The following is a 57,671-nucleotide window of genomic DNA, read 5'->3' as shown; positions in this document are numbered from 1 at the left end:
ACGGTGGACAGCGCCACGCGCGAGTCCTACGAGGCCGCCTACGCGGGCTACCAGCGCATGTTGGCGGCGGGCGTCGCGCGCGAGGTGGCGCGCACCACGCTGCCGGTGGGCCTCTACTCGTCGATGTACGCGACCTGCAACGCGCGTTCGCTGATGCACTTCCTCGGCCTGCGCACCAAGCGTGAGGACGCGACCTTCCCGTCCTTCCCGCAGCGCGAGATCGAGATGGTCGCGGAGGGCATGGAGGCCGCGTGGGCCGAGCTGATGCCGCTCACGTACGCGGCGTTCAACGCGAACGGACGAGTCGCGCCGTAGGTGTTGAGCCGTCCGAGTGGTCAAATCGGCACATAGGGTGACATCAGAACTTTTTCGTCCGAATCCCTAAGGTTTCGCTCGCTGTGGGTCGATACTGAAAGAGATCAGGCGCTGCTCGAACCCCCGAGCGGGCAGCGCCTGGTCCTTTCTTTTCGTCCGGTCGCCGGACCATGTGCGCGGGTGCCCGAAGTCTCGGCCGAACGCCCGGGGTTGCCGTCGAGACAGCGGCCGGGATCGGCGGCCGAACCGCGGTCCAGGTCTCATAAGGCGGGTGCTACCCGCAGGTCAGGTGTGCGCCCGGTACCGTTTGGGCCATGGCTCCGACGTCTACCCCCCAGACCCCCTTCGGCCGGGTCCTCACCGCGATGGTGACCCCCTTCACGGCCGATGGTGCGCTCGACCTTCCCGGCGCCCAGCGCCTGGCCTCCCATCTCGTCGACGCCGGCAACGACGGACTCGTCGTCAACGGCACCACCGGCGAGTCGCCCACCACGAGCGACGCGGAGAAAGAGCAGTTGGTCCGGGCGGTGCTGGAGGCCGTGGGCGATCGCGCGTTCGTGGTCACGGGGGTCGGCACCAACGACACCCGACACTCGGTCGAGTTGGCCCGGCAGGCACAGGCCGCCGGCGCCCACGGTCTGCTCGTGGTCACCCCGTACTACAACAAGCCCCCGCAGGAGGGCCTCTACCGGCACTTCACCACCATCGCCGACGCCACCGAGCTGCCGGTGATGTTGTACGACATCCCCGGTCGCAGCGCAGTACCGGTCGAGACCGAGACCCTGGTCCGGCTCGCCGAGCACCCCAGGATCGTCGCGAACAAGGACGCCAAGGGCGACCTCGCCTCCGCGAGTTGGGTCATGGCGCGCACCGACATGGTGTACTACAGCGGTGAGGACGTGCTGAACCTGCCGCTCCTGTCCATCGGCGCGGTCGGTGTGGTGAGCGTGGTCGGGCACCTCGTGTCGGCGGAGCTCCGCGCGATGATCGACGCCCACGTGGGTGGCGACGTCGCCAAGGCGCGCGAGATCCACCAGCGCCTCCTTCCGGTGTACACCGGCATTTTTCGTACCCAGGGCGTGATCCTCACCAAGGCCGCCCTGGGATTGCAGGGCCTGCCCGCCGGGCCGCTGCGGCTGCCGCTGATCGAGGCCACCAAGGCTCAGATCGCGCAGCTTAGGCAGGATCTTTCGGCGGGTGGGGTAGAGCTGTAAGCAGGAATATCTGTAAGTAGTGCCCCGGGCGGGTACCACACCCGCCCGGGCCGAACACGAGCTTTTGCGCGTCCCCGTACGACCGTTCGAGACGGCCGGGCGGCGGCACGTGGCGAGGAGAGAACTTGAGCCATCCCCATCCCGAATTCGGCCCGCCGCCGGTGCTGCCCAAGGGCGGCCTTCGGATCACTCCGTTGGGTGGTCTCGGCGAGATCGGCCGAAACATGACCGTCTTCGAGTTCGACGGCCGGCTGCTGATCGTCGACTGCGGGGTGCTGTTCCCCGAGGAGGAGCAGCCCGGAGTCGACCTCATCCTGCCGGACTTCAGCTCGATTCGGGATCGCCTCGACGACATCGAGGCGATCATCCTGACGCACGGGCACGAGGACCACATCGGTGCGGTCCCGTATCTGCTCCGCGAGAAGGCCGACATTCCGCTGATCGGGTCGAAGCTGACCCTGGCGTTCATCGAGGCCAAGCTCACCGAGCACCGCATCCGGCCGTACACGCTGGAGGTCAAGGAAGGCGACATCGAGCGGCTCGGTCCGTTCGAGTGCGAGTTCATCTCGGTGAACCACTCGATCCCGGACGCGCTCGCACTGGCCATCCGCACCGAGGCCGGCACCGTCGTGCACACCGGCGACTTCAAGATGGACCAGTTGCCGCTGGACAACCGGCTGACCGACCTGCCGGCGTTCGCGCGCCTGGGCACCGAGGGCATCGACCTGCTGCTCGTGGACTCCACGAACGCCGAGGTGCCCGGCTTCATCCCGGCCGAACGCGACATCGCCGGCGTGCTCGACCGGGTCTTCGCGGACGCCGACCAGCGGATCATCGTGGCCAGCTTCGCCAGCCACGTGCACCGCATCCAGCAGGTACTGGACACCGCGTACGCCTACGAGCGCAAGGTCGCCTTCGTCGGCCGCTCGATGGTGCGCAACATGAAGATCGCCGGTGAGCTGGGCTATCTGAAGATTCCGGCCGGACTGGTCGTGGACGTCAAGACGCTGGACGACCTGCCGCCGGACGAGGTGGTGCTCGTGTGCACCGGCTCGCAGGGCGAGCCGATGGCGGCGCTGTCGCGGATGGCCAACCGCTCGCACCAGCAGATCCGGATCGTCGAGGGCGACACGGTGGTGCTCGCGTCCTCGTTGATCCCGGGCAACGAGACCTCGGTCTACCGGGTGATCAACGGGCTGACCCGTTGGGGCGCCAAGGTCGTGCACAAGGGCAACGCCAAGGTGCACGTCTCCGGACACGCCTCGGCCGGTGAACTGTTGTACTTCTTCAACCTCACCCGGCCGCGCAACCTGATGCCGGTGCACGGCGAGTGGCGCCACCTGCGGGCCGCCGCCGACCTGGGCATCAAGACCGGGGTGCGCAAGGACCGGGTGGTGCTCGCCGAGGACGGTCTCACCGTCGACCTGGTCAACGGTGTGGCCAAGATCACCGGCAAGGTGCAGGCCGGCTACGTCTACGTGGACGGTTTGTCCGTGGGCGACGTGACCGAGTCCTCGCTCAAGGATCGCCGGATTCTGGGCGAGGAGGGCTTCGTGTCCGTGTTCCTCGCCGTGGACTCCTCCTCCGGCAAGGTGGTCGGCGGGCCGACCATCACGGCACGCGGCTCGGGCATCGACGACGCCCGGTTCGACGCGGTGATCCCCAAGATCGAGGAGATGTTGCAGAAGGCGGCCGCCGACGGGGTGGCGGAGCCGTATCAGCTCCAGCAGCAGGTGCGCCGGATCGTCGGCAAGTGGGTGTCGGACACCTATCGGCGCCGGCCGATGATTCTGCCGGTGGTCGTGGAGGTCTGATCCTCGCCTCCTCGTCGTCCTGCCCGGGGCCCGCTACGAATTCTTCGTAGCGGGCCCCGTGTCGTCGTCGGTGTGGTCGGGGCGCCGGTTGTCGTCGTTCGTGGTCGGGCGCGGCGGCGTGTTCTCGACCGATTGTGCGAGCCGGTCCGGACGCGGGGTGCGGGCCGACGGGTGCGCGGGTGGGTGGAGGGCCGCGGGGAGCGGGGTGCGGCGGGCGTGAATCGGGGGTTTCCGGGTGATTTCGCGGTGTGTAATTCGGGTTTTCGTACCTCTCGGTGCCGTGCTCGCCGGCTCCTAACGTCGGTCGTGTTCGGAGGGCATTCGGCCCTTCGGGCAGGACGGGTCGACACCGTCGACAGGATCGGCAGTCGGGAGCAGAGATGGATACGGGACTGAACGCGGGACCGAAGGCGGGACCCGGCGTGGGAGCGCACGCGGGATCGGGCGCGGGGCTGGACGCGGTACGGCGGGACCGGCGCTGCGGTGGGGCACGGCGCGGTGCGCCGCCGCCGGCCCCGCCGATTCCGGCGCCTCGGCCGCCCGCGGTCCGGCCCGGGCAGCGGCAGCGGGGTCGGGGTCGGGCCGCGGTGATCGCGCTGGCCTCGTGTGCGGCGCTGGGATTGGGCACGGGGATGATGGCCCCCGGGTCGCCGGCGGCGGCCGCCTCGCGCTGTGATCACGTGGCCAAGGACAACCGGCCGGAGCTGCGTGAGGGGGATCGGGACGACGCGGTCGCCCAGGTGCAGTGCCTGATCGACACGCGGTCCGGTGCCCCCGGGGAGCTGCCGGACAACGGAGTCTTCGACGCGGCCACCGCGGACGCGGTCCGGTGGGTCCAGAAGTGCAACACCCTCGAACCGTCGGGGGTCACGGACGCGGCCACCTGGAAGGTCCTCTACCGCGCGAAGAAGGGATGCGGGAAGAAGGCGGAGCAGGCGGTCGACACCGGCTGAGCGGGGCGGAAGGGCCGGGCGGTGGGGACGAAGGGCGTCGGCGGGTCGGCCGGGGATCGGACCGAGGGGGCGGTTCGGCCACGCGGTGTGCACAGGCCGGGTGTGATGGTCACACCCATCCCGGGGGCTGTGGACAACCGGCGGCACGCGCGGAGGGGACGCGCGCACACTGACCCGCATGACGTCGACCGACCTTTGCGCCCTGCTGTCCCGGCCCTTCACCCTCGCCGTCGCCGCCCGCCACGGGGTCGGCCGGTCGGTCGTCCGACGCCTGGTGCGGGACGGCGACGTGCGTCGGGTCATACACGGGGTCTACGTCGGCGCGCATGTCGTGGACACGCCTGCGGTGCGGGCCCGGGCCGCGGTCGTGGTGCTGCCCCGCGGGACCGTGGTCTGTGGGCGCACCGCGGCGGAGTTGCACGGCGTGCGGGTGCCGGCGGATCCCCGGGACGGGGCTCGGCGGACGGCACCGGTCGAGGTGGTCGTGCCGGTGGGGGCGGTACTGCCCCGCCGGCACGGCTGCCGGGCCCGGGTCATGGCGCTGGCGCCGGGGGAGGTGGTGTGGCCGGGCGGGATTCCGGTCACCTCGCCGCTCCGGACGGCGGCGGACCTGGTGCGTACCTCGGATCGGGACACCGGCGTGGTGGTGCTGGACGGGTTCCTGCGGGCCGGCCTGGTTCCGGCCGGGGGGTGGGCCGCGGCGGTGCGGCGTTATGCCGGGCATCCGGGTCGGCAGCGGCTCGCCGAGGCGGGGCGGCTGGCCGACGGGCGCAGCGCGAGCGAGGACGAGACCCGACTGCGGCTGGCACTGCTCGGCGCAGGGTTGCCGCCGGCCGAGGTCGGCTGGGAGATTCGCTCGGCGTTCGGCCGGACCCTGCACCGCTTCGCCCTGGCCTGGCCGCGGTGGCGGGTCGGGGTGGGGCTGACGGCGGACCGGCAATGGGTGCGGGCGCGGTCGCGGAGCATCGGCGGACAGGGCTGGTGGGTGTTGGACTGCCCGACGGACCAGGTACGCGTGAACGCGCCGGCCACGGTCGCCCGGATCGGGTCCGAGCTGCGGCTGCGCGAGCGTCGATATGCCGGCGACATCGCCGCGTGAGGGCCGGCATGCTGCCGCGATGAACGTGAACGAGCCCGCGTGGGTGCGCACCGATCGCCTCGACCTGATCCCGGTCGAGGCGGAGCACGCCGAGGAGATGGTCGAGGTGCTCGGCGATCCGGCGCTGCACACCTTCATCGGTGGTGAACCGGAGGACTTGACGGCTCTGCGGGCCCGGTACACGCGGTGGGCCGCGGGGTCGCCGGACCCGCGGGTGACCTGGCTGAACAGGGTGATCCGGCTGCGTGCGCAGGAGCGGTTGGTGGGCACGGTGCAGGCCACGGTCGGCCCCGGTCCGGTCGCCGAGGTGGCGTGGGTCGTGGGCGGCGCCTGGCAGGGCCTGGGTATCGCGAAGGAGGCGGCGATCGGCTGGGTGGCCTGGCTGCGCGCGCACGGTGTCGAGGAGATCCACGCGCACATCCACCCGGCCAACCTCGCCTCGACGGGCGTCGCCAGGGCCGCGGGTCTACGCCCCACCGACCACTGGCAAGAGGACGAACAACGCTGGTCGACGCCCGGCCCGGACACACCCACCGACTGAGCCCGGCGACGTCGGGGCCGGCGGACCGGACCCGGGTCGCCGGGCCCGGACGGTGGCCGGCGGGTCGTCCTTGGTCAGTCCTCGGCGGAGACGCGCATGACCAGGATGGCCATGTCGTCGCGGGCCTGTTCCTCGGCGAACTGTTCGACCGCGCGGTGGATTCGGGTGGCGACCGCGCCCGCGGTCAGGCCCGTGCATCCGGAGAGCACGTCGGCCAGACCGTCGTCGCCGAGCATGCGGGTGCCCTCGCGGCGTTCGGTGACTCCGTCGGTGACGCAGACCAGGACGTCGCCCGGGTCCAGATCCACCGTCTCCAGGACCAGGTCGACCTCGTCCAGCACGCCCAGCAGCGGCTGTGGCGTGGCCACCGAGGTGACCGTGCCGTCGGGACGCAGCCGCAACGGGAGCGGGTGCCCGGCGGAGACCAGACTGAGCCGCACACCGCCGCCCTCGCGGTGGGTGATGTGGCCGTGCAACAGGGTGAGGAACCGGCTGCGCGGTCCCTCCTCCAGGATCGCGGTGTTCAGCCGTTGCAGGACGGCCGGTACCGACAACCCCTCGCGGGTCAGCAGCCGCAGGGCCTGCCGGGCCAGTCCGGTGACCGCGGCGGCCTCGGGGCCGGTGCCGCACACGTCACCGATCGCGAAGCCCCACTTGTCGTCGCCGATGGTGAACAGGTCGTAGAAGTCGCCGCCGACCTCGTTGCCCTCGCCGGACGCCTGGTAGACCACCTCGACGTCGACCCCCGGGACCTTGGGCAGCTCGGGCGGCAGCAGGCTGCGCTGGAGGGCCTGGCTGGTCGAGTTGCGCTCGGAGTACAGCCGGGCGTTGTCCATCGCCAGCGCGGCGCGCCGGGACAGGTCCTCGGCCAGCTCCAGGGTGTCCCGGCGGAAGCGGTCGCCGGCCAGGATGCCGAAGGTCAGCATGCCGATTCCGCGGCCTCGGGCGACCAGCGGCAGGGTGACCGCCTCGCCGGTGACCAGGTCGGCGTGCTCGCGGACCACCTCCGGGTCCAGATGCCGCAGGCCCAGCCAGCGACGGGCGCCGGGCGTGGGCTGGGCGCGCGGCGGCTCGGCCCGGTCCAGCAGTGCCCGCAGGTCGTCGATCCGCATCTCGTCGGCGTGCCACACCACGCTCAGCACCGGCGCGTGCGACTCGCCGGTGTGCACCGCGCACCACGTGCCGAGCCGAGGCACCACGATCTGGGCGATCATGGCCAGCGTCATTTCCGGGTCCAGGGTGCCCGCGAGCAGGTCGGACGCCTCGGCGAGGAAGGACAGCGAGCCCCGGCGGACCCGTTCCAGCTCGGACAGCCGCGCGCTCTCCACGGTCAACGAGACCCGGTCGGCGGCGCGCTGGAGTCGGGCCGCGTCGTCGTTGTCGAAGCGCGTCGCGGATTCCGAGGCGACGCCGAGCGTGCCGGTCAGCCGCCCCTCGACCTTGAGCGGGACGGTCACCGCCGAGCGCATCCGGGTCTCCCGCAGGATCGGCACCGCGCCGGGGCCGGTGTCCAGGTCCTCGTATACCGCGGGCATCCGGGCCGAGCCGTAGCGGCCCACCGAGGTCTCCACCGGCACCCGGGACAACCGGTGCGCGGCGCCGGCCAGGCCGGTGGTGGCGCGCACCTCCATCTCGCTCTCGTCGTCGGTGGCCAGCAGGACGAACGCGGCGTCCGCGTCGAGCAGGTCGCGGGCGCGTTCGACCGCGCGCTGCAACAGGTCCTCCAGGCCCAGCCGGCTCAGCCCGTCGATGCCGTCCCACTCGTTGTCCGCGGGCGTCGCGGTACCGGCCCTGGCGCGAGCCGCGTCCCGGTTCTCCAGCACCGCGCGGGCCTGCGCGGGCACCAGCAGCGCGACCAGGGCCGGATCACCGCCGGCATCGCGCAGCCGCACATGCGAGGCGAACACGCGCGAGGCGATGCCGTCGGCGGCGCGGATGTCGTAGCCGCCCTGCCAGCGGGACAGCTCCAGCATCTCGTCCAGGGTCAGTTCGGTGCCGGGCGTCTGCGGCCACGCGACCAGGTCGTTCAGCGACATGCCGACCGCCTCGTCGTCGCCCAGGCCGAACAGCCGGGCCGCCTCGGGGCTCCAGTGCGTCACCTTGCGCGAGGCGTCCGCGTGCAGCACCGCGACGCCGATCGGCACCGAGGCGTCGGGCAGCGCGTTGGCCGGCAGCAGCGGTCCCGCCGAGCTGGTCGCCGAGACCGGATCGGGCAGTTCCAGCCGGAACCACACCCGCTTGACGTTCTTGGCGTACTCCACGCCCCACCCGGAGGCCAGCGACGCGGACAGGAACAGGCCGCGCCCGCTCTCGTCGCCGTCGTCGAACCCGGTGACGGGCTCGGGCAACTCGCGGCTGGGGTAGTGGTCGGTGACCTCGATCTGCACGCCGCCGTCGTAGCGCACACAGGAGACCTCGGCCGAGGTGCCTGCGTGCACGATCGCGTTGGTGACCAACTCGCTGGTCAACAACACGGCGTCGTCCACGACCTCGCCGGCGTCCCAGTCGCTGAGCGTCTTGCGGACGAACGAGCGTGCGGCCGCCACGGACCTGCCCTCGGGTGCGAAGGCAGCGCTCATCCGGGCAGTGATGAGCATGCTCGTTCCCTGATCCATACACTCCCGCATCTGCGACGAACGGCGGCTGCGGTGACGAATCCGGCTCCACAGTCCGGCAGATTCGCACCCTATCGGTTCAGGACGATCGGGCGGACCCCTTCCAAACAGTGACGGATCCGTCACGATTCCGACAGAACTTCCGGGCGAGCGGGCCTTTCGCGCCCACACTTTCCGGTTGACAAGCACCATCCTCCCGGACCGCCTCTGCTCTCAACCCTGTGAGTGAAAGACTGTCGATGGCAAGCGACCGGGTGCACGAGCGGTCGCGGCGAATCGGTCCGGCGGAGGAAATGCGAGATGGCGAAGGCTTCCCCAGGGCAGGCACGGACGACGGCCGCCCGGAGCCGGCACGACGAGCAGGATCTGCGTCGGCTGTTGGCCGCGCTGACCGGCGTCCGTGACGGCAACTTCCGCAAGCGCCTCACGGTCTCCGGCGACGGGATCATGTCCGAGATCGCCGTCGTGTTCAACGACATGGTCGAGCGCAACCAGCATCTCTCCGGCGAGTTGGCCCGAGTGCGCCGGGTGGTCGGTCGTGAGGGCAAACTCACCGAGCGGCTCGACCCCGGACCGGGCGAGGGCGCCTGGGCGACCAGCATCGACGCGGCCAACGCGCTCGTGGAGGACCTGGTCCGCCCGACCGTCGAGGTCGGCCGCGTGCTGGCCGCGGTCGCCGAGGGCGATCTGTCCCAGCGGATGGACCTGCGGATCGCCGAGCAGCCGTTGCGCGGCGAGTTCCTGCGGATGGGCCGTACCGCCAACGGCCTGGTGGATCAGCTCAGCGCGTTCGCCGACGAGGTGACCCGGGTGGCCCGCGAGGTGGGCACCGAGGGCAAGCTGGGCGGCCAGGCCCGGGTGCGCGGGGTGTCCGGCAGTTGGAAGGACCTCACCGACTCGGTCAACACGATGGCCAGCCGGTTGACCCTCCAGGTGCGCGACATCGCGCTGGTGACCACCGCCGTGGCCAAGGGCGACCTCTCCCGCACGGTCACCGTCGAGGTGGCCGGCGAGATGCTGGAGCTGAAGGAGACCGTCAACACGATGGTCGACCAGCTCTCCGGCTTCGCCCAGGAGGTCACCCGGGTGGCCCGCGAGGTCGGCACCGAGGGCCGCCTCGGCGGGCAGGCCCGGGTCGAGGGTGTCTCGGGCACCTGGAAGGACCTCACCGACTCGGTCAACATCATGGCGGGCAACCTGACCGCCCAGGTGCGCGACATCGCGCAGGTGACCAAGGCGGTCGCGTACGGCGACCTGTCGCAGACCATCACGGTGTCCGCGCGCGGCGAGATGGCCCAGCTCGCCGAGACGATCAACGCGATGACCGGCACGCTGCGCACGTTCGCCTCCGAGGTGACCCGGGTCGCCCGCGAGGTCGGCTTCGAGGGTCGGCTCGGCGGCCAGGCCCAGGTACCCGGTGGCGCGGGCATCTGGAAGGACCTGACCGACTCGGTCAACACCGCCTTCTTCAACCTCACCGCGCAGGTGCGCGACATCGCCGGGGTGACCACGGCGGTGGCCCAGGGCGACCTGTCGCAGAAGATCACCGTGGACGTCTCCGGCGAGATGCTGGAGCTCAAGAACACCGTCAACACCATGGTCGGCCAACTGTCCGCGTTCGCCTCGGAGGTGACCCGGGTGGCCCGCGAGGTGGGCAGCGAGGGCATCCTCGGCGGTCAGGCGCAGGTATCCGGGGTGGCCGGCACCTGGAAGGACCTGACCGACTCGGTCAACGTGATGGCCGGCAACCTGACCGGCCAGGTCCGCAACATCGCCCAGGTCTCCACCGCGGTGGCCCGGGGCGACCTGTCGCAGAAGATCACGGTCGACGTCTCCGGCGAGATGCTGGAGCTCAAGAACACCGTCAACACGATGGTGGACCAACTGTCCGCGTTCGCCTCGGAGGTCACCCGCGTCGCCCGCGAGGTCGGCGGTGAGGGACGTCTGGGCGGTCAGGCCCGGGTCGTCCCGGGCGTCGCCGGCGTCTGGCTCGACCTGACCGACTCGGTGAACTTCATGGCGGGCAACCTGACCGCCCAGGTCCGCAACATCGCCGAGGTGACCACGGCGGTCGCGCGCGGCGACCTGTCCAAGAAGATCGACGTGGACGCGCGCGGCGAGATCCTGGAGGTCAAGAACACCGTCAACACGATGGTCGACCAGCTCTCCGCGTTCGCCGACGAGGTCACCCGGGTGGCCCGCGAGGTCGGCACCGAGGGTCGGCTCGGCGGCCAGGCCCAGGTGCTCGGCGTGGCCGGCGTCTGGCGCGACCTCACCTACTCGGTGAACTCGATGGCCGGAAACCTCACCGAACAGGTCCGCAGCCTGGGCCAGGTCACCACGGCGGTGGCCCGGGGCGACCTGTCGCAGAAGATCACCGTCGACGCGCGCGGCGAGATCCTCGAACTCAAGAACACCGTGAACACCATGGTCGACCAGCTCTCCGGCTTCGCCGACGAGGTCACCCGGGTGGCCCGCGAGGTGGGCACCGAGGGCCGCCTCGGCGGCCAGGCCGACGTCAAGGGCGTCTCGGGCACCTGGAAGGACCTGACCGAGTCGGTCAACGTGATGGCCGGCAACCTGACCGGCCAGGTGCGCAGCATCGCCGACGTGACCACGGCGGTGGCCACCGGCGACCTGTCCAAGAAGATCACCGTCGACGCGCGCGGCGAGATCCTGGAGCTGAAGGAGACCGTCAACACGATGGTCGACCAGCTCTCGGCGTTCGCCGACGAGGTGACCCGGGTGGCCCGCGAGGTGGGCACCGAGGGCCGCCTCGGCGGCCAGGCCCGGGTGCGCGGGGTGTCCGGCATCTGGAAGGACCTGACCGACAACGTCAACGTCATGGCCAACAACCTGACGTCCCAGGTCCGCAACATCGCCCAGGTGGCCACGGCCGTGGCCGACGGCGACCTGTCGCAGAAGAGCACGGTCGAGGCCAAGGGCGAGATGGCCGGTCTCGCGGGCACCATCAACACGATGGTGGACACGCTCCGGGCGTTCGCCGACGAGGTCACCCGAGTGGCCCGCGAGGTGGGCACCGAAGGCATCCTGGGCGGCCAGGCGCACGTGCCCGGCGTCTCGGGCACCTGGAAGGACCTGACCGACAACGTCAACTCGATGGCGGACAACCTCACCGGCCAGGTCCGCAACATCGCCAAGGTGACCACCGCGATCGCGGGCGGCGACCTGTCGCAGAAGATCGACGTGGACGCCCGCGGCGAGATGCTCGAACTCAAGACCACGATCAACACGATGGTCGACCAGTTGTCCGCGTTCGCCGGCGAGGTGACCCGCGTCGCCCGCGAGGTGGGCACCGAGGGCATGCTCGGCGGTCAGGCCGAGGTCGAGGGCGTCTCCGGTACCTGGAAGCAACTCACCGAGAACGTCAACGAGTTGGCCGGCAACCTGACGCGCCAGGTGCGGGCCATCGCCGAGGTGGCCACCGCAGTGACCCGCGGCGACCTGTCCCTGCAGATCGCGGTCGACGCGTCCGGAGAGCTCGACGAGCTCAAGGACAACATCAACCAGATGATCTACAACCTGCGCGAGACCACCCGGGCCAACCGCGAACAGGACTGGCTCAAGACCAACCTGGCCCGGATCTCCGGTCTCATGCAGGGCCGCCGCGACCTGATGGCGGTCGCCGCGCTGATCATGAGCGAGCTCACCCCGGTCGTGGACGCCCAGCACGGCGCGTTCTTCCTGGCCGAGCTGACCCAGGAGGACGTGGTCGAGCTGCGGCTGATCGCCTCCTACGGCTACCAGGACGGCGGCGGCGTGCCCACCCGCTTCCGGCTCGGGCAGTCCCTGGTCGGCCAGGCCGCGCTGGAGAAGCGCTCGATCCTGATCCTGGACGCGCCGCCCGGCTACATCAAGATCGCCTCCGGACTGGGCGAGGCGGCGCCGGCGAACGTGATCGTGCTGCCCGTGCTGTTCGAGGACCAGTTGCTCGGCGTGCTCGAACTCGCCTCGTTCCGCCCGTTCACCAAGGTGCACCGCAACTTCCTGGAGCAGCTCAACGAGCAGATCGGCGTCACGGTCAACACGATCATGGCGAACTCGCGCACCGAGATGTTGCTGGCCGAATCGCAGCGGCTGACCGAGGAACTCCAGGAACGCTCCGAGGAGCTCCAGCGCCAACAGGGCGAACTGCGACACTCCAACGCCGAGTTGGAGGACAAGGCGGCGCTGCTGGCCCGGCAGAACCGGGACATCGAGATCAAGAACCGGGAGATCGAACAGGCCCGCCAGGCGCTGGAGGAGCGCGCCGAACAACTCGCGCTGTCCTCGAAGTACAAGTCCGAGTTCCTCGCCAACATGTCGCACGAGCTGCGCACCCCGCTGAACAGCCTGCTGATCCTGGCCAAGCTGCTCGCGGACAACGTCGAGGGCAACCTGACCCGCAAGCAGGTCGAGTTCGCCGAGACCATCCACGGCGCCGGATCCGACCTGCTGCAACTGATCAACGACATCCTGGACCTGTCCAAGGTGCAGGCCGGAAAGATGGACGTACGGCCCGCGCGGATCGCGCTGGCCCAACTGATGGACTACGTCGAGGCGACCATCCGGCCGCTGACCTCGGAGAAGAACCTCGACTTCACCGTGCACGTCTCGCCCGCGGTGCCCGGCATCCTGTTCACCGACGAGCAGCGCCTCCAGCAGGTGTTGCGCAACCTGCTCTCGAACGCGGTCAAGTTCACCGACTCCGGCTCGGTCGAGGTGTTGATCACGCTCACCGACGACATCCCGCTGACCAACACCGAGTTGGACAACGCCGAGCACGCGGTGGCCTTCTCGGTGATCGACACCGGCATCGGCATCGCGGTGGACAAGCTCAAGGTGATCTTCGAGGCGTTCCAGCAGGCCGACGGCACCACCAGTCGCCGCTACGGCGGCACCGGGCTGGGGTTGTCGATCAGCCGGGAGATCGCCTGGTTGCTCGGCGGCGAGATCCACGCCGAGAGCATGCCGGGCCGCGGCAGCACGTTCACCCTCTACCTCCCGCTGGACAGCGTCCTGGTTCCGGGCGACGAGGCCGGCCACGACCGGCAGGGTGAACTCGCCCCGACGCCGTACCGGAGTGCGCTGCCCGCCGCGCCGCCCTCCACCCCGCTGCTCAGCGACGCCCCCGAGCTGCTCTCGGACGGCGAGCCGGTCGTCGAGGAGACCGGCAAGCGGGTGCCGCGCCGGGTGCTGGTGGTGGAGAACCCGCAGACCGACGGCGCCCCGCTGGCCACCGTGCTGGCCGCGATGGACGGCGCGATCGAGTTGAGCACGGCCCCCGACGAGGGCGAGGCGGTGCGTCTGCTCGCCGAGGCGCCGCCCGCGTGCCTGGTGGTGGACCTGCGGCTGGCCGACGAGGGCGCCTGGCAGGTGCTGGACGCGGTCGCCTCCCGGACGGAATTGCAGAACCTGCCGGTCGTGGTGCACGTCCCGGAGCGGCCCACCCGTTCCGAATCGGGCCGACTGCGCGGCTACCGGCGCCGGATCGTGCTGCTCCAGCGGGTCTCCACCCCGGACGCGCTGACCCGGACGGTCCTGGGCGCCGCCGGCCCGGACCGCACCGAGCACGCGGGCCCGGCCAAGCCGGTGGTCGAGCCGTTCGAGGGCACCTTCGACGGCGAGCGGGTGCTGATCGTCGACGACGACGTGCGCAACGTGTTCGCCCTGACCAGCGTGCTGGAGCAGTACGGGCTGAGCGTGTTGTACGCGGAGAACGGCCGCGAGGGCATCGAGGTGCTCCAGGCGCACGACGACATCGCGATCGTGCTGATGGACGTGATGATGCCCGAGATGGACGGCTACGCCACGACCTCGGCGATTCGCCGGATGCCGCAGTACGCGGGCCTGCCGATCATCGCGTTGACCGCGAAGGCGATGAAGGGGGATCAGGAGAAGAGCATCGACTCCGGGGCGTCCGACTACGTCGCCAAGCCGGTCGATACGCGGCACTTGTTGGGACTCATCCGAACCTGGCTCGACCACTAGTTCGCTTCCGGGGCGGCTCGCAGCCCATGATGGAACCCGAACGGGTCGAGTGACGTTGAAGGAGCGGAGGGGTCGATGCGGTGTTGTCGCGACCGTGGGTCGGGACGTGGTGACACCATGCGGTCGTCTGTTTCGGAATACCTGCCGAGCCGATCGCCTGGCCACTACCATGACCGGGACGAGCACCACCCGGAACGTGTGCTCGACCGGCGTGGCGTGCGCCGGGGCGATCTCGGCCGAGGCTGTGTCGAGCGAAACCGTGTCGATCGAGGCTGTGTCATTCAGGGCCGCGTATACCGAAAACATGCACAAGGACGAGTGGAGCCGACCGATACGCGGGGTCACCCACCGTGTCGGATCGAAGAGGGTGGGCCATGACGGAGAAGGCCAAGATCCTCCTGGTCGATGACCGTCAGGAGAATCTGCTCGCCCTGGAGGCGATCCTGTCCGCGCTGGACCAGACCCTGGTTCGGGCGCACTCGGGCGAGGAAGCCCTCAAGGCGCTGCTCACGGACGAGTTCGCGGTGATCCTGCTCGACGTCCAGATGCCCGGCATGGACGGTTTCGAGACGGCCGCGCACATCAAGCGCCGGGAGAAGACCCGGGACATCCCGATCATCTTCCTGACCGCGATCAACCACGGTCCGCACCACACCTTCCGCGGCTACGCGGCCGGTGCCGTCGACTACATCTCCAAGCCGTTCGACCCGTGGGTGTTGCGGGCCAAGGTCTCCGTGTTCGTGGACCTGTACAAGAAGAACTGCCAACTGCGCGAACAGGCCACGCTGCTGCGCGGGCGACTCGAAGGGGTCGCCGGCGGCGACCGGGCCGGGGCGGACGTGATCGCCGAGCTGTCCTCGCGGCTGGCCTCGGTCGAGGAGCAGGCCGACGGCATGGCCAAACAGGTCGAGTCGGCGAACGACGCGATCCTGGCCGCCTCGGCGAACCAGTTGCGCCGCCGGGTGGCCCGGATGCGCGCCGCCCTCGACGCCCTCGCCCCCGCGGCGGCCGGCCACGGCGGTCCGCCGCTGGTGCCCGCCCCGGACACCGGCGAGGTCGACGACTGACCCTTTGGTGTCGCACGCCGGCCGGGCCCATCCGCGGCCCGGCCGACGTGCGCCCGGCGCCGCCCGCGACCGCCCGGGCACCCGGACGGATCGCCTCGGGGTCGACACGCACATTCCGGGCCCTGTGACGCACGAGGTGGGAAGGGTCCACCGGTAACCTCGGAACATGGCCACACGTGCGTCCGGCGGCGGAGCGCAACCGCGCACGGCCGCGAAGAAGAAGGCTCCCCCCAAGAAGCCCGCGCCACCTCCGCCGCCCCCGCCGAAACTGCTCGGGGGTCTGCCCGCGCTGCTCGGGAGGGGCCTCAAGCGGTTGTGGCTGGGGTTGGCCCACGCGTTCGGCTCGGCCGCGCGGGGCATCGGCTCCGGTGCGCGCGGACTCGATCCGGCCCATCGCCGGGACGGGGTGGGTCTGGCCCTGCTCGGCCTGGCCATAGTGATCGCCGCGGGCGCGTGGGGCACCATCGACGGCGCGGTCGGCGAAGCGGTCAACGCGGTGGTCGCGGGCCTGGTCGGCCGGCTCGACCTGTTCGTGCCCTTCCTGGTCGGCGCGCTGGGCGTGCGGGTGATGCGCCATCCGGACCAGAAGGACGCCACCGGTCGGATCATGATCGGCTGCACCGCGCTGGTGTGCAGCGTGCTCGGCCTGATCCACGTCGGCTGCGGCACCCCGCAACCCGGCGACGGCGCGGCCGCGATGCGCGACGCCGGCGGGCTGATCGGCTGGGCCTTCGCGACCCCGCCCGTGCATCTGGTCACCCGCTGGGTCGCGGTGCCGCTGCTGGTGCTGCTGATCGTGTTCGGCCTGCTCGTGGTGACCGCGACGCCGATCAACGCGGCGCCCGAGCGGCTCGCGGTCTTCCTCGGCTTCGTCGAGGGGCCGCCGCCCGCGGACGAGTACGAGGACGAGCACCCGAGCGGCTTCGCCGGGTACGACGAGGACGAGGAACCGCCCGCGCCCGCGCCGGTCCGCAAGACCCGGCCGCGCCGCCGGCCGAGTCCCGCCGCGAGCGGCCATCCGGACGCCGTCGACGTGGCCGCGGCCGCCGCGGCGGCGCTGGACGCGAACGACGCGGGTCTGGTCGTACCGCCGGCGCGCTCGCGCAAGGCCGCCGCCGCTCGGGTGGTGACCGACCTGCGGGCCCGCGCCGCCGACGCGCCGGCGCACACCCCCGCGCCGCCGCGCAGCGAGCAGTTGAAGCTGTCCGGCGACATCACCTACCACCTGCCCGGCCCCACGCTGCTCAAGAAGGGTCCGCCGGCCAAGGCCCGCAGCAAGGCCAACGACGACGTGGTCGCCGCGCTGTCCAAGGTGTTCGAACAGTTCAACGTCGACGCGCAGGTCACCGGCTTCTCCCGGGGCCCGACGGTGACCCGGTACGTGATCGAGCTGGGTCCGGCGGTCAAGGTCGAACGCATCACCGCGCTCGCCAAGAACATCGCGTACGCGGTGGCCAGCCCGGACGTGCGGATCATCAGCCCGATCCCGGGCAAGTCCGCGGTCGGCATCGAGATCCCCAACACCGACCGCGAGATGGTCAGCCTCGGCGACATCCTGGCCTCGGAGACCGCGGCCGGCGACGCGCACCCGATGATCGCCGCGCTCGGCAAGGACGTCGAGGGCAACGACGTGGTGGCCAATCTGGCCAAGATGCCGCACCTGCTGGTCGCGGGCGCCACCGGCGCGGGCAAGTCGAGCTGTATCAACGGCCTGATCACCTCGATCATGATGCGGGCCACGCCCGAGGAGGTGCGGATGGTGCTGGTCGACCCCAAGCGGGTCGAACTGACCACCTACGAGGGCATCCCGCACCTGATCACGCCGATCATCACCAACCCGAAGAAGGCGGCCGAGGCGCTTCAGTGGGTCGTGCGCGAGATGGACATGCGCTACGACGACCTGGCCAACTTCGGTTTCCGGCACGTGGACGACTTCAACGCCGCGGTGCGGGCGGGCAAGCTCAAGATGCCGCCGGGCAGCGAGCGCGAGGCGCAGCCCTACCCGTATCTGCTGGTGATCGTCGACGAGTTGGCCGACCTGATGATGGTCGCCCCGCGTGACGTCGAGGACTCCATCGTGCGGATCACCCAGCTCGCCCGCGCCGCCGGCATCCACCTGGTGCTGGCCACCCAGCGGCCCAGCGTCGACGTGGTGACCGGACTGATCAAGGCCAACGTGCCCTCCCGGCTCGCGTTCGCCACCTCCTCGCTCGCGGACAGCCGGGTCATCCTGGACCAGCCCGGCGCGGAGAAGCTGATCGGCAAGGGCGACGCGTTGTTCCTGCCGATGGGCGCGAGCAAGCCGATCCGGATGCAGGGCGCCTACGTCACCGAGGACGAGATCGAGGCGGTCGCCCGGCACTGCAAGGAGCAACTGCGGCCGGAGTACCGCGAGGAGGTCACCGCCCCGCCGGATCGCAAGAAGCAGGTGGACGAGGACGTCGGCGACGATCTCGACCTGCTCTGCCAGGCGGTCGAACTGGTCGTGTCCACCCAGTTCGGCTCGACCTCGATGCTCCAGCGCAAGCTGCGGGTCGGCTTCGCCAAGGCGGGTCGGCTGATGGACCTGATGGAGAGCCGGGACATCGTGGGACCGAGCGAAGGTTCCAAGGCGCGCGAAGTTTTGATCAAACCGGATGAAATCGAGTCGATTATGGCCACGTTGCGCGGTGAATGATCCGACTTAAGTGATGATTGGTGTCAGTCGTGATGAATGACGCATAAGGGGCGAATCGTGTCGATCGGTCAGAGTCTCGCCCAGGCGCGAGTGCGGGCCGGTCTCACTGTGGAACGGCTCAGTGAGGTCACCCGCATCCGACAGGTCATCATCGAGGGCGTCGAATGCGACGACTTCGAACCGTGCGGCGGCGACTTCTACGCTCGCGGCCACATCCGCACGCTGGCCCGCGCGACGGGCCTGGATCCGGAGCCGCTGGTCGCCGAGTACGACCACACGGTCGGCGGCACCAGCACCCCCCGCCCGACCCAGATCTTCGACTCCCCCCGCAAGTCGATCGAGTACCGCCGGCCGAACTGGACGCTGGCCATGGGCGTCGCCGTGGTCATCGTGCTGATCTTCGCGTTCGTGCAACTCGCCGGCGGGCGCGCCGACGACGACGAGAAGGAGACCGCGTCGCGGGTCACGCCGACCTCGGCCGCCCCCGTGGTTCCGCCGCCGCCCCCGCCACCGTCCCCGGTCGCGCCGGTGGCCAAGACCCCCGAATTCCCGGCCGAGGTGGTGGTCACGATCACCGCGGTGGACGGCCGTAGCTGGGTGCGCGCGTTCGACGCCGACAACAAGCAGATCTTCGAGACGATCCTGGACAAGGGCGAGGCCAAGACGCTCACCGACCCCGAGCAGCTCAAACTCCAGATCGGCAATTCCGGCGCCGCGCGCCTGAAGGTCAACGGCAAGGACGTGGGCCCGGCGGGCGAGGAGGGCGCCGTCGTCAAGCACACTTTCGTGCCCGGCGACCCGGTCCCGCAGATGCGGGCGACCCCGTCGCCCACCCCTTCCGCCCGGTGACGGGCCATCGTGACCTCCCCGGAACCATCCGACGCTTCCCTGCGTCCGGTCCACGCCCATGTCTGACGTAGGCTTTCCGGCATGTCCGCCCGCGATACCACCAGCCCCGCCGCCCCGGCCGAGAGCCCCTCCGCCCTGCGCACCGTCGCCCTGGTCACCCTCGGCTGCGCCCGCAACGAGGTGGACTCCGAGGAACTCGCCGGCCGGCTCGAGGCGGACGGCTGGTCCCTCGTCGAGGACGCTGCGGACGCCTCCGTCGTCATGGTCAACACCTGCGGTTTCGTCGAGTCCGCCAAGAAGGACTCGATCGACACCGTTCTGGAGGCCGCCGACCTCAAGGGCGAGGGCCGTACCCAGGCCGTCGTCGCGGTCGGATGTCTGGCCGAACGCTACGGCGACCAGCTCGCGGGCGCGCTGCCCGAGGCGGACGCGGTGCTCGGCTTCGACGACTACGGCGACATCTCCACCCGGCTGCGCTCGATCCTCGCCGGCGACGAGCACACCTCGCACGTCCCGCGCGACCGCCGGGCGTTGCTGCCCATCACCCCGGTCGAGCGCCAGGCCGCCGCCGTCGCGGTGCCCGGTCACGGCGCCCCCGAGGACCTCCCGGAGGGCATCGCCCCCGCCTCCGGGCCGCGCGCGCTGCGCCGCCGGCTGGGCTCGGGCCCGGTCGCCTCGCTCAAGCTCGCCTCCGGCTGCGATCGCCGCTGCTCGTTCTGCGCGATCCCCTCCTTCCGCGGCTCCTTCCTCTCCCGCCGCCCCTCGGACGTGATCGCCGAGGCCCGCTGGCTGGCCGAGCAGGGTGTCCGCGAGATCGTCCTGGTCAGCGAGAACTCCACGTCGTACGGCAAGGACCTGGGCGACCTGCGCCTGCTGGAGACGCTGCTGCCGGAGCTGGCCGCCGTCGAGGGCATCGAGCGGGTCCGGGTCAACTACCTCCAGCCCGCCGAGATGCGGCCGACGCTGCTCGACGTGCTCACCGGCACCCCCGGCGTCGCGCCCTACTTCGACCTGTCCTTCCAGCACGCCTCCGAGCCGGTGCTGCGCCGGATGCGCCGGTTCGGTTCGCGCGAGGCGTTCACCGCGCTCCTGGACCAGGCCCGGGCCAAGGCCCCCGAGGCGGGCGCCCGGTCGAACTTCATCGTCGGCTTCCCCGGCGAGAGCGAGGAGGACGTCGACGAGCTGGAGCGCTTCCTGATCGCCGCCCGGCTGGACGCCATCGGCGTGTTCGGCTACTCGGACGAGGACGGCACCGAGGCCGCCGGCTACGCCGACAAGCTCGAACCCGACGTGGTGGCCGCCCGCGTGGAGCGGATCTCCCGACTCGCCGAGGAACTGGTCGCCCAGCGCGCCGAGGACCGGATCGGCACCGAGGTGATCGTGCTGATCGAGGAAGTCGGCGAGGACGGCACCGCCGAGGGCCACGCACACCACCAGGCGCCCGAGACCGACGGATCGACGACGGTGGTCGGCGAGGGCCTGCGGGTCGGCGATCTGGTCCGGGTCCGGGTCACCGACAGCGAGGGTGCCGACCTGCACGGAGAGGCGATCGACGTGATCGTGCCCGGGGGCGATCGGTGACGGCCGAACCGGCACCGCAGCGTCGGCGTCCGGCCGAGGCCGTCCGCGCCGCCGCGGCCAACCACCCGCCGAAGCCCGACCGCCTCGGCGACCCCACCACCTCGGTGAGCGCCTGGAACGCGGCCAACGCGCTGACCATGATGCGGGTGGCCCTGGTGCCGGTCTTCGTCGTCCTGCTGCTGCAGGACGGCGGCCACGATCCCGCCTGGCGGGCCTGGGCCTGGGCCGCGTTCACCGTCGCCAGCATCAGCGACCTCTTCGACGGCAAGCTGGCCCGGATGCACAACCTGGTCACCGACTTCGGCAAACTCGTCGATCCGATCGCCGACAAGGCGCTGATGGGTGCCGCGCTGATCAGCCTGTCCGCGCTCGGCGACCTGCCCTGGTGGGTCACCCTCGTGGTGCTCGCCCGGGAGATCGGCATCACCCTGCTGCGCTTTTGGGTGATCCGGCACGGCGTGATCCCGGCCAGCCGGGGCGGCAAGGCGAAGACCATGCTCCAGGGCGTCGCGATCGGCATGTACACACTGGTCATGACCGGCCCGCTGGCCAGCACGCGGGCCTGGGTCATGGCGGCCGCGGTGATCGTCACCGTGGTGACCGGCCTGGACTACATCGTCAAGGCCATACGACTGCGACGCGGCACGCCGGTGCCCGCCGGACAGGTCTGACGTCGGGACGGATCCCGACCACGGGGGGAGCAGGACCATGCGCGAATTGAGGATCGAACTGGTCGCGGTGGGGGACGAGTTGCTCGTCGGCGACGTGGTGAACACGAACGCGGTCACCCTCGGCCGCCGGCTCACCGCGGCCGGACTGCGGGTCACCGGCGTGTCCACCGTGGGCGACGGCCTCGACGAGATGATCGACGTGCTCACCCAGGCCGTGCGGCGTGCCGACGCGGTGCTCGTCTCCGGCGGCCTGGGACCCACCTCCGACGACCGCACCCGCGAGGCGATCGCCGCCGTCGCGGGGGCGGCGCTGCGCCGGGACCCGGCGATCGAGGATTGGCTGCGCCGGCGCTATCAGGGCCTGAACCGCACCTTGACCGCGCTCGGCCTCCAGCAGGCCGACGTGCCCGAGGGCGGCCGCTCGTTGCCCAACCCGAACGGCAGCGCACCGGGCGTGGCGATCTCGATCGGCGACGTACCGGTGTACGCGGTGCCCGGCCCGCCGCACGAGATGATCGCGATGGTCGAGGAGCAGGTGCTGCCCGACCTGCTGCGGCGCGCGGGCGGCGCACCGATCCGGGCCCAGCGGCAATTGCTCACCGCGTCGATCGGCGAGGGCGTGATCGCCGCGATGCTGGAACCGCTGGAGAAGGAACTCGCGATCGCGGGCGCGGTCGAGGTGGCCTACCTCGCCACCGCCGGACGGACCAGGGTCAAACTCACCGCGACCGCCCCCGGCGGGGTCGAGGCGGTCGACGCCGCCGCGTTGCGGGCCCGCGAACTGCTCGGCGGCTGTGTCTACGGCGAGGCCGGCGACACGCTGGCCGGTGTCGTGCTGGCCCTGTTGCGCGAGCACGACGCCACCGTCGCGGTGGCCGAATCGCTCACCGGCGGCCTGGTCGCCGCCGAACTGACCTCGGTGCCCGGCGCGTCCGCGAGCGTGCGCGGCTCGGTCACCGCGTACGCCACCGACCTCAAGGACTCGGTGCTCGGGGTGGACGCCGACCTGCTCGCCGCCGAGGGCGCGGTTCACCCGGACGTGGCGGCGCGGATGGCCGAGGGTGTGCGGCGGATCATGTCGGGTACCTACGGGGTGGCCACGACGGGGGTCGCCGGTCCGGATCCCCAGGACGGCAAGCCCGTGGGCACGGTATACATCGCGGTGGCCGGTCCCGAGGGAACAACCGTGCTGTCGCTGCTGTTCTCGGGCAGTCGGAGCAGGATTCGGGAGATGACCACGGTCCGCGTACTGGACCTGCTCCGGTGTGTGGTGGCGGGGTTGCCGGCCGAGCAGGATCCGGCGTGTACGGGGTGACCGGGCGCGCCGGCCGGCCGCTGGGAGCACTTCGGTCGGGAACGTGGGGGACACGCGGAAGGGCGGGCGAGGACGTGCTGCGAATCGAGGCGGGAGTGCCCCGCGAGCCCTATGGACCCTGGACACCCTCGCCGTCAAGGTTCCACGCCCTGAGTGAACAGGACCGCAAGGCGGGCACACCCGCGCGGTCGGGCAGGTACGGTGGGGCTGTGACCCCCCGAGCCGCCCTAGGAGGGAGCGACCGATGATCCTGCTCCGTCGCCTGCTGGGTGACGTGCTGCGGCGCCAGCGCCAGCGTCAGGGTCGCACCCTGCGCGAGGTTTCGTCCTCAGCCCGGGTATCCCTTGGCTACCTGTCCGAGGTCGAGCGCGGCCAGAAGGAAGCCTCGTCCGAACTGCTCGCCGCGATCTGCGACGCGCTGGACGTGCGCATGTCCGTGCTCATGCGGGAGGTCAGCGACGAGCTGGCCCTCGCCGAGCTGGCCTCGGCCGAGGCGATGCGACCGGTCCTGGAGCCGGTCGGTGCCGGTTTCACGCCGAACGAGCGCGCCGCCGCCGAACGTCAGAACAACGACCGGTCGTCGGGCACGGGCCCGATCTCCGCCGACACCGCGGTGAGCGTGGTGGTGGCGGCCTGAGGACGACGACCGAGGGTGTGCTCTTTCCCACTCGGGAGCATCGATCGGCCGATTCGGGGCATCCGGTGCCAGGTGGACCGGGTTCCCCGACCCGGCAACCGATCGACACGGATCCCGAGGAGTCGTAGCACCATGGTCGTCGTCAAGAGCCCCCTGTCCGACGAGGCGCGCAAGATCACCGGCGAGGCGCTGCAGGGCGCCCTCGTCGACCTGATAGATCTCTCGTTGGTCGCCAAGCAGACCCACTGGAATGTGGTCGGCCCACGCTTCCGCTCGATCCACCTGCAGTTGGACGAGGTGGTCGCCTCGGCGCGTACCTTCGCGGACACCGTCGCCGAACGTGCTTCGGCGATCGGGTACAACCCCGACGGCCGGGCCGCGACCATCACGGCGGGCAGCGGCGTCCCGCAGCCGGAATCCGGCTGGATCAAGGACGGCGACGTGGTCGGCTACTTCGTCGGCGTCTACGGCGCCGTGATCGAGCGCATGCGCGAGCGGATCGCGGCCACCGAGGAACCGGACCCGGTCAGCCAGGACCTGTTCATCACCATCGCCGCGGACCTGGAGAAGATGAGCTGGATGTTCCAGGCCGAGAACCAGAGCTGAGCCGATACCCGGTCTGCCGGTTCGCCCGAGCCCCGTCTCCCGTCTCGGAGGCGGGGCTTCGGCGTGGGTGGGCTACCAGGGCATCGCGACGCCGCCGTTGGGACGCAGGATCTGGCCGGTGACGAACTTGGCGGCGTCCGAGGCGAGGTAGGCGACCGCGTAGGAGATGTCGGTGGGCTCGCCGACGGCGCGCAGCGGGGTCATCCGGGCCATCGGCGCGGCCACGGCGGCCTTGCGCTCCAGATCCTCGTTGCCGTCCGCGTCGGTCCAGTGCCGGCCGGTCATCCCGGTGACGATCCAGCCCGGCGCGACCGCGTTGACCCGCACGCCGCTGGGGCCGACCTCGGTGGCCAGGGTCTTGGTCAACTGCACCACCGCGGCCTTGGCCGCGCCGTAGCACAGCAGGCCCGAGGTCGCGGTGTCCACGGCGCCGGAGGCCATGTTGACGATGCTGCCGAAGCCCTGCGCGGACATCACGCGCGCGGCGGCCCGGCAGCCGAAGAAGACGCCCTTGAAGTTGATCGCCAGGACCCGGTCGAGGTCGGCCTCCTCGGTCTCGATCACCGTGCTCGAATGCATCACCCCGGCGATGTTGGCGAGCACGTCGAGCCGGCCGTGCGCGGTGACCGCGTCGTTGATCAGCGCGTCCACCTGGGCCGCCTTGGAGGTGTCGACGCCCGCGGCGGTCGCGGCGCCGCCGGCGGCCACGATCGCCTTCGCGGTCTCCCGGGCCCCCGCTTCGTGGATGTCCGCGCAGACCACGGTCGCGCCCAGGTCGGCCAGCACCTCGGCGCTGGAGCGGCCGATGCCGGAGGCCGCGCCGGTGACGACGGCGACTCGGCCGGTCAGATCGAGGGCTTCACGAAACACGGTTGGCCTCCCGGCGCTAGGCGTGCACAGCGCGCCGACCGTACGAGCCATCTGACGAACAGTCAATAAAGGTGCGCGGCAAGGAGATCGGTGTCACCGCAGGCCCTCCTTTCGATGGCACCAGCGGTGTGTGGCGCCGCCGAAGGGGAAGATCCCGTTCGCCGCGAGGGCGTCACACGGGTCGGTCCGCACCGGATTCGACCCCCGCTGGGATCCGGTCCCGCCGGAGCGGGGCGGGCGGGCCGCGCCGGATTCGGCCCGGGGGCGCGGGCGGGTGGTGCGCGGCGGATCCGGGTCCGCGGCGGGGTCGGCCGCAGGCGTCCCGGTCCCGTCCTCGGCGTCGGTTTCGGCGTTGGCTTCGGCTTCGGTCGAGCCGCCCGCCATCTCGGTGATCGCCGGCGCGGGCTCCGCCGGGAGCGCGGCGGCGGCGGGGGCGGGTGCGACCGGTGGGGCCGGAGCCGCCACCGGTGCCGGCGGGCGCGGCGTCGGGTCCGGCGCGGCCACTCGGGTACAACCGACCGAGGCCGACAGCAGGATGGGCAACACCAGGGCGGGCACGATCCGGGACGCGGTCATGCCCTGTACGACGAACCGCCCGGGTATCGGTCACCGGGTGTACCTCCATCGGGTGACGGCTGGCAGCGCGGGCACCAGTACGTCACCCGCGGCGGATCCCCCAGGTCGGCGCGCCGGATCGAACCGCCGCAGCGCGCGCACGGGCGACCGCCGCGCCCGTAGACCCAGTGCCGGCGACCCGGCCGGGTGTCGCCCGTGGTGACGTGCCCGACCCGGTCGCGGTTGGCGTTCAGCGCACGATGCGCCAGGGTCGCCCACGCGTGCGGATCGCCCGCCGCGGCCACCGGGGTCCAGGGGGCGACGCCGCGCAGGAAGCACAACTCCACCCGGTACACATTGCCGAGGCCGGCCAGGTTGCGCTGGTCCAGGAGCGCGTCACCGATCGGCCGGCCCGGCCGGGCGGCCAGCCGGCGGGCGGCCTCGTCCGGATCCCAGTCCGGGCCGAGCGGATCCGGCCCCAGGTGGCCGACCACGGTCGACTCCTCGGCGGTGCGCACCAACTCGACCACGGGCATCCGCATCCCGACCACGGTCTGCGCCGCGTTGGCCAGCACCAGCCGGATCGCGTGCCAGGGACGCGGGAGCGGGCGCGGGCCGGTGGGCTGGATCTCCCAGGTGCCGTCCATCCGCAGGTGGGTGTGCAGCGTGAGGTCGCCCTCGATCCGGGTCAGCAGGTGTTTGCCGCGCGGGACCACCGCCAGTACCGAACGCCCGGTCAGATCCACGGTCGCCAGCCGGGGCACCCGGAAGTCGGTCACGGTCAGCGGGCGGTCCACCAGGGCCGCACGCAGCCGCCGCGCCGCCTGATACACGCTGTCGCCTTCGGGCATTCCACCATTGTCCCGGGTGTCGTCGTCGCCGGGAGACGGGGCCGAGCCCGGGGCCGGCCCTCCGAGTCCCCCCGGACCCGTCGGTGCGGCCGAACCCCGGGGGTCGCGGCGCCGCAGGTGTGGCGGCCCGGAAACCGACGTCGCGAGCGCGCGGCCAGGAACACGCCCGCGACGCCGGATCCGAGTACGTCCGACCGTGACGCGTGCAGGGTCGCCACGGGCGGATGGTGCCGGTCGACTCCGTCGGGATCCCTCCCGGCGTCGCCTTCCGTGACCACGATCCTGCTCGATGTACATGACCGGGGTGTTTCGCGGACCGGGCGCTCGTGTAACGAAACGGTGTCACCCTCGCAGGCGCAGCCCCCTGGGGGTGGCGTGGAACCCGGCCGCCTCCAGCGCCTTGCCCAGCGAGGAGGTCAGCACCTCGGCGCCGTCCGCCTTCTCCACCGTCAGTTTGCCCAGCGCGCCGGCGCGCACCGCGGCGGCCAGCGCCTCGGCCGCCGGGCCCACCCGGTCCGGGTCGTCGGTCCAGGACAACAACGTGCGTCCGCCGCGCTCGATGTACAGGATCGGCTCGCCGTCGAGCAGGATCACCAGCGCACCGGCCTTGCGGCCCGGCCGGTGCCCGCCCGCGCTCTCCCCGGGCCGGTCCGGCCAGGCCAGCGCGGCGCCGTACGGGTTGGCCGGGTCGGCGGCGGCCAGCACCACCGCGCCGGGCAACTCGTGCGGCTCACGGCGCTCGCTCGCGCCCTGCAACGCGCGCAGCCGGTCCACCGCGCCGTCGGCGGCGAACTGGGCGGCGCCCAGACCCTCCACGAAGTAGCCCCGGCGGACCCGACCGCCGTCCTCGAACACGCTCAGCACCTTGTAGGCCGCGGCGAAGCCGCCCGGGCTGCCCTCGGCGACCACCGCGCCGCGGGTGACCACGCCGTGCCGGTCCAGGAGCGTCTCGGCCAACGCGTGCGCCCGCCGGGTGGGGTCGGGCTCGACCACCGGGGCCAGCGACCAGCGGCCGGCCACCGTCGGTGGCCCACCGCGAACGGCCGCCACCGGCCGCCCTCGACTCAGGCCCGCGTACCGCCCGCGCGGGGTCGCCCGCCGGGCCCGGTGCGCGGTCGAGCCGGACGTGCGTCCCGAGCCGAGCAGCGCGCGCAGCGGGGTGAGCGTGTCGCCGGTGACCTGCCCGGACCACACCAGGTCCCACAGCGCCTCGGCGATCGCCGCCTCCGACGCCGGGGTCGGCAGTTCCAGCCGCTCGGCGAGCTGCCGGAAGAACAGCGCGTAGCCACCGGCCAGCGCGGCCAGGATCGCGGTGTGCAGCGGCGTCGTCTCCAGCGGCACCGGCGGCGGGAGCAGATACGGCGCGGCGTCCGCGAGATAGAGCGAGAGCCAACCGTCCTTGCCCGGCAGCGCGCCGTGTCCGGCCCACAGCACCTCGCCGGCCGCACACAGCTCGTCCAGCATCGCGGGGTGGTAGTCGACCACCCGCGTGGGCAACACCAGCTTCTCCAGCGCGGAGGCCGGCACGCTCGCCCCCTGGAGTTGCTCGACCACCCGAAGCAGACCGTCCGGGCCGCGCACCCCGCTCACGCCCACGCCCTGCCACACGGTCAGGAACCGGGCCAGCGCGACCGGCGGCACCGGCTCGACCTCGTGCCGCAGCGCCGCCAGCGAGCGCCGGCGCAACATCCGCAACACTTCCGCACCGCACCACTCCAGGCCGGAGCCGCCGGGGCGGAACTCGCCGGAGACCACCTGCCCGCTCGCGGCCAGCCGCTCCAGCGTGCCCGTGGTCACCGCGACCCCCAGGCCGAAGCGGGCGGCGGCATCGCCCGCCCGGAACGGCCCGTGCGTGCGGGCGTAGCGGGCCAGCAGATCGCCCAGCGGATCCTTGACCGGCTCGGTGAACGCCTCGGGCACGCCGACCGGCAGCGGAGTGCCCAGCGCGTCGCGCAGCCGGCCGGCGTCCTCGATGCCCGCCCAATGCTCCTCACCCGCGATCCGCACCCGGATCACCCGACGCGCGTCCGCCAGGCCGGTCAGCCAATCGAGCTCGAACGCGTCCGTGCCGCGCGCCGCGACCTCGGCCGTGGTCAGCGGTCCGAGCAGCCGCAACAGGTCGGCGACCCCCTCCGCGTCCCGCACCCGGCGGTCCTCGGCGAGCCGCTGCAACTCGGCCTCGGTGCGGGCCAGCACCTCCGGGTCGAGCAGTTCGCGCAACTCGGCCTGGCCGAGCAGCTCGGCCAACAGCCGCGAGTCCAGCGCGAGCGCCGCCGCCCGACGTTCCGCGAGCGGCGAGTCGCCCTCGTACATGAACTGCGCGACGTAGCCGAACAGCAGCGAGCGGGCGAACGGCGAGGGCTCGGTCGTGGTGACCTCGACGATGCGCACCGCGCGGGTGGCGATGTCGCGCATCAGGCCGGTCAGGCCGGGCACGTCGAACACGTCCTGGAGGCACTCGCGCATCGTCTCCAGGACGATCGGGAACGAGCCGTACTCACTGGCCACCGCGAGCAGTTGGGCCGAGCGCCGGCGCTGTTGCCACAGGGGGGTACGGCGGCCCGGCATCCGGCGCGGCAGCAGCAGCGCGCGGGCCGCGCACTCGCGGAAGCGGGACGCGAACAGCGCCGAACCACCCACCTCGGCGGTCACCAGGGGTTCCACCTCGGCCTCCTCGAATACCGCGAAGTCCGGTGGCAGCGCCCCCGCCGCGAGGTCGTCGGAGGACTCCCCGAAGGACTGGTCACCGAAGGGCAGCCCGCTGTCCGGCAGCCGCAGCACGATCCCGTCGTCACCGTGCATGGTCTGCACGTCGAGCCCGGTGCGCTCGCGCAGTCGGGCCGAGATGGCCAGCGCCCACGGCGCGTGCACCTGGGCGCCGAACGGCGAGTGCACCACGACCCGCCAGTCGCCCAGTTCGTCGCGGAAGCGCTCGACCACGATCGTGCGGTCGTCCGGGATGTGGCCGCACGCCTCGCGCTGCTCGCCCAGGTAGCCGAGCAGGTTGTCCACCGCCCACGGGTCCAGGCCCGCGGCGGCCACCCGCTCGCGGGCCCGCTCGGCCGGCAACGCGCCCACCTCGCGCACGAAGGCGCCGAGCGCGCGGCCCAGTTCCACCGGCCGCCCCAGCGCGTCGCCGTGCCAGAACGGCAGCTTGCCCGGCACCCCGGGGGCGGGCGAGACCAGCACCTTGTCGTGGGTGATGTCCTCGATCCGCCACGACGAGGTGCCCAGCGTGAACACGTCGCCCACGCGCGACTCGTAGACCATCTCCTCGTCCAGCTCGCCGACCCGCGACTTCGCGTCGCCGGCGACCAGGAACACGCCGAACAGGCCGCGGTCGGGGATGGTGCCGCCGGAGGTGACCGCGAGCCGCTGGGCGCCGGGGCGGGCGGAGAGCACGCCGCCGACCCGGTCCCACACGATGCGCGGGCGCAGTTCGGCGAACGCGTCCGAGGGGTAGCGGCCGGCGAGCATGTCCAGGGTCGCCTCGTAGGCCGACGCGGGCAGCGCGGCGAACGGCGCGGCCCGGCGGATCAGCGCGAGCAGCGCGTCCACGTCGCGGTCCTCGATCGACACCATCGAGACGATCTGCTGGGCCAGCACGTCCAGCGGGTTGCGCGGCCCGCGCACCGACTCGATCGCCCCCTCGCGCATGCGCTCGGTGACCACCGCGGTCTGCACCAGGTCGCCGCGGAACTTGGGGAAGATCACCCCGCGCGAGATCGCCCCGACCTGGTGCCCGGCCCGGCCCACCCGCTGGAGGCCCGAGGCCACCGAGGGCGGCGACTCGACCTGGACGACCAGGTCCACCGCGCCCATGTCGATGCCCAACTCCAGGCTGGAGGTGGCCACCACGGCGGGCAGGCGACCGGCCTTGAGGTCTTCTTCCACCTGGGCCCGCTGCTCCTTGGACACCGAGCCGTGGTGGGCGCGCGCGAGCAGCGCGGGGGCGCCCCGACTGCTGCCCGCCTGGGCCATCAGCTCGGCCGGCGACGAGTCCTTCGGCAGTTCCTCGCCGGTGGCCCGCTCGTAGGCGATCTCGTTCAGCCGGCCGCACAACCGCTCGGCCAGGCGGCGTGAATTGGCGAACACGATGGTCGAGCGGTGGGCCTGGATCAGGTCGACGATGCGTTCCTCGACGTGCGGCCACACCGAGGTCCTGCGCTCGTTGCCGGCCTCGTCGAAGTCGCCGCTGCCGGCGCCGAGCTCGCCCATGTCCTCGACCGGGACCACGACCGAGAGCTCGAACGTCTTGGTGGCCGGCGGCTGGACCACGTGCACGTCGCCGGTCGAACGCATCCAGCGGGCCACCTCCTCGACCGGGCGCACGGTCGCGGACAGGCCGATCCGGCGCGCCGGGCGATCGAGGAGTTCGTCCAGCCGCTCCAGGGTCAGCGCCAGGTGCGCGCCGCGCTTGGTGCCGGCGACCGCGTGCACCTCGTCCACGATCACCGTGTCCACCCCGCGCAGCGCCTCGCGGGCCTGCGAGGTGAGGATCAGGAACAGCGACTCGGGGGTGGTGATCAGGATGTCCGGCGGCTTCGTGGCGAAGCGACGTCGATCGGCCGCCGGGGTGTCGCCGGAGCGCACGCCCACGGTGACCTCGGGCTCGGGCAGGCCCAGCCGCACGGACGCCTGCCGGATGCCGGTGAGCGGGCTGCGCAGGTTGCGCTCGACGTCGACCGCGAGCGCCTTGAGCGGCGAGATGTACAACACCCGACAGCGCCGGCGCGGATCGGCCGGCACCGGTTCGGCGGCGAGCCGGTCCAGCGCGGACAGGAACGCCGCGAGCGTCTTGCCGGACCCGGTCGGCGCGACCACGAGCGCGTCCTTGCCCTCGGCGATGGCGCGCCAGGCGCCCTCCTGGGCCCGGGTCGGCGCGTGGAAGGCACCGGTGAACCATTCCCGGGTGGCGGGGGAGAAGCCGGCCAGGACCGAAGCGGGGTCGTCATGTGGCATAACTCCCCATGGTGCCGGGTGGCTCGGACATTCGCGTCGGGGACATTCGGGCGCCGGGCGGGGCGACCGCGCACGTCGCCGCTACCGGGATACTGGTCGCATGGGACTCACCGACTTCTGGCGACGCATGCGCGCCCACTTCGGCGACTCGTACGCCGAGTCCTTCGCCCGCGACCACGTGATGTCCGAGCTGGGTGGCCGGACCGTGCACGAGGCGTTGGCCGCGGGCATCGAGGCCAAGGACGTCTGGCGCGGCGTGTGTGTCTCGATGGACCTGCCGACGACCAAGCGGGCCTGATCCGGCCGGCCCGGGGGCGGGCGGCTCGGGCACACGCGGCGGCGCACCCAAGCGGACATAGCGTGACGCTCTAGGCTCTTCCTGTCATTCGACATGCATCGCGACACAGTGGTGCGGGAGAGTACAGGGAGCCCATGTGACCCCACCCGACACACCTGCGACGCGGCTCACCTCGCGCGATCGCATGCCGTCGTGGTTGCCGCGGGCCGTGTTCATGATCCTGGCGATGATCGCGGGCTTTCGGCTGCTCGGCTGGACGCTGGCACACCTGCGCTCGCTGCTGATCGACCTGTTGCTGGCGTTCTTCCTCGCCCTGGCCTTCGAGCCGGCCGTGGACCGGTTGGCCCGGCGCGGGATGCGCCGCGGCGTGGCCACCGCCATCGCCTTCGTGGTGGTCTTCCTGGCCTGCGCCGGGTTCCTGGCGGTGGTGGGCTCGCTGCTGGTGGACCAGGTGGTGGCGTTCGCCCGGAATCTGCCCGACTACCTCGACGACCTGGTCGCCTGGGTGAATCGCACGTTCGGCACCGACCTGACGGTGGAGAAGATCCAGGGCGACATCTTCAAGGACTCCGGCACCGTCCAGGGCTACGCCGAGCGGGTGGCGAACAACGCGCTCGGCCTGTCCGCGAAGATCGTGGCCGGTTTGTTCGAGATGTTCACCATCGCGCTGTTCACCTTCTACTTCACCGCCGAGGGCCCGCGGATGCGCCGCGCGGTGTGCTCGCTGCTGCCGCCGGAGCGGCAGGCCGAGGTGCTGCGCGGGTGGGAGATCGCGATCGACAAGACCGGCGGATATCTGTATTCGCGTGCCGCGCTCGCGCTGATCTCGGCGTTCGCGCACTACATCGCCTTCCTGGTGCTCGAGGTGCCGTACGCGGTCCCGCTGGCGTTGTGGGTCGGGCTGATCTCGCAGTTCGTGCCGACCGTGGGCACCTATATCGCGATCGTGTTGCCCGCGTTGATCGCGTTGACGGTGAGCCCGTTGACCTCGCTGTGGGTGGTGTTGTTCGCGACCGCCTACCAGCAGTTCGAGAACTACCTGCTGCATCCGCGGATCACCGCCCGCACGGTGGAGATCCACCCGGCGCTCGCGTTCGGCGCGGTGATCGGCGGCGCCGCGCTGTTGGGCGCGGTGGGCGCGTTGATCGCGATCCCGCTCGCGGCCACAGGACAGACCTTCGTGGGCAGCTATCTGCACCGCTACGAGATCCCCGAGCATCGACTGACGCCGGACGAGAGTCGGCCCCCGCGCGGCCCGGGGCCGCTCACCCGGATGTGGCGGCGCGTGCGGGACGAGCACGGTCGCGCGGACCGTCAGGACCAGAAGCGGAACAACCGGTAGCCGTCGCTCGCCAGGAACGGCGACACGTCCAGCGCGTCGGTGACGTGGTCGATCACGTCGTAGAACCAGCCGTTGACCGACGGCGACCACAACAGTGCGAACAGGAACAGGATCGCGTAGGGCGCGTACGGCGCGATCGCCCGGCGGAAGTCGTACGGCAACCAGGGCTCGATCACCCCGTAGCCGTCCAGGCCGGGCACCGGCAGCAGGTTGAGCACCGCCGCGATCACCTGGAGCTGGATCAGGAACGAGAACGCGGCGGTGAAGGTAGGGCTCGCGCCGTCCACCGCGCCGGAGGACAGCAGCAGTGCGAGGACGATCGCCAGCACCGCGTTGGTCAGCGGTCCGACCGCCGACACCAGGCTGTTGCGCGCCCGACCCCGGATCGCCGAACGATCCAGGTAGACCGCGCCGCCGCTGAGCGGGATGCCGCCGAGCAGCACGAAGATCGTCGGCAGGATGAAGGACAACAGCGGATCGCTGTACTTGAGCGGGTCCAGGGTCAGGTAGCCCTTGCCCACCACGCTGTGGTCGCCCGAGCGCAACGCGGCGAACGCGTGCGCGAACTCGTGCAGGCACAACGACACCAACCAGCCGGACATCACCAGCAGGAAGACCCCGGTCCGGGTGGCCGCCTCCGAGGTGCCGTCGTCGTGCCACGTGTACCAGGTCGACGCGGCGCAGACCGCGACTATCGCGAGGAAGATCGGGCTCGGCCGCACGTGGCGCAGCGAGCCGGCCGCCGGGCGGCGACCGTAATCTCCGTAGGGGTGCGTCACGAACTGCTCCAGATGCGCGGAAGGGCCGTACGACCGGGAGTTCGATCGTACGGCCCGCCGGGACACTCAGTGGAAGGTGTGTTCCGGGCCCGGGTAGACGCCGCCCACCACTTCGCCCGCGAACGCCTTCGCCGCGTCGCCGAGCGTTGCGCGCAGGTCGACGTACTGCTTGACGAACTTGGCCGTGTGGCCGGTGGTCATGCCGGCCATGTCGGTCCACACCAGCACCTGGGCGTCACAGCGCACGCCCGCGCCGATGCCGACGGTGGGGATGTCCAGCAGGTCGGTCACGCGCGCGGCCAGTTCCTCCGGCACACACTCCAGGACCACCGCGAACGCGCCCGCGGCCTGCATCGTCTTGGCGTCCGCGATCAACTGCTCGGCGCTCTCCGCGTCCCGGCCCTGCACCCGGTAGCCGCCGAAGGCGTGCACCGACTGCGGGGTGAGCCCGAGGTGGGCCATCACCGGCACGCCCGCGGCCACCAGTGCCTCGACCTGGCGGGCCGAACGTTGCCCACCCTCCAGCTTGACCGCGCCGGCGCCGGCCTCCTTGAGCAGCCGCACGCCGTTGCGCAGGGCCTGCTCGGGGGATTCCTGGTACGAGCCGAACGGCAGGTCGGCCACCACCAGCGCGCGTCGGGTGCCGCGCACGACCGCGGCGGTGAGCATCACCAACTGGTCCATCGTGACCGGCACGGTGTTCTCGTAGCCGAGGTGGTTGTTGCCGGCCGAGTCGCCGACCAGGAGGACCGGGATGCCCGCGTCGTCGAATACCGAGGCGATCATCGCGTCGTACGCGGTCAGCATCGGCCAGCGCTCGCCGGCCTGCTTCGCACGGGCGAGGTCGCGCACGGTGACCCGGCGCCCGGTGCCCTCTCCGCCGTACAGGGTCAGTCCCGGACCCTCGGTCGAAGCGGCTATCGACTGTGCGGAGTTGTTGCTGGACATGGTGTTCTCCCGACTCGAGGCGCTCGGACGGCGTCCCCGGACAACGCCATGGTGACACGCGCCGTAACAGGACAACAGGGGAGTCCCGCGCCGGATTCCGCGTGATCGCCGGGTCCGACATTTGCCGAGGCTTTGCAATACGAGACGGTCTCGTTTCGTAAAGTGCCCCTAGCCTGTGAGGCAACCCATACAAGTCATACGTGCACGACGAATCGAGCTTCACCCGTGACTTCAGCGAACGTTCCCCCCACCCGTACGGTCGACGAGCACATACATCGGCGCCGCTGGGCCATCCTCGGCGTGCTGGTGATCAGCCTGCTGGTCGTCGTTCTCGACAACTCGATCCTCAACGTCGCGATCAAGACGATCGCCGACCCGGACAAGGGCCTGGGCGCCACCCAGAGCGAGCTCCAGTGGGCGATCAACTCCTACACCCTGGTGTTCGCCGGCCTGTTGTTCACCGCGGGCATCCTGGGCGACCGCTTCGGTCGCAAGCGCACCCTGCTGTTCGGCATGGTGGTCTTCGGCCTGGCCTCGCTGCTCTCCGCGTACTCGCAAAGCCCCGAGCAGCTGATCGCCGCCCGCGCGGTGATGGGCTTCGGCGGCGCGTTCGTGATGCCCGCCACCCTGTCCATCATCAGCAACGTCTTCGAGCCGCAGGAGCGCGCCAAGGCGATCGGCATCTGGTCCGGCGCGGTCGGTCTGGCGATCGCGATCGGCCCGATCACCGGCGGCGTGCTGCTCGACCACTTCTGGTGGGGCTCGGTCTTCCTGATCAACGTCCCGATCGTGCTGGTCGGCATCGTGGCGATGTTGCTCCTGGTGCCGGACTCGCGCGATCCCAAGCCCGGCCGGCTCGACCCGATCGGGGTCGTGTTGTCCATCGCGGGTCTGGTCTCGCTGGTCTACGGCATCATCCGCGGCGGCGACGCGGGTTGGGGGAGCGCGGAGGTGCTCGGCACCATCGTGCTCGGTCTGCTGGTCCTCGGCTTCTTCGTGTGGTTCGAAAAGCGCAGCGACCACCCGGCCCTGGACGTCAAGTTCTTCCGCGACCCGGCCTTCTCCGCCGCGGCCGGTGCGATCGGCCTGGTCTTCTTCGCGCTCATGGGCGTGACCTTCTTCATGGCCTTCTACCTGCAGAGCGTGCGCGGCTACACCCCGCTGCAGACCGGTCTGCTGCTGCTCCCGCTGGCGATCGCGCAGCTGATGTTCTCGGCGCGCAGTTCGGGAATGGTCAAGCGGTTCGGCGTGCGCGCGGTCACCACCGGCGGCATGCTCGTGGTCGGCCTGAGCTTCCTGTCCTTCCTGTGGATGGATCGCACCTCGCCGATCTGGATCCTGTGCGTGGTGTTCTTCTTCCAGGGCGCCGGCATGGCGCACGTGATGCCGCCGGCCACCAACTCGATCATGTCCTCGCTGCCGCGCGAGAAGGCCGGCGCCGGTTCCGCGGTCAGCAACACCGTGCGTCAGGTCGGCGGCGCGCTCGGCGTGGCGATCCTGGGCTCGGTGTTGTCCTCGGTCTATCGGGACCGGATCTCCGGCGACCTGGACAAGCTGCCGCCGAACGTGCCCAAGGGTCCGGCCGGCGACTCGGTCGAGGCGACCCTCTCGGTGGCCGGTCGACTCGGCGACAAGGGGGCGGCGCTCGTGGATCCGGCCAAGGACGGTTTCATCGAGGCCATGCACGCGGCCTCCATCGGATCCGCCGTGGTGGGTCTGATCGGCGCGGTCGTGGTGTTCCTGTGGATGCCGCGCCCCGCGGCCGGGCAGACTGCCCCCGAGGCGGGCCGAGCCGATTCGTCCGCCGAGGAACAGCGCTCCGCGAAGGTCTGACATGCAGCCTGCGACATCCGAAACAACGACCGATCCCCTGGTCGACCCCATGGCCGACCCCGGTACGGCGGACAAGCCGCGCCGGGGTCGGCCGCGCAGCGAGGAGGCCGAACGGGCGATTTTGGAGGCCACCCTTCGCCTGCTCGACGAGCACCGCAGCATCGCCGCCATCTCGGTCGAGGCGGTGGCCCAGGAGGCGGGGGTGGGCAAGGCCACCATCTACCGCCGCTGGCCGGGGAAGGAGGCGCTGATCGTCGCGGCGGTCGAGGCCGCGGAGGCGCTGCCGGCGGTGCTGACGGGCCGGTCGCTGCGCGAGGACCTGGTGCTGGTGCTGGAGAACATGCGCCTGCAGGCGATCGACAAGCGCGGCGACGGGCTGATGGGCATGGTCACGGGCGAGATGCGCAGGCATCCGGAGTTGTCCCGGCGCTATCACGAGGTGGTCGTGGAGAAGCGCCGGGCGATTTTGCGCGGGCTGTTGCAGCGCGGCGTCGATTCCGGCGAGTTGCGGGCCGACCTGCCGGTGGAGGTCCTGATGGACCTGGTCACGGGGCCCATACTGGTACGCAAGCTCGTCCGGGAGAACGCAAGTCTGGAGCCGGAGCTGCCGGGCCAGATCGCGGACGCGCTGCTCGGCGGGATTCGCGCTCGCTCCTGAGCCCATAGGGAACCTATCGGCCGCTTTCCGGCGTCCGTTTCGACGTAGGCGACGTTTTGTTCGTACGTTGACGCGGACACAGTCGGGACTCGTACCTGGGACTTCAGGAGGCAGCATGACGTGGCCCACCACGACGGACACCGGAGCCGAGCCGCAACCGGCCGGCGACGGGAGTCCGCGGCGCGGGTCGCGATGGTCGTGGGAGCGGATCCGCGAGGACGCGGTGCGGATCTGGCGCACCCCGCCGTGGCGCCGCGGCCGGGTGATCGCGGTGTTCGCGGTCCTGGCCACCCTCCCGCTCGCGTTCCACCGGCTGGTGCCCAACACGCCGGGCAACTGGGGCAGCTTCGTGGAGACCTTCCTGCCCTGGGGCGGCCTGGTGATCCCGGTGCTGCTGGCCTGCGCGGCGATTCGTCGCTCGTGGACCGCGGTCGCCGCGACCATGCTGCCGATCCTGGTCTGGGTGACCATGTTCGGCGGCTTCTTCCTGCCCGGTCGCGGCGGCGGCCCGCACGACCTGCGGGTGGTCAGCCACAACGTCAACGCGGGCAACCCGGACCCGGCCGGCACCGCCCGCTCGCTGCTGGGCGCGAACGCGGACGTCATCGCGCTGGAGGAACTGCCCGAGGGCGCCTGGAAGTTGTACAACGCGGTGCTCAAGGACCGATACCCGAATGTGCAGCACGAGGGCACGGTCGCGGTGTGGACCACGGCCCGCTTCCCGATGAGCAAGGCCGAGGCGGTCGACGTCGGGATGGGTTTCACCCGCGCGCTGCGCACGGTGATCACGACGCCCAAGGGCGACGTCCCGTTCTACGCCGTGCACCTGGCGTCGGTGCGCTTCGGCCCGAGCGGCTTCACCGTCGGCGATCGCAACCGCACGATCGATCGACTCGCCCAGGCGCTCGCGGTGGAGACCGCGCCGCACGTGGTGTTGGCCGGCGACCTGAACGGGACCACCGACGACCGCGCGCTGCGACCGGTCACCCGCTTCCTGGCGGACGCGCAGGACTCGGCCGGCACCGGGATGGGCTTCACCTGGCCCGAGTCGTTCCCGATGGCCGCGATCGACCACATCATGTACCGCGGGATGGCCGCCGCGGACGCCAAGGTGCTGGGCAGCACGTCGAGCGACCACATGCCGGTCCAGGCGGACCTGCGCCTGCGCTGAGCCGACACGAGCAGGGCCCGACCGCCGTCGGCCGGGCCCTGCCGGTTTGTCCGCCGCCCGCCCGGTCCGGGGTCGGCGCCGTGCTCAGCCGCTCTCGCGCCACCGGTTGGTGATCGGCAGCCGCCGGTCCCGGCCGAACGCCTTGAGCGAGATCTTGGTGCCCGGCGGATACTGCCGACGCTTGTACTCGGCGGTGTCCACCAGCTTGAGGACGCGGTCCACCATCGCCGGCTCGAAACCCGCGGCCACGATCTCGTCGCGACCGATGTCCCGCTCGACGTAGTCGTCCAGGATGTCGTCGAGCAGTTCGTACGGCGGCAGCGAGTCGCTGTCGACCTGGCCCGGGCTCAACTCGGCGCTCGGCGGCTTGGTGATCGAGTTCTCCGGGATCGGGGCGGGCTCGCCGCGCCGCTCGGCCTCCGCGTTGCGCCACCGCGCCAACCGCCACACCACGGTCTTGGGCACGTCCTTGATCGGCGCGAAACCGCCCACCGCGTCGCCGTAGAGGGTGGAGTATCCGCAGGCCAGTTCGCTCTTGTTGCCGGTGGCCAGGACCAGATGGCCCTCCTGGTTGGACAGGCCCATCAAGGTGGTGCCGCGCACCCGCGCCTGGAGGTTCTCCTCGGCCGGACCGGTCAGCGCGAGCGCGTTCAGGTAGGCGTCCACCATCGGCGCGATCGGGATTCGGCGATGGTCGAGCCCGATGCGTTCGGCGCTGTCGGCCGCGTCCGTCTCGGAGTGCGCGGAGGAGTAGCTGCTCGGCATCGAGATGCCGTGGACGTTGGGGCCGCCCACCGCGTCGGCCGCGATCGCCGCGACCAGGGCCGAGTCGATCCCGCCGGACAGGCCCAACAACACCGATTCGAAGCCGTTCTTGACCACGTAGTCGCGCAGCCCCAGGACCAGCGCGCCGTAGATCTCCGCGTCGTCCGACAGGGCGGGGGCGATCGAGGGCTCGACGGCGGGCGCGGGCACCGGCGCGGCGTGCTCGGTGACGATCACCTGCCGGATGGTCAGGCCGTCGGCCACCACGTCGCCCGTGCCGTACACGCTGTCGTCCACGGTGTGCTCGGGCAGCTCCAGGTCGGCGATCAGCAACTCCTCGCGGAACCGCGCGGCGCGCGAGAGCACCCGTCCCTCGGCGTCCACGATCAGCGAGTCGCCGTCGAAGACCAGCTCGTCCTGGCCGCCGAAGGCGTTGACGTAGGCGAGGGCGCAGTCGGCCTCGCGGGCGCGGCGGCGGACCAGTTCCAGGCGCGAGTCGTCCTTGCTCAGCTCGTACGGCGAGGCGTTGATCGACAGCAGCAGGCCGACCCGCGCGGCGCGCGCGGCGGCCACCGGGCCGCCCTCCTGCCACAGGTCCTCGCAGACGGCGATCGCGATGTCGACCCCGCCGATTTGGACGACCAGGAGCCCATCGCCGGGGACGAAGTAGCGGTATTCGTCGAAGACGCCGTAGTTGGGCAGGTGGTGCTTGGCCGAGCGGGCCACGATCCGGCCGCCGTGCAGCACCGCGACCGCGTTCTGCGGCGCCCCGGCCGGGCGGCCCAGCCGCGGTGTGGACATGTCGCAGCGGTCGAGGTGGCCCACCACGACGGTCACCTCGCCCAGCCCCTCGGCGGCCAGGCGGGCCGCGAGCGCCTCCAGCGCGCGTCGCGACGCCTGGACGAAGGACGAGCGCAGGGCCAGGTCCTCGACCGGGTATCCGGTGAGTGCCATCTCCGGGAAGGCGACGAGCGACGCGCCGCGGTCGGCCGCCGACCGGGTGCGGCCGAGGATCAGTTCGGCGTTGCCTTCGAGGTCGCCGACCGTGGGGTTGATCTGGGCGAGGGCGATGCGAATCCGGGTCACCCGATGCAATGTACCCGACCTTGACGTCAAAGTGACGAATAAGCCGTGAGTGTCGACGCCGCGCCGCGCGGACCCCCACCCAGGGTGCCGTGGCGGCTGCTCGGCCGGCCGGAAAACCGCAGGCGAACGGCGGGCGAAAGACGTTTGTTCGAGCAGGCCCGGGGCTCGGCGGCAACGCACTCGGGCGATACCCTGGACACCGTTGAGCACCGGGCCTCGACGGCTCGCCCGACGGAATTCCCGAAGGCTGCGATGCCGCGCGAAGAAGGTATCCCGCAGGTCGCCCATGGAGCGGTTCTCGGGGTACAGGACCACGGGAGCCACGCGAGCACCACGCCACCCGTGCGCGAGTCCGGGGGCAACGCAAAGGGTACGTAATGTGCCCGAAACCCTGGAGCGGGATACTCGTGTGCCCGCAGTGCCCCTGCCGATCGCTCACAGGCCGTCCGACCTGCAAGGATAGGGAATTATGGATAAGCAGCAGGAGTTCGTGCTCCGCACCCTCGAGGAGCGCGACATCCGGTTCGTGCGGCTGTGGTTCACCGATGTGCTCGGCTTCCTGAAGTCGGTCGCGGTGGCTCCGGCCGAGCTGGAGCAGGCCTTCGCGGAAGGCATCGGCTTCGACGGCTCGGCGATCGAGGGATTCGCGCGCGTACACGAGTCCGACATGCTCGCGAAGCCGGATCCGGCCACGTTCCAGATCCTGCCGTGGCGGGCCGAGGCACCCGGCACCGCGCGGATGTTCTGCGACATCCTGATGCCCGACGGCTCGCCGTCCTTCGCGGACCCGCGCTACGTGCTCAAGCGCACCCTGGAGCGGGCGTCGGAGAAGGGTTTCACCTTCTACACGCACCCCGAGATCGAGTTCTTCCTGTTCAAGGAGAAGCCGGTCGACGGGCGCCCGCCGACCCCGGTGGACCACAGCGGCTACTTCGACCACACCCCGCAGCCGGTCGGCCAGGACTTCCGTCGGCAGGCGATCACGATGCTCGAGAACATGGGCATCTCGGTCGAGTTCAGCCACCACGAGGGCGCGCCGGGTCAGCAGGAGATCGACCTGCGCTACGCGGACGCGCTGAGCACGGCGGACAACATCATGACCTTCCGCCTGGTGGTCAAGGAGGTCGCGCTGGAGCAGGGCGTGCACGCGTCCTTCATGCCCAAGCCGTTCTCCGAGCACCCCGGCTCCGGCATGCACACCCACCTGTCGCTGTTCGAGGGCGACCGCAACGCGTTCTACGAGGCCGGCGCGGAGTACCAGCTCTCCAAGATCGGCCGCTCGTTCATCGCGGGCCTGCTCATGCACGCGGGCGAGATGGCCGCGATCACCAACCAGTGGGTCAACTCCTACAAGCGGCTGTGGGGCGCGTCGGCGCGCACCGCGGGCATGGGCGGCGAGGCCCCCTCCTACATCTGCTGGGGCCACAACAACCGCTCCGCCCTGGTGCGGGTGCCGATGTACAAGCCCACCAAGGGGCAGTCCACCCGGATCGAGGTGCGCCAGATCGACTCGGCGTGCAACCCCTACCTGGCCTACGCCGTGCTGCTCGGCGCCGGGCTCAAGGGCGTCGAGGAGGGCTACGAACTGCCCCCCGGCGCCGAGGACGACGTGTGGGCGCTGACCGACGCCGAGCGGCGCGCGCTGGGCATCGCGCCGCTGCCGCAGAACCTGGCCGAGGCGATCGCGCTGATGGAACGCAGCGAACTGCTGCCGGAGATCCTCGGCGAGCACGTCTTCGAGTTCTTCCTGCGCAACAAGCGGCACGAGTGGGAGGAGTACCGCCAGCAGGTGACTCCCTTCGAGCTCAAGCGCTACCTGCCGGTGCTCTGAGCGCATCCGGCGCCGGCGCGCGAGCGCCACGCGAACGGCCCGACCCCGGTGCGGGGTCGGGCCGTTCGTGCTCGGGCGGCGCGCGGGTGCTCACCTCATCGGCGGGCCCAGCAGTTCCAGGATGTAGCGGACGTAGGCGTCCTTGTCCTCGCCCTGGGGCAGCAGTTGCGGCGCACCCCGGCGGATCAGCGCGATGCCGACGGTCATCGTCAGCGCGGTCAGCGCGTGCCGGTAGGCGGCGTCCGCGGGCAGGCCGAGTTCCTCGGTGAGGCGGGCGCCGAACTCCAGCCGGCGCCGGGTGACCTGTTCCAGGATCGGGCCCACCACCGGGTGCTCGGCGTGGATCAGCAGCGTCGTGGTGATGTCCGCGCCGCTGGGCGCGGTGAACGCGTACTCGGTGAGTCGGCGCCCGCGTTCGACCGGGTCCTCGATGCGTTCGGCCGCCGCCATCAGCTCCTCGGACTCGGCCACCCAGCGCTCCAGCGCGGCCTGGATGAGCGAGTCGCGATCCTTGAAATGCCAGTAGAAGCTGCCCTTGGTGGTGCCGAGGCTCTCCGCGAGGGGTTCCACCGCGACCGCACCCAGACCGCCCCCTCGCATCGCTTCCAGGGCCGCCCGAGCCCAGTCCTCTCGGCTGAGGGTGCGGCGGCCGGGGCGAGCGGGCCGTTCCGGTTCGTCGTCTGATTGAACCCTCTCCGAGGGAACACCGTTGCGCATGACACCTACGCTAACGTAGGGTGACGTCCCGTACGGTGGCGTATGGCAGTTCGTTGCTACGGAGGCCTCTTCGGGCCGTGGGACGGACGGCTCGCAGAGCGGAACTGTCGTCCGCCGCCGGGCGAGGGCGCGCCGCATTCGAAATTCGCCGCGGTCGGGGGGCTCGGCGAGTCCCGTGCGGCGCGTCCACATTCCCAGTTCCGTTCTTGATCGATCAGCCGTTTGACCGGATACGCTCGGCCGGTGACCCCTGTGGATCAGCCCCGCGAACCGGCGGCCACCGACGGGCGCCTGGTCCGGCTCGGCTTCACCGACATCGCCGCCGCCGCACGCAACCTGCGCGACCCGGCACTGCTCGGCGCCGGGGAGGACTCGCTCTTCCTGGACGCGCTCGCCGCCACCGCCGACCCCGACCTCGCACTGCTCGGTCTGGTCCGACTGGCCGAGGCCGCCGCCGACCGCTCCGTCCTGTTGTCCACGCTCGCCTCGGCGAAGCCCTTCCGGGACCGGATACTGGGCGTGCTGGGGGTGAGCGCGGCACTGGGCGACCACCTCGCGCGCCACCCCGACGACTGGCGCACGCTGGTCACCTACGACGTCCAGGACGCCCGACCCACGCCGGCCTACTTCCACGCCGTGCTCACCACCGCCACCGCCGGCCTGCGCGGCGACCCGGCGTTGGACGCGCTGCGGGTCGGCTACCGGCGCTGCCTGCTCTCGATCGCCGCCCGCGACGTGTGCGGCAGCGCCGACGAGCCGACGGTGGCCACCGAACTCGCCGACCTGGCCGGCGCCACCCTGGACGCCGCGCTCGACCTGGTCCGGCGCGAACACCCGGTCGAGGCCGAGCAGTGCCGCCTCGCGGTGATCGGCATGGGCAAGTGCGGCGGACGCGAACTCAACTACATCAGCGACGTGGACGTGGTCTTCGTCGCCGAGGCACCCCCCGGCGTGCCCGAGGGCGTCGCGGTCGCCGCGGCCAATCGGCTGGCCGGCGCGCTGATGCGGACCTGCTCGGCGACCACCGTCGAGGGCTCGATCTGGGAGGTGGACGCCAACCTGCGCCCGGAGGGCCGCAACGGCCCGCTCACCCGCACCCTGGCCAGCCACCTCGCCTACTACGAACGCTGGGCCAAGACCTGGGAGTTCCAGGCCCTGCTCAAGGCCCGCCCGGTGGCCGGCGACCCGGCGCTGGGCCGCAAGTACCTGGACAGCGTGTCCCCGCTGGTGTGGACCGCCGCCCGCCGGGAGAACTTCGTCGCCGACGTGCAGGCGATGCGCCGCCGTGTCGTGGACAGCATCCCCGCACGCGAGGTGGAGCGCGAGGTCAAGCTCGGGCCCGGCGGCCTGCGCGACATCGAGTTCGCGGTCCAGCTCCTGCAGTTGGTGCACGGCAAGTCCGACCCGGCGCTGCGCAGCGGCTCCACCCTGGACGCGCTCGCCGCGCTGTCCGCGGCCGGCTACGTGGGGCGCGACGACGGCGCCGCGCTGGACGCCGCGTACCGCTTCCTGCGCACGCTGGAGCACCGCATCCAGCTCTTCCGGCTGCGCCGCACCCACCTGATGCCCACCGACCCGGGCGAGCTGCGCCGGATCGGCCGCTCGATGGGCATGCGGGCGAACCCGGTGGGCGAGCTGGAGAAGGCGTGGAAGCAGCGCACGGTGGAGGTGCGCCGGCTGCACGAGAAGTTGTTCTACCGGCCGCTCCTGGACGCGGTCGCCCGACTCAAGGCGGGCGAGCAGCGGCTGACCCCGGAGGCCGCGCGGGCCCGCTTCGAGGCGCTGGGATACGCCGACCCGGCCGCCGCGCTGCGCCACCTGGAGGCGCTCGCGTCCGGGGTCAGCCGGCGCGCCTCGATCCAGCGCACGCTGCTGCCGGTGATGCTGAGCTGGTTCGCCGACTCGGCGGATCCGGACGCCGGGCTGTTGGCGTTTCGCCAGGTCTCCGACGCGCTCGGCAACACGCACTGGTATCTGCGTCTGCTGCGCGACTCGGGGGCGGGGTCGTCGGGGGCGGCGGCGGAGTACATGGCGCGGGTGCTCGCCTCCGGGCGACTGGCGCCGGACCTGCTGCTGCGCGCACCCGAGGCGGTCGCGATCCTGGGCGATCCGGACGGGCTTCGGCCGCGCTCGCGGGCCGTGCTGGAGACCGAGATCCTGGCCGCGGTGGGGCGGGCGCCGGGGCCGGAGAGCGCGGTGCAGGCGGCGCGCAGCGTGCGTCGACGCGAGCTGTTCCGGATCGTCGCGGCCGACGTGCTGGGCCGGCTGGACGTGGACGCCATCGGCAAGGCGCTCACCGATGTCAACGCGGCGACGCTGACCGGCGCGCTCCGGGCCGCGATCGACATGTGCGAGCGCGGCACGGGACCGATCCCGACCCGGATCGCGATCATCGCGATGGGCCGGTTCGGCGGCTACGAGCAGGGCTACGGCAGCGACGCGGACGTGATGTTCGTGCACGAGCCGATCGAGGGCGCGCCCGAGGAGGCGGCGACCAAGGCGGCGCACAGCGTGTGCAACGAGGTGCGCCGCCTGTTGCAGATCCCGTCCACGGATCCGCCGCTGTTGATCGACGCCGACCTGCGGCCCGAGGGGCGGCAGGGCCCGCTGGTGCGCACGCTGGCGTCCTACCGCGCCTACTACGAGCGCTGGTCCAAGTTGTGGGAGAGCCAGGCGCTGCTGCGTGCCGACTTCACGTCCGGCGACGCCGAGCTGGGCCGACGGTTCCTGGCGATGGTCGACCCGCTGCGTCACCCGTGGGGCGGGATCGACGACACCCAGGTGCGGGAGATCCGCCGGATGAAGGCCCGGATCGAGTCCGAGCGGCTGCCGCGCGGCGCCGACCCGACCACGCACACCAAGCTCGGGCGCGGCGGCTTGGCCGACGTGGAGTGGGTGGTGCAGCTCTTGCAGTTGCGGCACGCGCACGCGGTGCCCGAGTTGCGGGTGACCGGCACTCGGCAGGGGCTCGTGGCAGCCCGGGACGCGGGTCTGCTCGACCGGCACGACGCGCAGATCCTGGACGACGCGTGGGTCGAGGCCACCCGGGTGCGCAACGCGGTGATGATCGTGCGCGGCCGGTCCTCGGACAGCTTCCCGACCGATGTGCGCGAGCTGGGCGGGGTGGCCCGGCTGTTGGGTCACCCGTCGGACGAGACCGGCAGCCTGATCGAGGAGTATCGGCGGGTGACCCGGCTCGCCCGGGTCGTGGTGGAGCGGGTGTTCTACGGGGAGGACGAGACTTCGACGGGCTCGCGCTGAGGTCGCTCGCGTCGCCGGTCGTCGTCCTCGTCCCGGCCCGCGCCCGCACCGGTGGGCACACGGTCGGGCTCGGCGGGTCGATCCCCGGGCCCGGCGTCCGCGCGCGGGTCGTCCGGTGGGTACTGCGGGAAGCGGTACGCGGAGCGCCCGTTCAGCAGGCACTGCAGGCCGAAGGCCGCGGCCAGGGTGATCCAGCCGCCGACCGCGTCGAGCACGAAGTGGTTGCCGGTCGCCACGATCACGAACAGGGTCGCGATCGGGTACAACACCCCGAGCACCTTGACCCACATCGGACGGGCGAACATCACGATCGCCATCGCGCACCAGGTCGACCAGCCGATGTGCATCGACGGCATCGCGGCGTACTGGTTGGAGACGTTCTTCATGTCCCCGGACGCCATCGAGCCCCACGTGTGGTGGACCAGGACGGTGTCGATGTAGCCCGCGCCCGGCAACAATCGGGGCGGGGCCAACGCGAAGAAGAAGTATCCGAACAGCGCCAGGCCGGTGGTCAGGAACAACACCGTACGCACGGCTCGGTAGCGGCCGGGATGTCGGTGGAAGAGCCACACCAGGACACCGATGGTCACCACGAAGTGCAACGTCGCGTAGTAGTAGTTCATCGACACGATCAACCAGGTGACGCCGTTGACCGCGTGGTTGACGCTGTGTTCGATGTCGATGTGCAGCGCCTGCTCGACATCGAGCAACTGTCGGGCGCGGTGCACGGCCAGGTGTTCGCGCTCGGGCACCGCGTTGCGAATCAGCGAGTAGACCCAGTAGCTCAACGCGATCAACGCGAGTTCGACCACGAATCTGGGCCGGCGCGGCGTGCTCAGATAGGCACGCAATCGGGTCTTCGTGGGGACTGGCTGCATGGTTGTCCGTCCGGCTTCGTCGGTCACCCGTCGCCCCGACGGCGGCATGGTCTCTCGGCTCGGATTGCCCCCCATGGGTCAAGTCTGCCAGAGCCCATGCTTTCGCCGATCACCCCGTAGGGCCATCCGAGGGCGATCTTCTCCCACCCCGGGGGGAGGTATCGGGACGTATCGCGATGGGCTCGGGCAGGCGTTCGGGCGGGTCGGCGGGCGTGCGGTGGGGTGCGTCGCGGTGCGGGACGGGGACGCGTCGGTGCCGCCCCCTCGGATTCGTCGAGAGGGCGGCGCCGCGTGTCGTGGACGGGGTCCGGCCGGCGGTTTCGCCGGTGGGTCGGGGGTCAGGGGGTCGGGAGGGACTCGGCCGGACGGTCGGTGGAGGTCGTGGTCGGCGCGGGTGTGCGCCCTCGCAGGGTGACGGCGGCGATCAGGGCGCCGGCGGCGGCGATCCCGGCGGCACCGAGGAACGCGGCGGAGAAGCCGTCGGTGAGCGCGGCGGGGTTGCCGATCTCCCGGGAGCCGTGCGCGGCGGCGACGGCGGTCATCGCGGCCAGGCCCAGGGCGGAGCCGATCTGGTAGCTGGTGTTGACGATGCCGGAGGCGAGGCCGCCCTCCTCGGGACGGGCGCTGGAGATGGCGGTGCCGAGGGAGGGGATGAACGCGAGGGCCATGCCGGCGGCGGCGAGCAGGGAGGCGGGCAGGACGTCGACCCAGTAGTTGCCGTCGGAGCGGACGAAGGACAGCCACAACATGCCGCCGGCGAGCGCGGCGAGGCCGGTGACCACGAGCGGGGAGGGGCCGAAGCGGGCGATCAGACGCGGCGCGAGCACGATCATCATCACCATGATGGCGACGGTCATCGGCAGCAGCGCGGAGCCGGAGGCGAAGGCGCCCAGGCCGAGGACCTCCTGGAGGTAGAGGTTGAGGAAGAACCACATCGGGATCCAGGCGCCCGCCATCAACAACTGGGCGAGGTTGGCACCGGCCAGGCCCGGCGTGCGCAGGATGCGCAGCGGCATCAGCGGCTCGGCCCGCTTGCCCTGGAGCAGCAGGAACAGCGCGATGAGGGCGACACCGGCGGCGAGGACGAGGAGCGTCTCGGCCGAGGCCCAGCCGGTCTCGGGGGCCCGGACGACGGCGTAGACGGCGGCGCCGAGGCCGGCGGTGACGGTGATCGCGCCCAGGATGTCGACGCCGCCGCGACGGGCCGGGGCGTCGGGCATCAGCGCCGGGGTGGCGACGAGGGCGAGGATCGCGACCGGGATGTTGATGTAGAAGACCCACGGCCAACTGGCGTATTCGGTGATCAGGCCGCCCAGGAAGACGCCGGCCGTGCCGCCGGCGGGGGCCGCGGCGCCGTACAGCGCGAAGGCCTTGGTCAGCTCCTTGGGATTGCCGCCGAAGAGCATCATCAACAGGGTCAGCGCGGAGGGCGCGATGAGCGCGGCGCCGACGCCCTGGACGGCGCGCCCGGCGAGCTCGACCCAGACCTGGTCGGCCAGACCGGCGGCCAGCGAACCGACTCCCAGGACGGCCCAGCCGGTGCTGAACATGCGCTTGGCGCCGAACAGGTCGGACAGCCGCCCGCCGAGCAACAACAGCCCACCGAAGGCGACCACGTAGGCGTTGAACACCCAGGACAGGTTCTCCTGCGAGAACCCGAGATCGGTCCGCATCTCCGGCAGCGCCACACCGATGATCGACGTGTCCATGATGACCATGAACTGCGCCAGCGCAATGAGCGCCAACGCGGTCCAACGGCGTGGATTGGGTTGGACCTGCGACTGAGACATCCTGATCACTCCGTAGATACGCGTGGGGGGTATCGAGCGATCAGGAACATACCCTAGGGGGGTATCGATGCGCCAGAGGTCGGCCGAAATACCTCGGTGGGGTATGTGTTCGTCGGGCTGCGACGGCGAAAGGCCCTGCTCCCGCAGTCCGACGCGGGGGCAGGGCCCTTTCCGGGGTGGGCGAGTGGACGCGGTCGGTCAGCCGCCGATCCGGTGCAGGCCGAACGGCACGCCCTGGTCGTCGGTACACAGTGCGAACCGTCCGAAGCCCGGTTCCTCCGGGCGGGCATCCTCCGCGGTCCCGCCCAACTCGCGGACGAGCCGAACGCTCGCCTCGATGTCCTCCACCGCGAAGAACATCGTGACGGACGACGACGGGTCCTCGCCGTGCAGCCCGCCCCGCACGGTCGGCGTGGTGATCGAGACCTGGCCCGGCTCGCCGGTCGGTGGGAACTTCCAGTCGAACAGTCGGCCGAAGAAGGTTTGCGCCCGGAGCGGATCCGGGACGCCGATCTCGAAGAAGGTCGGCTCGCCGTGCATGACGACTCCCGCGTGTCGGTGAATGATTCCTCGACGGTAGGCGGGCGACTTGTCGTGGTCTTGGATATTTGGGCCGCCGGGCCGGCCCTCGGCGGCCCCGTCGAACCGCCGTCAGACGCCGGCGGCCATGGCCGCGCCCGAGGCGTCGCCGGCCAGGCCGCCGAGGAACGCGGTCGGCGTGCAGCCGGCGTACTCCTTGAACTCGCGATTGAGGTGGGCCTGGTCGTAGTACCCGCAGCGGATCGCCACCTCGGCGAGCGATCGCACCTCGGGCCGACGGAGCAGGTCGACGGCGTGCTCGAACCGCACCAGATTGGCCATCGCCTTCGGTGGCAACCCGATCTCGGCCCGGAACCGTTGGGCCAGGCGTTTGCGACTCCAGCCGGTCTGCTCGTGCAACAGGCCGATCCCGAGATCGCCCCGGCGATCGGTCACCCGGCGCCACGACCCGGCCAACACCGGATCGGCGCCGTGTCCCCGCTCGGCCCGCGCGCCCAGGGCCGCCTCGACGCGCTCGAACCGCTCCGCCCACCCCGAGTCCCCGCGCAGCCGCTCGACCAGCTCGCCCGTACCCGGCCAAAGCTCGGCCACGTCCACCACCTGTTCGGCCAACTCGCTCGCCGGTACGTCGAAGAGCACTCCCGCCGCCAACGGCGAGAGTCGCACCTCCAGGACGCGCTGACTGCCGGCGTGCGCCGCCTCGACCCCTCCCCGCCCGACCCCCACCAACGCCGCCTCGGCCGCGGGGCCGCCGCGCCCGCCCCGCAACAACGAGAGCGGCCCGCCGAGGCCGATCAACAACACCAGCACCGGCGCCGGCAACTCGTGCCGCACGATCGGCCCGCCCAGCGACTCGCAGAACCCGCCATAGCCGACCACCAGCCCGTCGAGCCCGCGCCGCGGGTGCCCGACGGCGGCCTCCCAGCGCCCGCCCGGGCCACTCCCACGCCGAATCCCACCGAAGCTCACCACCCCTCCAGTCTCGCGCGCCGGGGCGAGGGGCCCGAGGCGAGCTCGCGGGCGCGGGTGCGGTGGGGCGGTTCGGCGACGGACCCGCGACCGGCTCGGGTGGGATCTCCCCGACGGGGGCGCTCCGCGTCTCGCGTACGGCGCTCGTGATCCGGTGCCGCGGCCCGCCGGGTCGCCGTGCGCTGCGACCGCCGCCGGGCGGCCCACCCGCACTCGCCGAGAGCCCCCACCCCTTGTTCGACTCCGGGCCAACTCCCGTGTGGGGCAAGGCGCGTTCGGTGAATTCCGTGGGTATGACCTGTAGGCGACGAAACCGACTCCGCGGCGCCTGCGGCCGTGGGCAGGGGGACGGGAGGACGACCGTGGTGGACGTGCGTCGAACCGAGGTGATCGTGGTGGGGGCGGGGCTGGCCGGGTTGAGCGCGGCGCGGACGGTGGCGGCGGCGGGGGTTCCGGTGACCGTGCTGGAGGCCGCGGAACGGCCCGGCGGGCGGGTGCGCACCGATCTGGTGGACGGATTCCGGATCGACCGCGGCTTCCAGTCGCTGACCACCTCGTGGCCTCAGGTGAACCGGCAACTGGACGTCGTCGCCCTCGGGTTGCGTTCGTTCCAGGCCGGTGTGCTGCTCCACGAGGACGGCCGCACCCAGCGGGTGGGCGATGTCCGCCGGGTGCGGGACGCGCTCGGCGGGCTGCGCAACGGCAACGGCACCGACCGGGCCCGGGTGGCCGCGCTGCTCGCCCGGGCCGCGTCCACGCCGGTGGCCCGGGTGATGAGCGCGCCCGAGGGGTGCATCGCCGACGCGCCCACGATGCGCGCGCTGCCGCCCGAACTGACCCGACGTACGCTGCGCCCACTGCTGGCCATGCTGTTGCACGATCCGGCGTTGTGTTCGTCCAGCCGATTCGCCGAGTTGATGCTGCGGTCGTTCCTGCGCGGCCGGGTGGCGCTGCCCGCGCGCGGCATGGCGGCGGTGCCGGCGCAACTCGCCGCCGGGTTGCCCGCCGGCGCGGTGCGTCACGGCGTGCGGGTGTTGTCCGTCTCGGCCGACCGGGTGCTCACCGACGTGGCGGGCGAGATCCGCGCCGGCGCGGTGATCGTGGCCACCGACCCGACCACCGCGGTGACCCTGCTGCCGGGCCTGCGGATGCCCGCGTTCCACCCGGTGACCACGCTGTACCACGTGACCCGCGAAGCCCCCCGACCCGACGCGTCACTGCTCGTGGAGGCCGACCCGCGCAGCCCGTTCGCGCACACCGCGGTGGTCACCCAGGTCGCGCCCACCTACGCGCCGGACCGGCGGGCGCTGATCGCCACCACCGTGCTGGGCCACGACGGCGCGGAGCCGACCAAGCTCGAACTCCGGGTCCGCGAACGCCTGGCCGTCGTTTACGACACGCCCACCACCGAGTGGGCACACCTGACCACCTGTCACATCGCGCGTGCCGTCCCGGTGGTCGAGCCCGGCCACAACTTCCGCCGCCCGGTCCGCCTGATCGGCGGCCTGTACGTCTGCGGCGACCATCGCGACTCCAGCTCCATCCAGGGCGCCCTGGCCTCGGGCCGCCGAGCCGCCCGGTCGGCCCTCCTGGACCTGGGCGTCCCGGCCGGCTGATTTGGGCCCGAACGCCCGAAGGCGGCAAGCACGGACCCGAGCCGGCCCGGGCACACCCGCGTCCCCACGCTCACGCGGTCCGCACGAAACACCCCGACCGCGCCTCGAACTCCCGTACCGCCGGCACGTCCCGATACGGCGCCAGCCGATGCGTGAACTCGCGCACGTAGTCCACCGCCCGCGACGACCGCAGGCCCTCCGCCTGCTCCGTCGCCTCCGCCTCGATCCGACACGCCTGTTCGACCTCGCCCAACTCCAACAACGCGGTGGCCAGGATCGTCTGGCAGAACAGCCGACTGCGGGTGTACTCGCTGCCGCGCAACAGCAGCGACCGCTCGGCGTACTCGCGAGCCTTGTCGTAGTCCTCCAGGTCCCGGTAGCAGTGCGCGTGGTCGTCGGTGAGCTGCGCCTCGTTCATGAACGCGACCCACTCCGGCTCCTCGTCGCCGGGCGCCACGCACTCCAACGCCTGCTCCGCGCGCAGCAGCGCCGCGCCGCACGCCCGCGCGTCCCCGAGCAGCCCGTGCCCGCGCGCCTCGACCGCGTGGAACAGCGCCCGGACCCGGGGCGTGGCCACCCCCGAGGCGCCCTGCTGGGCGACCCGCGCCAGTTGTACCGCCTCGCGCCCGTGGCCGAGGTAGACCGCCTGTCGGCTCATCGTGGACAACACGAAGCCGCCGAGCGCCCGATCCCCCGACGCCTGGGCCAGCCGCAACGCCTGCACGAAGTAGCGCTGCGCCATCCCGTGCACGCCCACGTCGTACGCCATCCAGCCGACCAACCGGGTGAGCGTGGCCGCCGCGCCGAACAGCGCGCTGCCGGTGCGCGAGTCGTAGGTCCCGCGCAGTATCGCGGTCACCTCCGTGTCCAGGTAGCGCACCAACGCCTGCCTGCCGTGCCCGCCGCCGAACGAGTTGTCCAACCGCCGGAACGCCTCGCCGACCGCACGCACCGCGGCCACGTCGCCCGGCCCGACCCGATCGCCGTCCTGCCGGGCCGGCCGCTCGTCGCCTGCGCCGATCAGCCAGTCCCGACTGGGCACCACCAGCGCCCCGGGCGTGAACGCGGCCTCCACCAGCGCGGATCGTTGCGCCGAGTCGGCCTGCCACATGCCCGTGACGATCTCGACCGCCTCGGGCGGCCCCGACGCGTATTCGAGCCCGGCGTAGTCCGGCCGGCATCCGGCCATGCCCAGGTCCTCGGCGCTGAGCTTGCGGCCGAGTCGCTGGGTGAAGACCTCGGCAAGCAGTATCGGCACGATCCCGCGCGGATGTTGGCCACGCAGCCAGCGCGCCACGGAGGTCTTGTCGTATCGCAGATCGATGCCCTGTTCCGCACCGAGTTGGTCAACGCGTCGGGCCAGACCGGCATGCGAGAAACCGGCTTCCTCGACAAGCGCCGCCAGCCGGTGATTGGGGCGCCGCTCGACCCTGGCTGCCATGGAGATGAACGCCTCCCGCTGGTGCGGTGGTTCGGTGTGGGTGGGTGATCGCGCGAGAATCTAGCGATTTCTGGAGCGCTACAACCCGAACGCTCGCAACAATGACCCTTTCGAGCTACCGGGGCCGGCCCGGCGGTCGGGTGGCGAATCCGGCGCGACGGCGGCCTGTCGTGGTCGAGTTCGGCAGAACCTGCCGAATCCTCGGGGCGGATGCGATGCGGCATCACCATCGATAGGTCTCTTGCGGTGCACGAAGCCGTGGTGGAACATGCGCGAGGCAGTTCACCCGATGGGGTGATCGACCCCCCGGCCGAAGCCCGATGTCCCGAGCCGGAACACCCGAACCGCACAACCGGAACCGAATCGGCCGCCGGCGAGTCGATTCGGGTGACCGAGTCGCGCAACCGGCCGGATCCGACCGACGACCCGTCCCGCGGCCCGCCCCTGCGGCCGCACCCACTCGAAGGAAGCGCACGCGTGACCCGGCAGCCCGACGACACCGCCCGCGGGATCGTGATCCCCCTGGCCGTGGTCGCACTCGTGTGCCTGCTGCTCACCAGTGGCGTCTTCCTGTTCTCCGGTTCGGGCGACGACAAGGGCGGCAAACGCGCGATTCCGAACGACCTGAACCTGCCGCTGCCCGCGCCCGCCTACCCGCTGCCCCGCACCGTCCCGACAAGCCCGGGCGCGACCTCGTCGCCGGGCGCGAGCCCGACCAGGTCGGCCGGGCGGTCACCGTCCGCCTCGGCGAGCGCGACCGCCGGTACCGGCCCCACGGCGGCCCGCTCCACCGCGCCGCCCGCCTCGATCGCCCCGTCCGTCCCGGCACCGCCGGCCACCACCGGCCCCAAGGACATCTCCGTCGACGCCCGGGTGACCGATTCCGGTTGGGGTGTCGACGGCACGGTGGTCATCACCAACCGCACCACACGACCGCTGCCCGCCTGGGACCTGACCCTCACCACGTCCGGCCGACAGAGCGGCTTCACCATGTTGTGGGGCGAGGGCATGCGCACGAGCACCGATCGCGGGGTCGCCACCGCGCGCGGCAACGGCCCGTTGGCCCCCGGAGCCAGCGCGGTGATCGAGTTCGGGCTGTACGGCCGAGTCGCCGCGATCGGCTGCACCTTCACCGGCGTGACCTGCACGGTCCGCGGGCTCGACGCCGGCCATCGGTGACGTTCGGCCCCGTCGTACGCTGGTGCGCGTGACCAACTTCTTGCGATTCGTGCACCTGGGCCTCGGCGCCGCCGCCGTTCCGTACGAGGCCGCCTGGGAGGAGCAGCGCCGCGTGCACGCGCAGGTGGTGAGCGGGGAGTCCGCCGATACCTGCCTGCTCCTGGAGCACCCCGCGGTGTACACGGCCGGTCGCCGCACGGACCCCTCCGAACGCCCGATGGACGGCACCCCCGTGGTCGACGTGGACCGGGGCGGCAAGATCACCTGGCACGGCCCCGGCCAACTCGTCGGCTACCCGATCGTGCGGCTGCCCGAGCCGGTCGACGTGGTCGCGCACGTGCGTCGGATGGAGGAGGCGCTGATCCGGGTCTGCGCCGAGCTGGGCCTGGAGACCACCCGGATCGAGGGTCGCAGCGGGGTCTGGGTCCTGGGCGACGCGGTGCCGCCGAGCCCGACCCCGGTCGGCGGGCTCGACCTGCGCCTGGACGACCGCCTGGTGGCCGCGCCCGACCCGCGCCTGCACCCGGAGTTCGACCCGCGCCTGGCCGGCCCGGAGTACGCGCCCTCCAACGCGGGCCAGCGCGGCGACGACCGCAAGCTCGCGGCGATCGGCGTCCGGGTCTCGCGCAAGGTGACCATGCACGGCTTCGCGATCAACTGCGACGCGGACATGACGTACTACGACCGGATCGTGCCGTGCGGCATCAAGGACGCCGGCGTCACCTCGCTGAGTCGCGAACTGGGCCGCGAGGTCACCGTTTCCGAGGTGCTGCCGCTGGCCGAGAAGCACCTGGCCGAGGTGTTCGCGTCCGTGAGCGTGTGAGGCCCGCACACCGGCCCGTACACCGGCCCGCGTGACGCACGCCTCGTACCGAATCCGGCATCCGGGGAATCCACCCGGGTTCGTCCCGGTTGCCACCCGATGGGCCGTCCGGAGGCCCGAATCGCTCGGCGTACTCTGGACGCACCGCCCCACCACGGGCCCGGATCATCCTGACGGGCCCTCCGCAGTCTGTCCCGCCCCGCAGGCTGCCCCGAGCAAAGGGAGTCGCGCGTGTCCGCTGTCGCACCCGACGGCCGCAAGCTGCTTCGCCTGGAGGTCCGCAACGCGGAGACTCCCATCGAGCGCAAGCCTTCGTGGATCAAGACCCGGGCGAAGATGGGCCCCGAGTACACCGAGCTCAAGCAACTCGTGAAGCGCGAGGGACTGCACACGGTGTGCGAGGAGGCCGGTTGCCCCAACATCTACGAATGTTGGGAGGACCGCGAGGCGACCTTCCTGATCGGCGGCGATCAGTGCACCCGGCGCTGCGACTTCTGCCAGATCGACACCGGCAAGCCGGCCGAGCTCGACCGTGACGAGCCGCGCCGCGTCGCGGAGTCGGTCCAGGCGATGGGGCTGAAGTACGCGACCGTCACCGGCGTCGCCCGCGACGACCTGCCCGACGGCGGTGCGTGGCTGTACGCGGAGACGGTCCGCCAGATCAAGGAGCTGAACCCGGGCACCGGGGTGGAGCTGCTGATCCCGGACTTCACCGCGCAACCGGACCAGTTGGCCGAGGTGTTCTCGTCCCGTCCCGAGGTGCTCGCGCACAACATCGAGACGGTGCCGCGCATCTTCAAGCGCATCCGACCCGGCTTCCGCTACGAGCGTTCGCTCGACGTGATCACCCAGGCCCGGGCCGACGGCCTGGTCACCAAGTCCAACCTGATCCTGGGCATGGGCGAGGAGCGCGCCGAGGTCAGCCAGGCCATGCAGGACCTGTACGACGCCGGCTGCGAGCTGCTGACCATCACGCAATACCTGCGGCCGAGCGTGCGGCACCACCCCGTCGAGCGCTGGGTGCGCCCGGAGGAGTTCGTCGAGCTGAACGAGGAGGCCGAGGAGATCGGCTTCGCGGGTGTGCTCTCCGGACCCCTGGTCCGCTCGTCGTACCGCGCGGGCCGGCTCTACCGCCAGGCCCTGGAAGTGCGCGAGTCCCGCTCCGCTTCGGGCGAAGGTATGCAGACTTTCACGTCGGTTTGACCCGGACGTCATCGTTTGGTAACACATTGTTGCGAGAGTCGGCCGCAGTGCGGCGAACCTTCGCACCGATAACAGGTAGGGGGACGACGTGATGCAGGACAGGCAGCAGGGCAACGCCTCGGTGTTGCGCGACGCGTTCGACCGCGGCGCCGCGGCCCGCCGGGCGACCGTGGGCCGGGTCTTCCGGGCCGTCGAGACCGTGCTGATGTTCGAGGGCGGTCAGCGCACCGCACGACGCAACGCGTGGGCGGCCGTGTGCGCCGACCGCAATCGCGCCCGCGCCCGCGCCGAGGCCTCCGAGATCCTGGCCCGGCTCGCCCCGGTCAAGCCGGCCCCGGGCGCCGGCTCGCACTGACGCGTGGATCGCCGTACGGCCGTTCACCGGGGGTTCACCCGCGGCGGGCGGCCGTACCGCTGCGCCGCGCGCATGAAGGTTCGGACAAGCTGTCGGCAGGCATTGTCCCGGGTGGATGACACGCCAGTATCCTTTTCACATGGCGAGCAAGGAACCAACCGAGAAGAGCGGCCGGCTGAAGCAGATCCGGCTCGCCTACCAGCAGACGAAGAAGGCCGATCCGTGGGTCGGCTTGATTGTGGCGGCCTGGGGCCTGGGCGTATTCGCAGTACTCCTGGCCATCGGCTTCTGGTGGGGACATCCGATCTACCTGGGCATCTTCGGTGCCCTCGTGGGTCTGCTCGCGGCGGCCTTCATCTTCGGACGACGGGCCGAGAAGTCGGTGCTCGGCCAGATGGAGGGCCAGCCCGGCGCCGCGTTGGCGGTCATGCAGTCACTCAAGCGTGGCTGGGTCGTGACCCCCACCGTGGCCATCACCCGCCAGCAGGATGTCGTCCATCGCGCCGTGGGTCGCCCCGGCATCATCCTGGTGGGCGAGGGCCAGCCCGGTCGCGTGACGCGACTGCTGGCCGATGAGAAGAAGCGGATGTCCCGCCTGGTGGCGAGCACCACGGTGCACACGATCATCGTCGGCAACGAAGAGGGTCAGGTCCCGCTGCTCAAGCTGCAGCGGCACATCATGAAGTTGTCGCCGACCATGGCCAAGCCCGAGGTCGCGGTGGTCAACGACCGTCTGCGCGCGGTCGGCGACCTGATGAAGAACATGCCGGTGCCCAAGGGCCCGATGCCGAAGGGCGCGCGCATGCCGCGCGGCCCGCGCGGCTGACCCACCCCGCGCGACACGGCGGCAACACCTCGTCCCCACCCGATCACACACGAGAGCGGCGGGGGGCGGGAGCCCGGAGGCGCCCCCCCGTGTAGTTTGAGAAACCCCCCCCCGACGGCGCCCCCGCTGGGGGGACCCCCCCCCCGGGGGTTAAGTAGAAACGCCCCCCCCCCCCGGGC

General features: G+C 71.6%; 42 protein-coding genes (1 of these 42 running past the window's edge). 28 read left to right on the top strand and 14 right to left on the bottom strand.

The features are described 5' to 3' along the window. The 6 genes from thyX to ACFXMF_RS04215 form a co-directional block, all read left to right on the top strand. Positions 1-315, top strand: partial view of an FAD-dependent thymidylate synthase gene (gene thyX / locus ACFXMF_RS04240; RefSeq protein ID WP_360304802.1) — the end only. The gene continues 429 nt to the left of window position 1, outside the view; 315 of the gene's 744 nt are visible here — the last part of the coding sequence; the start codon falls outside the window, past its left edge; its stop codon occupies positions 313-315. A 314-nt stretch (positions 316-629) separates the two neighbouring features. Beyond that, positions 630-1,529 carry a 4-hydroxy-tetrahydrodipicolinate synthase gene (gene dapA / locus ACFXMF_RS04235; RefSeq protein ID WP_360304804.1) on the top strand — a complete coding sequence of 300 codons (900 nt, stop codon included), beginning with the start codon at positions 630-632 and terminating at the stop codon, positions 1,527-1,529. 125 nt (positions 1,530-1,654) lie between these two features. Continuing rightward, positions 1,655-3,343 carry a ribonuclease J gene (locus ACFXMF_RS04230; protein WP_360304806.1) on the top strand — a complete coding sequence of 563 codons (1,689 nt, stop codon included), beginning with the start codon at positions 1,655-1,657 and terminating at the stop codon, positions 3,341-3,343. Positions 3,344-3,723: 380 nt separating this feature from the next. Next, complete coding sequence (locus ACFXMF_RS04225) at positions 3,724-4,296, top strand: peptidoglycan-binding protein (RefSeq protein WP_379989326.1); 573 nt, start codon at positions 3,724-3,726, stop codon at positions 4,294-4,296. A gap of 178 nt (positions 4,297-4,474) precedes the next feature. Further along, positions 4,475-5,395 (top strand): hypothetical protein, encoded by a 921-nt coding sequence (locus ACFXMF_RS04220; protein WP_379989325.1) that lies wholly within the window; start codon positions 4,475-4,477, stop codon positions 5,393-5,395. A gap of 19 nt (positions 5,396-5,414) precedes the next feature. After that, positions 5,415-5,936: a GNAT family N-acetyltransferase gene (locus ACFXMF_RS04215; protein WP_379989324.1), complete on the top strand. Its 522-nt coding sequence runs from the start codon at positions 5,415-5,417 to the stop codon at positions 5,934-5,936. A gap of 74 nt (positions 5,937-6,010) precedes the next feature. On the opposite strand, the gene ACFXMF_RS04210 is transcribed toward ACFXMF_RS04215, so the two are convergent. Continuing rightward, complete coding sequence (locus ACFXMF_RS04210; RefSeq protein ID WP_379989323.1) at positions 6,011-8,533, bottom strand: SpoIIE family protein phosphatase; 2,523 nt, start codon at positions 8,531-8,533, stop codon at positions 6,011-6,013. A gap of 318 nt (positions 8,534-8,851) precedes the next feature. Here ACFXMF_RS04210 and ACFXMF_RS04205 point away from each other — a divergent pair, with 318 nt between their 5' ends. The 9 genes from ACFXMF_RS04205 (at position 8,852) to ACFXMF_RS04165 (ending at position 23,945) form a co-directional block, all read left to right on the top strand. Further along, the gene (locus tag ACFXMF_RS04205) at positions 8,852-14,542 is read left to right on the top strand and encodes a HAMP domain-containing protein (RefSeq protein WP_360304816.1); all 5,691 of its coding nucleotides are present in this window, start codon (positions 8,852-8,854) and stop codon (positions 14,540-14,542) included. 374 nt (positions 14,543-14,916) lie between these two features. Beyond that, complete coding sequence (locus ACFXMF_RS04200) at positions 14,917-15,609, top strand: response regulator (protein ID WP_360304818.1); 693 nt, start codon at positions 14,917-14,919, stop codon at positions 15,607-15,609. Between the two features lie 166 nt (positions 15,610-15,775). After that, complete coding sequence (locus tag ACFXMF_RS04195) at positions 15,776-18,286, top strand: DNA translocase FtsK (protein ID WP_379989722.1); 2,511 nt, start codon at positions 15,776-15,778, stop codon at positions 18,284-18,286. Between the two features lie 57 nt (positions 18,287-18,343). Beyond that, positions 18,344-19,135, top strand: a complete 792-nt coding sequence (locus tag ACFXMF_RS04190; RefSeq protein WP_360304822.1) for a helix-turn-helix domain-containing protein — start codon at positions 18,344-18,346, stop codon at positions 19,133-19,135. An 81-nt stretch (positions 19,136-19,216) separates the two neighbouring features. Then, positions 19,217-20,716, top strand: coding sequence for a 30S ribosomal protein S12 methylthiotransferase RimO (rimO, locus tag ACFXMF_RS04185; protein WP_379989721.1), 1,500 nt, complete (start codon positions 19,217-19,219; stop codon positions 20,714-20,716). Beyond that, positions 20,713-21,387 (top strand): CDP-diacylglycerol--glycerol-3-phosphate 3-phosphatidyltransferase, encoded by a 675-nt coding sequence (gene pgsA / locus ACFXMF_RS04180; RefSeq protein ID WP_360304826.1) that lies wholly within the window; start codon positions 20,713-20,715, stop codon positions 21,385-21,387. Before rimO ends, pgsA begins: the two co-directional genes overlap by 4 nt. A gap of 37 nt (positions 21,388-21,424) precedes the next feature. Further along, positions 21,425-22,702 carry a CinA family nicotinamide mononucleotide deamidase-related protein gene (locus ACFXMF_RS04175; RefSeq protein ID WP_360304828.1) on the top strand — a complete coding sequence of 426 codons (1,278 nt, stop codon included), beginning with the start codon at positions 21,425-21,427 and terminating at the stop codon, positions 22,700-22,702. Between the two features lie 244 nt (positions 22,703-22,946). Beyond that, positions 22,947-23,339, top strand: a complete 393-nt coding sequence (locus tag ACFXMF_RS04170) for a helix-turn-helix transcriptional regulator (RefSeq protein WP_360304830.1) — start codon at positions 22,947-22,949, stop codon at positions 23,337-23,339. A 132-nt stretch (positions 23,340-23,471) separates the two neighbouring features. Then, the gene (locus tag ACFXMF_RS04165) at positions 23,472-23,945 is read left to right on the top strand and encodes a DNA starvation/stationary phase protection protein (protein WP_360304832.1); all 474 of its coding nucleotides are present in this window, start codon (positions 23,472-23,474) and stop codon (positions 23,943-23,945) included. Positions 23,946-24,017: 72 nt separating this feature from the next. Here ACFXMF_RS04165 and ACFXMF_RS04160 read toward each other — a convergent pair whose 3' ends face one another. From ACFXMF_RS04160 to ACFXMF_RS04145, 4 genes are all read right to left on the bottom strand, one after another. Continuing rightward, on the bottom strand, positions 24,018-24,815 hold the full coding sequence (locus ACFXMF_RS04160; RefSeq protein ID WP_360304834.1) for an SDR family NAD(P)-dependent oxidoreductase: 798 nt from the start codon (positions 24,813-24,815) through the stop codon (positions 24,018-24,020). A gap of 93 nt (positions 24,816-24,908) precedes the next feature. Then, the gene (locus ACFXMF_RS04155) at positions 24,909-25,391 is read right to left on the bottom strand and encodes a hypothetical protein (RefSeq protein WP_360304836.1); all 483 of its coding nucleotides are present in this window, start codon (positions 25,389-25,391) and stop codon (positions 24,909-24,911) included. Further along, positions 25,388-26,221 carry a DNA-formamidopyrimidine glycosylase family protein gene (locus ACFXMF_RS04150; protein WP_360304838.1) on the bottom strand — a complete coding sequence of 278 codons (834 nt, stop codon included), beginning with the start codon at positions 26,219-26,221 and terminating at the stop codon, positions 25,388-25,390. The genes ACFXMF_RS04155 and ACFXMF_RS04150 overlap by 4 nt, the downstream gene beginning before the upstream one ends. A gap of 342 nt (positions 26,222-26,563) precedes the next feature. After that, positions 26,564-31,183, bottom strand: a complete 4,620-nt coding sequence (locus ACFXMF_RS04145; protein WP_379989720.1) for an ATP-dependent helicase — start codon at positions 31,181-31,183, stop codon at positions 26,564-26,566. Positions 31,184-31,283: 100 nt separating this feature from the next. On the opposite strand from ACFXMF_RS04145, the gene ACFXMF_RS04140 reads away from it, so the two are divergent. Further along, the gene (locus tag ACFXMF_RS04140) at positions 31,284-31,481 is read left to right on the top strand and encodes a DUF3046 domain-containing protein (protein WP_360304842.1); all 198 of its coding nucleotides are present in this window, start codon (positions 31,284-31,286) and stop codon (positions 31,479-31,481) included. 136 nt (positions 31,482-31,617) lie between these two features. Further along, a complete protein-coding gene (locus ACFXMF_RS04135; protein ID WP_360304844.1) occupies positions 31,618-32,823 on the top strand; it encodes an AI-2E family transporter in 1,206 nt (401 codons plus the stop codon). On the opposite strand, the gene ACFXMF_RS04130 is transcribed toward ACFXMF_RS04135, so the two are convergent. Further along, positions 32,796-33,602: a site-2 protease family protein gene (locus tag ACFXMF_RS04130; protein WP_360304846.1), complete on the bottom strand. Its 807-nt coding sequence runs from the start codon at positions 33,600-33,602 to the stop codon at positions 32,796-32,798. The genes ACFXMF_RS04135 and ACFXMF_RS04130 overlap by 28 nt on opposite strands. A 66-nt stretch (positions 33,603-33,668) precedes the next feature. Next, on the bottom strand, positions 33,669-34,550 hold the full coding sequence (gene panB, locus ACFXMF_RS04125) for a 3-methyl-2-oxobutanoate hydroxymethyltransferase (RefSeq protein ID WP_360304848.1): 882 nt from the start codon (positions 34,548-34,550) through the stop codon (positions 33,669-33,671). Between the two features lie 225 nt (positions 34,551-34,775). Here panB and ACFXMF_RS04120 point away from each other — a divergent pair, with 225 nt between their 5' ends. From ACFXMF_RS04120 to ACFXMF_RS04110, 3 genes are all read left to right on the top strand, one after another. After that, the gene (locus ACFXMF_RS04120; protein WP_379989719.1) at positions 34,776-36,383 is read left to right on the top strand and encodes an MFS transporter; all 1,608 of its coding nucleotides are present in this window, start codon (positions 34,776-34,778) and stop codon (positions 36,381-36,383) included. 49 nt (positions 36,384-36,432) lie between these two features. After that, the gene (locus tag ACFXMF_RS04115; RefSeq protein ID WP_360304851.1) at positions 36,433-37,041 is read left to right on the top strand and encodes a TetR/AcrR family transcriptional regulator; all 609 of its coding nucleotides are present in this window, start codon (positions 36,433-36,435) and stop codon (positions 37,039-37,041) included. A gap of 115 nt (positions 37,042-37,156) precedes the next feature. After that, the gene (locus ACFXMF_RS04110) at positions 37,157-38,212 is read left to right on the top strand and encodes an endonuclease/exonuclease/phosphatase family protein (RefSeq protein WP_379989718.1); all 1,056 of its coding nucleotides are present in this window, start codon (positions 37,157-37,159) and stop codon (positions 38,210-38,212) included. A gap of 84 nt (positions 38,213-38,296) precedes the next feature. On the opposite strand, the gene ACFXMF_RS04105 is transcribed toward ACFXMF_RS04110, so the two are convergent. Continuing rightward, entirely contained in the window at positions 38,297-40,063 is a 1,767-nt protein-coding gene (locus ACFXMF_RS04105) for an NAD+ synthase (protein ID WP_360304855.1), read from the bottom strand. A 469-nt stretch (positions 40,064-40,532) separates the two neighbouring features. Between ACFXMF_RS04105 and glnA the strand changes: the two genes are divergently transcribed. After that, entirely contained in the window at positions 40,533-41,894 is a 1,362-nt protein-coding gene (gene glnA, locus ACFXMF_RS04100; RefSeq protein WP_360304857.1) for a type I glutamate--ammonia ligase, read from the top strand. 90 nt (positions 41,895-41,984) lie between these two features. Here the strand turns inward: glnA and ACFXMF_RS04095 are convergent, their stop codons facing one another. Beyond that, entirely contained in the window at positions 41,985-42,611 is a 627-nt protein-coding gene (locus tag ACFXMF_RS04095; protein ID WP_380020515.1) for a TetR/AcrR family transcriptional regulator, read from the bottom strand. 252 nt (positions 42,612-42,863) lie between these two features. Between ACFXMF_RS04095 and ACFXMF_RS04090 the strand changes: the two genes are divergently transcribed. Then, positions 42,864-45,872 carry a bifunctional [glutamine synthetase] adenylyltransferase/[glutamine synthetase]-adenylyl-L-tyrosine phosphorylase gene (locus ACFXMF_RS04090; protein WP_379991226.1) on the top strand — a complete coding sequence of 1,003 codons (3,009 nt, stop codon included), beginning with the start codon at positions 42,864-42,866 and terminating at the stop codon, positions 45,870-45,872. On the opposite strand, the gene ACFXMF_RS04085 is transcribed toward ACFXMF_RS04090, so the two are convergent. The 4 genes from ACFXMF_RS04085 to ACFXMF_RS04070 all read right to left on the bottom strand — a co-directional run bounded on the left by ACFXMF_RS04085 (position 45,836) and on the right by ACFXMF_RS04070 (position 50,049). After that, the gene (locus ACFXMF_RS04085; RefSeq protein WP_360304863.1) at positions 45,836-46,750 is read right to left on the bottom strand and encodes a phosphatase PAP2 family protein; all 915 of its coding nucleotides are present in this window, start codon (positions 46,748-46,750) and stop codon (positions 45,836-45,838) included. The genes ACFXMF_RS04090 and ACFXMF_RS04085 overlap by 37 nt on opposite strands. 338 nt (positions 46,751-47,088) lie before the next feature. After that, on the bottom strand, positions 47,089-48,540 hold the full coding sequence (locus tag ACFXMF_RS04080) for an MFS transporter (RefSeq protein WP_360304864.1): 1,452 nt from the start codon (positions 48,538-48,540) through the stop codon (positions 47,089-47,091). 198 nt (positions 48,541-48,738) lie between these two features. Beyond that, positions 48,739-49,080, bottom strand: coding sequence for a VOC family protein (locus ACFXMF_RS04075; protein WP_379991219.1), 342 nt, complete (start codon positions 49,078-49,080; stop codon positions 48,739-48,741). Positions 49,081-49,191: 111 nt separating this feature from the next. Beyond that, positions 49,192-50,049 (bottom strand): helix-turn-helix domain-containing protein, encoded by an 858-nt coding sequence (locus ACFXMF_RS04070; RefSeq protein WP_379991220.1) that lies wholly within the window; start codon positions 50,047-50,049, stop codon positions 49,192-49,194. Positions 50,050-50,420: 371 nt separating this feature from the next. Between ACFXMF_RS04070 and ACFXMF_RS04065 the strand changes: the two genes are divergently transcribed. After that, positions 50,421-51,665: an NAD(P)/FAD-dependent oxidoreductase gene (locus tag ACFXMF_RS04065; protein ID WP_379991221.1), complete on the top strand. Its 1,245-nt coding sequence runs from the start codon at positions 50,421-50,423 to the stop codon at positions 51,663-51,665. A gap of 70 nt (positions 51,666-51,735) precedes the next feature. Here ACFXMF_RS04065 and ACFXMF_RS04060 read toward each other — a convergent pair whose 3' ends face one another. After that, complete coding sequence (locus tag ACFXMF_RS04060; RefSeq protein ID WP_379991222.1) at positions 51,736-53,106, bottom strand: regulator; 1,371 nt, start codon at positions 53,104-53,106, stop codon at positions 51,736-51,738. Positions 53,107-53,583: 477 nt separating this feature from the next. Between ACFXMF_RS04060 and ACFXMF_RS04055 the strand changes: the two genes are divergently transcribed. The 5 genes from ACFXMF_RS04055 to ACFXMF_RS04035 all read left to right on the top strand — a co-directional run bounded on the left by ACFXMF_RS04055 (position 53,584) and on the right by ACFXMF_RS04035 (position 57,492). Next, the gene (locus tag ACFXMF_RS04055; protein ID WP_360304873.1) at positions 53,584-54,285 is read left to right on the top strand and encodes a hypothetical protein; all 702 of its coding nucleotides are present in this window, start codon (positions 53,584-53,586) and stop codon (positions 54,283-54,285) included. 28 nt (positions 54,286-54,313) lie between these two features. Beyond that, positions 54,314-55,108 (top strand): lipoyl(octanoyl) transferase LipB, encoded by a 795-nt coding sequence (gene lipB, locus ACFXMF_RS04050; RefSeq protein WP_379991223.1) that lies wholly within the window; start codon positions 54,314-54,316, stop codon positions 55,106-55,108. Positions 55,109-55,339: 231 nt separating this feature from the next. After that, positions 55,340-56,311, top strand: a complete 972-nt coding sequence (gene lipA / locus ACFXMF_RS04045) for a lipoyl synthase (RefSeq protein WP_360304877.1) — start codon at positions 55,340-55,342, stop codon at positions 56,309-56,311. A gap of 91 nt (positions 56,312-56,402) precedes the next feature. Beyond that, the gene (locus ACFXMF_RS04040; RefSeq protein ID WP_379991227.1) at positions 56,403-56,666 is read left to right on the top strand and encodes a hypothetical protein; all 264 of its coding nucleotides are present in this window, start codon (positions 56,403-56,405) and stop codon (positions 56,664-56,666) included. Between the two features lie 139 nt (positions 56,667-56,805). After that, positions 56,806-57,492, top strand: a complete 687-nt coding sequence (locus ACFXMF_RS04035) for a DUF4191 domain-containing protein (RefSeq protein ID WP_360304881.1) — start codon at positions 56,806-56,808, stop codon at positions 57,490-57,492. The last annotated feature ends 179 nt before the right edge of the window (positions 57,493-57,671 follow it).

This window comes from Embleya sp. NPDC059213 (genome assembly GCF_042754445.1).
Taxonomy (GTDB): Bacteria; Actinomycetota; Actinomycetes; order Streptomycetales; family Streptomycetaceae; genus Embleya.
The sequence above is the reverse complement of the archived record's forward strand: the minus strand, read 5'-3'. Positions and strand labels throughout refer to the sequence as shown.

Bases quoted from the DNA above. Each gene is read 5' to 3' on its own strand.
- dapA (WP_360304804.1), top strand. From the start codon at position 630: ATGGCTCCGACGTCTACCCCCCAGACCCCCTTCGGCCGGGTCCTCACC.
- ACFXMF_RS04225 (WP_379989326.1), top strand. From the start codon at position 3,724: ATGGATACGGGACTGAACGCGGGACCGAAGGCGGGACCCGGCGTGGGA.
- ACFXMF_RS04220 (WP_379989325.1), top strand. From the start codon at position 4,475: ATGACGTCGACCGACCTTTGCGCCCTGCTGTCCCGGCCCTTCACCCTC.
- ACFXMF_RS04215 (WP_379989324.1), top strand. From the start codon at position 5,415: ATGAACGTGAACGAGCCCGCGTGGGTGCGCACCGATCGCCTCGACCTG.
- ACFXMF_RS04210 (WP_379989323.1), bottom strand. From the start codon at position 8,533: ATGCTCATCACTGCCCGGATGAGCGCTGCCTTCGCACCCGAGGGCAGG.
- ACFXMF_RS04205 (WP_360304816.1), top strand. From the start codon at position 8,852: ATGGCGAAGGCTTCCCCAGGGCAGGCACGGACGACGGCCGCCCGGAGC.
- ACFXMF_RS04200 (WP_360304818.1), top strand. From the start codon at position 14,917: ATGACGGAGAAGGCCAAGATCCTCCTGGTCGATGACCGTCAGGAGAAT.
- ACFXMF_RS04195 (WP_379989722.1), top strand. From the start codon at position 15,776: ATGGCCACACGTGCGTCCGGCGGCGGAGCGCAACCGCGCACGGCCGCG.
- rimO (WP_379989721.1), top strand. From the start codon at position 19,217: ATGTCCGCCCGCGATACCACCAGCCCCGCCGCCCCGGCCGAGAGCCCC.
- ACFXMF_RS04175 (WP_360304828.1), top strand. From the start codon at position 21,425: ATGCGCGAATTGAGGATCGAACTGGTCGCGGTGGGGGACGAGTTGCTC.
- ACFXMF_RS04170 (WP_360304830.1), top strand. From the start codon at position 22,947: ATGATCCTGCTCCGTCGCCTGCTGGGTGACGTGCTGCGGCGCCAGCGC.
- ACFXMF_RS04165 (WP_360304832.1), top strand. From the start codon at position 23,472: ATGGTCGTCGTCAAGAGCCCCCTGTCCGACGAGGCGCGCAAGATCACC.
- ACFXMF_RS04155 (WP_360304836.1), bottom strand. From the start codon at position 25,391: ATGACCGCGTCCCGGATCGTGCCCGCCCTGGTGTTGCCCATCCTGCTG.
- ACFXMF_RS04150 (WP_360304838.1), bottom strand. From the start codon at position 26,221: ATGCCCGAAGGCGACAGCGTGTATCAGGCGGCGCGGCGGCTGCGTGCG.
- ACFXMF_RS04145 (WP_379989720.1), bottom strand. From the start codon at position 31,183: ATGCCACATGACGACCCCGCTTCGGTCCTGGCCGGCTTCTCCCCCGCC.
- ACFXMF_RS04140 (WP_360304842.1), top strand. From the start codon at position 31,284: ATGGGACTCACCGACTTCTGGCGACGCATGCGCGCCCACTTCGGCGAC.
- panB (WP_360304848.1), bottom strand. From the start codon at position 34,550: ATGTCCAGCAACAACTCCGCACAGTCGATAGCCGCTTCGACCGAGGGT.
- ACFXMF_RS04115 (WP_360304851.1), top strand. From the start codon at position 36,433: ATGGCCGACCCCGGTACGGCGGACAAGCCGCGCCGGGGTCGGCCGCGC.
- ACFXMF_RS04110 (WP_379989718.1), top strand. From the start codon at position 37,157: ATGACGTGGCCCACCACGACGGACACCGGAGCCGAGCCGCAACCGGCC.
- glnA (WP_360304857.1), top strand. From the start codon at position 40,533: ATGGATAAGCAGCAGGAGTTCGTGCTCCGCACCCTCGAGGAGCGCGAC.
- ACFXMF_RS04095 (WP_380020515.1), bottom strand. From the start codon at position 42,611: ATGCGCAACGGTGTTCCCTCGGAGAGGGTTCAATCAGACGACGAACCG.
- ACFXMF_RS04085 (WP_360304863.1), bottom strand. From the start codon at position 46,750: ATGCAGCCAGTCCCCACGAAGACCCGATTGCGTGCCTATCTGAGCACG.
- ACFXMF_RS04080 (WP_360304864.1), bottom strand. From the start codon at position 48,540: ATGTCTCAGTCGCAGGTCCAACCCAATCCACGCCGTTGGACCGCGTTG.
- ACFXMF_RS04075 (WP_379991219.1), bottom strand. From the start codon at position 49,080: ATGCACGGCGAGCCGACCTTCTTCGAGATCGGCGTCCCGGATCCGCTC.
- ACFXMF_RS04060 (WP_379991222.1), bottom strand. From the start codon at position 53,106: ATGGCAGCCAGGGTCGAGCGGCGCCCCAATCACCGGCTGGCGGCGCTT.
- ACFXMF_RS04040 (WP_379991227.1), top strand. From the start codon at position 56,403: ATGCAGGACAGGCAGCAGGGCAACGCCTCGGTGTTGCGCGACGCGTTC.
- ACFXMF_RS04035 (WP_360304881.1), top strand. From the start codon at position 56,806: ATGGCGAGCAAGGAACCAACCGAGAAGAGCGGCCGGCTGAAGCAGATC.